Source organism: Streptomyces griseofuscus (assembly GCF_014673495.1).
In the GTDB taxonomy this organism is placed as follows: domain Bacteria; phylum Actinomycetota; class Actinomycetes; order Streptomycetales; family Streptomycetaceae; genus Streptomyces; species Streptomyces murinus.
In genome coordinates, this window is sequence record NZ_CP051006.1 from 4,335,337 (window position 1) to 4,391,917 (window position 56,581).

At 69.6% G+C, this 56,581-nt stretch carries 52 protein-coding genes (2 of these 52 running past the window's edge); 22 read left to right on the forward strand and 30 right to left on the reverse strand.

Annotation, left to right across the window (positions count from 1 at the left end; translation table 11 throughout):
- The 7 genes from gyrA to dnaA form a co-directional block, all read right to left on the reverse strand.
- Positions 1-217, reverse strand: partial view of a DNA gyrase subunit A gene (gene gyrA, locus HEP81_RS19265; RefSeq protein ID WP_037650376.1) — the 5' portion only. The gene continues 2,378 nt to the left of window position 1, outside the view; 217 of the gene's 2,595 nt are visible here — the first part of the coding sequence; the start codon lies at positions 215-217; its stop codon lies off the left edge, out of view.
- A gap of 42 nt (positions 218-259) precedes the next feature.
- Positions 260-2,308, reverse strand: a complete 2,049-nt coding sequence (gene gyrB, locus HEP81_RS19270; protein WP_037650806.1) for a DNA topoisomerase (ATP-hydrolyzing) subunit B — start codon at positions 2,306-2,308, stop codon at positions 260-262.
- A 421-nt stretch (positions 2,309-2,729) separates the two neighbouring features.
- Positions 2,730-3,266: a DciA family protein gene (locus HEP81_RS19275; RefSeq protein WP_037650377.1), complete on the reverse strand. Its 537-nt coding sequence runs from the start codon at positions 3,264-3,266 to the stop codon at positions 2,730-2,732.
- Positions 3,263-4,384, reverse strand: coding sequence for a DNA replication/repair protein RecF (gene recF, locus HEP81_RS19280; protein WP_037650379.1), 1,122 nt, complete (start codon positions 4,382-4,384; stop codon positions 3,263-3,265). The genes HEP81_RS19275 and recF overlap by 4 nt, the downstream gene beginning before the upstream one ends.
- An 86-nt stretch (positions 4,385-4,470) precedes the next feature.
- Positions 4,471-5,346, reverse strand: a complete 876-nt coding sequence (gene gnd, locus HEP81_RS19285) for a phosphogluconate dehydrogenase (NAD(+)-dependent, decarboxylating) (RefSeq protein ID WP_037650380.1) — start codon at positions 5,344-5,346, stop codon at positions 4,471-4,473.
- Positions 5,347-5,529: 183 nt separating this feature from the next.
- Positions 5,530-6,660: a DNA polymerase III subunit beta gene (gene dnaN / locus HEP81_RS19290; RefSeq protein ID WP_037650381.1), complete on the reverse strand. Its 1,131-nt coding sequence runs from the start codon at positions 6,658-6,660 to the stop codon at positions 5,530-5,532.
- Between the two features lie 1,077 nt (positions 6,661-7,737).
- Complete coding sequence (gene dnaA / locus HEP81_RS19295; protein ID WP_078967092.1) at positions 7,738-9,738, reverse strand: chromosomal replication initiator protein DnaA; 2,001 nt, start codon at positions 9,736-9,738, stop codon at positions 7,738-7,740.
- Between the two features lie 362 nt (positions 9,739-10,100).
- Between dnaA and rpmH the strand changes: the two genes are divergently transcribed.
- The 9 genes from rpmH (at position 10,101) to HEP81_RS19340 (ending at position 16,981) form a co-directional block, all read left to right on the forward strand.
- The gene (rpmH, locus tag HEP81_RS19300) at positions 10,101-10,238 is read left to right on the forward strand and encodes a 50S ribosomal protein L34 (RefSeq protein WP_003975051.1); all 138 of its coding nucleotides are present in this window, start codon (positions 10,101-10,103) and stop codon (positions 10,236-10,238) included.
- Positions 10,239-10,259: 21 nt separating this feature from the next.
- Positions 10,260-10,631, forward strand: coding sequence for a ribonuclease P protein component (rnpA, locus tag HEP81_RS19305; protein ID WP_078967093.1), 372 nt, complete (start codon positions 10,260-10,262; stop codon positions 10,629-10,631).
- The gene (gene yidD / locus HEP81_RS19310; protein WP_037650386.1) at positions 10,628-11,002 is read left to right on the forward strand and encodes a membrane protein insertion efficiency factor YidD; all 375 of its coding nucleotides are present in this window, start codon (positions 10,628-10,630) and stop codon (positions 11,000-11,002) included. The genes rnpA and yidD overlap by 4 nt, the downstream gene beginning before the upstream one ends.
- A gap of 3 nt (positions 11,003-11,005) precedes the next feature.
- A complete protein-coding gene (gene yidC, locus HEP81_RS19315; protein ID WP_037650387.1) occupies positions 11,006-12,334 on the forward strand; it encodes a membrane protein insertase YidC in 1,329 nt (442 codons plus the stop codon).
- 15 nt (positions 12,335-12,349) lie between these two features.
- Positions 12,350-12,862 carry a Jag family protein gene (locus tag HEP81_RS19320; protein ID WP_037650388.1) on the forward strand — a complete coding sequence of 171 codons (513 nt, stop codon included), beginning with the start codon at positions 12,350-12,352 and terminating at the stop codon, positions 12,860-12,862.
- A 118-nt stretch (positions 12,863-12,980) separates the two neighbouring features.
- Positions 12,981-13,697, forward strand: a complete 717-nt coding sequence (rsmG, locus tag HEP81_RS19325) for a 16S rRNA (guanine(527)-N(7))-methyltransferase RsmG (protein WP_037650391.1) — start codon at positions 12,981-12,983, stop codon at positions 13,695-13,697.
- Between the two features lie 298 nt (positions 13,698-13,995).
- On the forward strand, positions 13,996-15,069 hold the full coding sequence (locus HEP81_RS19330; protein WP_078967115.1) for a ParA family protein: 1,074 nt from the start codon (positions 13,996-13,998) through the stop codon (positions 15,067-15,069).
- The gene (locus HEP81_RS19335) at positions 15,066-16,166 is read left to right on the forward strand and encodes a ParB/RepB/Spo0J family partition protein (protein ID WP_037650397.1); all 1,101 of its coding nucleotides are present in this window, start codon (positions 15,066-15,068) and stop codon (positions 16,164-16,166) included. Before HEP81_RS19330 ends, HEP81_RS19335 begins: the two co-directional genes overlap by 4 nt.
- Before the next feature lie 197 nt (positions 16,167-16,363).
- On the forward strand, positions 16,364-16,981 hold the full coding sequence (locus HEP81_RS19340; RefSeq protein ID WP_037650400.1) for a GNAT family N-acetyltransferase: 618 nt from the start codon (positions 16,364-16,366) through the stop codon (positions 16,979-16,981).
- A 61-nt stretch (positions 16,982-17,042) separates the two neighbouring features.
- Here HEP81_RS19340 and trxA read toward each other — a convergent pair whose 3' ends face one another.
- From trxA to HEP81_RS19375, 7 genes are all read right to left on the reverse strand, one after another.
- Positions 17,043-17,372 carry a thioredoxin gene (gene trxA / locus HEP81_RS19345; RefSeq protein WP_037650402.1) on the reverse strand — a complete coding sequence of 110 codons (330 nt, stop codon included), beginning with the start codon at positions 17,370-17,372 and terminating at the stop codon, positions 17,043-17,045.
- Positions 17,373-17,429: 57 nt separating this feature from the next.
- Complete coding sequence (gene trxB, locus HEP81_RS19350; protein ID WP_037650404.1) at positions 17,430-18,401, reverse strand: thioredoxin-disulfide reductase; 972 nt, start codon at positions 18,399-18,401, stop codon at positions 17,430-17,432.
- 147 nt (positions 18,402-18,548) lie between these two features.
- Complete coding sequence (locus tag HEP81_RS19355; RefSeq protein WP_037650407.1) at positions 18,549-19,469, reverse strand: anti-sigma factor family protein; 921 nt, start codon at positions 19,467-19,469, stop codon at positions 18,549-18,551.
- A complete protein-coding gene (gene sigM, locus HEP81_RS19360; RefSeq protein WP_037650410.1) occupies positions 19,466-20,188 on the reverse strand; it encodes an RNA polymerase sigma factor SigM in 723 nt (240 codons plus the stop codon). The genes HEP81_RS19355 and sigM overlap by 4 nt, the downstream gene beginning before the upstream one ends.
- A 26-nt stretch (positions 20,189-20,214) precedes the next feature.
- Positions 20,215-21,930 (reverse strand): protein kinase family protein, encoded by a 1,716-nt coding sequence (locus HEP81_RS19365; protein ID WP_037650413.1) that lies wholly within the window; start codon positions 21,928-21,930, stop codon positions 20,215-20,217.
- Positions 21,931-22,048: 118 nt separating this feature from the next.
- On the reverse strand, positions 22,049-24,442 hold the full coding sequence (gene murJ, locus HEP81_RS19370; RefSeq protein WP_037650416.1) for a murein biosynthesis integral membrane protein MurJ: 2,394 nt from the start codon (positions 24,440-24,442) through the stop codon (positions 22,049-22,051).
- Positions 24,443-24,488: 46 nt separating this feature from the next.
- Positions 24,489-26,861 (reverse strand): DUF6049 family protein, encoded by a 2,373-nt coding sequence (locus HEP81_RS19375; RefSeq protein WP_037650419.1) that lies wholly within the window; start codon positions 26,859-26,861, stop codon positions 24,489-24,491.
- Positions 26,862-27,136: 275 nt separating this feature from the next.
- Here HEP81_RS19375 and HEP81_RS19380 point away from each other — a divergent pair, with 275 nt between their 5' ends.
- Positions 27,137-28,603 carry a CCA tRNA nucleotidyltransferase gene (locus HEP81_RS19380; protein ID WP_037650422.1) on the forward strand — a complete coding sequence of 489 codons (1,467 nt, stop codon included), beginning with the start codon at positions 27,137-27,139 and terminating at the stop codon, positions 28,601-28,603.
- 65 nt (positions 28,604-28,668) lie between these two features.
- On the opposite strand, the gene HEP81_RS19385 is transcribed toward HEP81_RS19380, so the two are convergent.
- The 3 genes from HEP81_RS19385 to HEP81_RS19395 form a co-directional block, all read right to left on the reverse strand.
- Positions 28,669-29,973, reverse strand: coding sequence for an MFS transporter (locus HEP81_RS19385; RefSeq protein WP_051849814.1), 1,305 nt, complete (start codon positions 29,971-29,973; stop codon positions 28,669-28,671).
- 112 nt (positions 29,974-30,085) lie between these two features.
- A complete protein-coding gene (locus HEP81_RS19390) occupies positions 30,086-31,168 on the reverse strand; it encodes an inositol-3-phosphate synthase (protein ID WP_037650425.1) in 1,083 nt (360 codons plus the stop codon).
- 43 nt (positions 31,169-31,211) lie between these two features.
- Entirely contained in the window at positions 31,212-31,895 is a 684-nt protein-coding gene (locus HEP81_RS19395) for a PadR family transcriptional regulator (protein ID WP_037650428.1), read from the reverse strand.
- Positions 31,896-32,290: 395 nt separating this feature from the next.
- Here HEP81_RS19395 and HEP81_RS19400 point away from each other — a divergent pair, with 395 nt between their 5' ends.
- Both HEP81_RS19400 and HEP81_RS19405 read left to right on the forward strand, forming a co-directional pair.
- Positions 32,291-34,993, forward strand: a complete 2,703-nt coding sequence (locus HEP81_RS19400) for a transglycosylase domain-containing protein (RefSeq protein WP_037650431.1) — start codon at positions 32,291-32,293, stop codon at positions 34,991-34,993.
- Positions 34,994-35,122: 129 nt separating this feature from the next.
- The gene (locus HEP81_RS19405; RefSeq protein ID WP_172636906.1) at positions 35,123-36,667 is read left to right on the forward strand and encodes a glycosyltransferase family 87 protein; all 1,545 of its coding nucleotides are present in this window, start codon (positions 35,123-35,125) and stop codon (positions 36,665-36,667) included.
- Between the two features lie 128 nt (positions 36,668-36,795).
- Here HEP81_RS19405 and HEP81_RS19410 read toward each other — a convergent pair whose 3' ends face one another.
- The 3 genes from HEP81_RS19410 to HEP81_RS19420 form a co-directional block, all read right to left on the reverse strand.
- On the reverse strand, positions 36,796-37,827 hold the full coding sequence (locus tag HEP81_RS19410) for an alanine racemase (protein ID WP_037650433.1): 1,032 nt from the start codon (positions 37,825-37,827) through the stop codon (positions 36,796-36,798).
- A gap of 82 nt (positions 37,828-37,909) precedes the next feature.
- The gene (locus tag HEP81_RS19415) at positions 37,910-39,031 is read right to left on the reverse strand and encodes a lipid II:glycine glycyltransferase FemX (protein WP_037650435.1); all 1,122 of its coding nucleotides are present in this window, start codon (positions 39,029-39,031) and stop codon (positions 37,910-37,912) included.
- A 177-nt stretch (positions 39,032-39,208) separates the two neighbouring features.
- Positions 39,209-39,520, reverse strand: coding sequence for a hypothetical protein (locus tag HEP81_RS19420; protein WP_037650437.1), 312 nt, complete (start codon positions 39,518-39,520; stop codon positions 39,209-39,211).
- A gap of 282 nt (positions 39,521-39,802) precedes the next feature.
- On the opposite strand from HEP81_RS19420, the gene rpsF reads away from it, so the two are divergent.
- From rpsF to rplI, 4 genes are all read left to right on the forward strand, one after another.
- Positions 39,803-40,093, forward strand: coding sequence for a 30S ribosomal protein S6 (gene rpsF / locus HEP81_RS19425; RefSeq protein ID WP_037650441.1), 291 nt, complete (start codon positions 39,803-39,805; stop codon positions 40,091-40,093).
- Between the two features lie 73 nt (positions 40,094-40,166).
- Positions 40,167-40,763 (forward strand): single-stranded DNA-binding protein, encoded by a 597-nt coding sequence (locus HEP81_RS19430; protein WP_037650444.1) that lies wholly within the window; start codon positions 40,167-40,169, stop codon positions 40,761-40,763.
- A 41-nt stretch (positions 40,764-40,804) separates the two neighbouring features.
- Positions 40,805-41,041, forward strand: coding sequence for a 30S ribosomal protein S18 (gene rpsR / locus HEP81_RS19435; RefSeq protein WP_003949403.1), 237 nt, complete (start codon positions 40,805-40,807; stop codon positions 41,039-41,041).
- An 18-nt stretch (positions 41,042-41,059) separates the two neighbouring features.
- Positions 41,060-41,506 (forward strand): 50S ribosomal protein L9, encoded by a 447-nt coding sequence (rplI, locus tag HEP81_RS19440; RefSeq protein ID WP_037650447.1) that lies wholly within the window; start codon positions 41,060-41,062, stop codon positions 41,504-41,506.
- Positions 41,507-41,639: 133 nt separating this feature from the next.
- Here rplI and HEP81_RS19445 read toward each other — a convergent pair whose 3' ends face one another.
- A complete protein-coding gene (locus HEP81_RS19445) occupies positions 41,640-42,977 on the reverse strand; it encodes an MATE family efflux transporter (RefSeq protein ID WP_037650450.1) in 1,338 nt (445 codons plus the stop codon).
- 482 nt (positions 42,978-43,459) lie between these two features.
- Between HEP81_RS19445 and dnaB the strand changes: the two genes are divergently transcribed.
- The gene (dnaB, locus tag HEP81_RS19450; RefSeq protein ID WP_037650454.1) at positions 43,460-44,938 is read left to right on the forward strand and encodes a replicative DNA helicase; all 1,479 of its coding nucleotides are present in this window, start codon (positions 43,460-43,462) and stop codon (positions 44,936-44,938) included.
- Positions 44,939-44,963: 25 nt separating this feature from the next.
- Here dnaB and HEP81_RS19455 read toward each other — a convergent pair whose 3' ends face one another.
- A complete protein-coding gene (locus tag HEP81_RS19455; RefSeq protein ID WP_037650456.1) occupies positions 44,964-46,079 on the reverse strand; it encodes an FAD-dependent oxidoreductase in 1,116 nt (371 codons plus the stop codon).
- A gap of 71 nt (positions 46,080-46,150) precedes the next feature.
- On the opposite strand from HEP81_RS19455, the gene HEP81_RS19460 reads away from it, so the two are divergent.
- Positions 46,151-46,831: a TetR/AcrR family transcriptional regulator gene (locus tag HEP81_RS19460; RefSeq protein ID WP_037650458.1), complete on the forward strand. Its 681-nt coding sequence runs from the start codon at positions 46,151-46,153 to the stop codon at positions 46,829-46,831.
- Positions 46,832-47,426: 595 nt separating this feature from the next.
- Positions 47,427-48,812: a serine hydrolase domain-containing protein gene (locus HEP81_RS19465; protein WP_037650462.1), complete on the forward strand. Its 1,386-nt coding sequence runs from the start codon at positions 47,427-47,429 to the stop codon at positions 48,810-48,812.
- Positions 48,813-48,907: 95 nt separating this feature from the next.
- Here HEP81_RS19465 and HEP81_RS19470 read toward each other — a convergent pair whose 3' ends face one another.
- On the reverse strand, positions 48,908-49,360 hold the full coding sequence (locus HEP81_RS19470) for a GNAT family N-acetyltransferase (RefSeq protein ID WP_037650465.1): 453 nt from the start codon (positions 49,358-49,360) through the stop codon (positions 48,908-48,910).
- 9 nt (positions 49,361-49,369) lie between these two features.
- Complete coding sequence (locus HEP81_RS19475; protein WP_037650468.1) at positions 49,370-49,828, reverse strand: MarR family winged helix-turn-helix transcriptional regulator; 459 nt, start codon at positions 49,826-49,828, stop codon at positions 49,370-49,372.
- Between the two features lie 144 nt (positions 49,829-49,972).
- Between HEP81_RS19475 and HEP81_RS19480 the strand changes: the two genes are divergently transcribed.
- Entirely contained in the window at positions 49,973-51,184 is a 1,212-nt protein-coding gene (locus HEP81_RS19480; protein ID WP_037650471.1) for an MFS transporter, read from the forward strand.
- Positions 51,185-51,302: 118 nt separating this feature from the next.
- Complete coding sequence (locus HEP81_RS19485) at positions 51,303-51,722, forward strand: GlcG/HbpS family heme-binding protein (RefSeq protein ID WP_037650474.1); 420 nt, start codon at positions 51,303-51,305, stop codon at positions 51,720-51,722.
- A 71-nt stretch (positions 51,723-51,793) separates the two neighbouring features.
- Here the strand turns inward: HEP81_RS19485 and HEP81_RS19490 are convergent, their stop codons facing one another.
- The 6 genes from HEP81_RS19490 to HEP81_RS19515 all read right to left on the reverse strand — a co-directional run bounded on the left by HEP81_RS19490 (position 51,794) and on the right by HEP81_RS19515 (position 56,507).
- On the reverse strand, positions 51,794-52,660 hold the full coding sequence (locus HEP81_RS19490; protein ID WP_037650476.1) for a GNAT family N-acetyltransferase: 867 nt from the start codon (positions 52,658-52,660) through the stop codon (positions 51,794-51,796).
- Positions 52,661-52,748: 88 nt separating this feature from the next.
- The gene (locus tag HEP81_RS19495; protein WP_037650478.1) at positions 52,749-53,231 is read right to left on the reverse strand and encodes an NUDIX domain-containing protein; all 483 of its coding nucleotides are present in this window, start codon (positions 53,229-53,231) and stop codon (positions 52,749-52,751) included.
- An 81-nt stretch (positions 53,232-53,312) separates the two neighbouring features.
- Positions 53,313-54,218, reverse strand: coding sequence for a LysR family transcriptional regulator (locus HEP81_RS19500; RefSeq protein WP_037650481.1), 906 nt, complete (start codon positions 54,216-54,218; stop codon positions 53,313-53,315).
- Positions 54,219-54,455: 237 nt separating this feature from the next.
- Positions 54,456-55,604, reverse strand: a complete 1,149-nt coding sequence (locus HEP81_RS19505; RefSeq protein ID WP_037650483.1) for a cystathionine gamma-lyase — start codon at positions 55,602-55,604, stop codon at positions 54,456-54,458.
- A complete protein-coding gene (locus HEP81_RS19510) occupies positions 55,601-56,122 on the reverse strand; it encodes a low molecular weight protein-tyrosine-phosphatase (protein WP_037650485.1) in 522 nt (173 codons plus the stop codon). Before HEP81_RS19510 ends, HEP81_RS19505 begins: the two co-directional genes overlap by 4 nt.
- Before the next feature lie 7 nt (positions 56,123-56,129).
- Positions 56,130-56,507, reverse strand: coding sequence for a phage holin family protein (locus tag HEP81_RS19515; protein WP_037650486.1), 378 nt, complete (start codon positions 56,505-56,507; stop codon positions 56,130-56,132).
- Between the two features lie 59 nt (positions 56,508-56,566).
- Here HEP81_RS19515 and HEP81_RS19520 point away from each other — a divergent pair, with 59 nt between their 5' ends.
- A protein-coding gene (locus HEP81_RS19520; protein WP_037650489.1) for a cupin domain-containing protein crosses the window boundary here: on the forward strand, positions 56,567-56,581 show its start. It continues 303 nt past the right edge of the window; the window shows 15 of its 318 coding nt (coding positions 1-15); its start codon is at positions 56,567-56,569; its stop codon lies beyond the right edge, outside the window.

The following is a 56,581-nucleotide window of genomic DNA, read 5'->3' on the forward strand; positions in this document are numbered from 1 at the left end:
GCTCGGGGCGGTAGCCGCCGTCGTACATCGCGTACAGCACGCGCCGGTGGACGGGCTTGAGGCCGTCCCGGACGTCGGGCAGCGCACGGGACACGATGACGGACATCGCGTAGTCCAGGTACGAGCGCTGCATCTCGGTCTCGAGCCCGACGGGCTCGACACGCATGGCGAGTTCGCCGCCCTCTTCGGGGGTGACTGGAGTGTTCTCGTCGGCCATTGCTGGTGAAGATCCTTCCCTGTGCGGTCAGCTGAGACCGACTCAGATGTCGAGGAAGCGGACGTCCTTGGCGTTGCGCTGGATGAACTGGCGGCGTGCCTCGACGTCCTCGCCCATCAGCACCGAGAACAGGTCGTCGGCCTGGGCGGCGTCGTCCAGGGTGACCTGGCCGAGCACACGGTGCTCCTGGTCCATCGTGGTCACGCGCAGTTCCTCGGCGTTCATCTCGCCGAGGCCCTTGAAGCGCTGGATCGAGTCCTCGCGGACCCGCTTGCCGCGCTGGCGGCCCATCTCGATCAGCGCGTCGCGCTCGCGGTCCGAGTAGGCGTACTCGATGTCGTCCCGGCCCCACTTGAGCTTGTAGAGCGGCGGGCGGGAGAGGTACACGTGCCCGGCCTCGACCAGCGGCCGCATGAAGCGGAACAGGAAGGTCAGCAGCAGGGTGCTGATGTGCTGGCCGTCGACGTCGGCGTCCGCCATCAGGATGATCTTGTGATAGCGGAGCTTCTCGATGTCGAAGTCCTCGTGCACACCCGTGCCGAAGGCGGAGATCAGCGCCTGGATCTCCTGGTTCTGAAGGATCTTGTCGATCCTGGCCTTCTCCACGTTCAGGATCTTGCCGCGGATCGGGAGGATCGCCTGGTACTGCGGGTTGCGGCCGGACTTGGCCGAACCGCCGGCGGAGTCACCCTCGACGATGAAGATCTCGCACTTGGTGGGGTCGTTCGACTGGCAGTCGGACAGCTTGCCCGGCAGGGACGCCGACTCCAGCAGGCCCTTGCGCCGCGTGAGGTCACGGGCCTTGCGGGCCGCGACACGCGCGGTGGCGGCCTGGATGCCCTTGCGGATGATGTCCGCGGCCTCGTTCGGGTTGCGGTCCAGCCAGTCGTTCAGGTGCTCGTAGACCGCCTTCTGCACGAAGGTCTTGGCCTCCGTGTTGCCCAGCTTGGTCTTGGTCTGGCCCTCGAACTGCGGCTCGCTGAGCTTGACCGAGATGATCGCGGTCAGACCCTCGCGGATGTCGTCACCGGTGAGGTTGTCGTCCTTCTCCCGGAGCAGCTTCTTGTCGCGCGCGTACTTGTTGATCAGCGACGTCAGCGCGGCGCGGAAGCCCTCCTCGTGGGTGCCGCCCTCATGCGTGTGGATGATGTTGGCGAACGAGTACACACCCTCGCTGTAGCCGCTGTTCCACTGCATCGCGACCTCGAGGGACAGGCTCTTGTCCTTGTCCTCCGCCTCCAGGTCGATGATGGTCGGGTGCACCACCTCTCCCTTGCGGGAGTTGAGGTACTTCACGAAGTCGACGATGCCGCCCTCGTAGTGGTACGTGACCGACTTGACCTCGGCCTTCTCGTCCGCGCCCGCCTCGTCCGCGCCGCTGGTGGCCTTCGCCGACTCGCGCTCGTCGGTGAGCCTGATGTTCAGGCCCTTGTTGAGGAAGGCCATCTCCTGGAAGCGCCGGGACAGCGTCTCGAAGGAGTACTCGGTGGTCTCGAAGATCTCCGGGTCGGCCCAGAAGGTGACCGACGTACCGGTCTCCTCGGTGGCCTCGTGCTGGGCCAGCGGGGCGGTGGGCACGCCCATCTTGTAGTCCTGCGTCCACCGGTACCCGTCGGTCTTGACCTCGACGGAGACCTTGCCGGACAGGGCGTTCACGACGGACACGCCGACGCCGTGCAGACCGCCGGAGACGGCGTAGCCGCCGCCGCCGAACTTGCCGCCCGCGTGCAGCACGGTCAGCACGACCTCCAGGGCCGGCTTCCCCTCGGACGGCACGATGCCGACCGGGATGCCACGGCCGTTGTCGACGACGCGGACGCCGCCGTCGGGGAGGATCGTCACGTCGATGAGGTCCGCGTAACCCGCCAGCGCCTCGTCGACCGAGTTGTCGACGACCTCGTACACCAGGTGGTGCAGTCCGCGCTCGCCCGTGGAGCCGATGTACATGCCGGGCCGCTTGCGGACCGCGTCCAGCCCTTCGAGCACGGTGATGGCGCTGGCGTCGTAAGAAGCCGTCGAGGCCGGGGCCTCGGCGTTCACGCCGGCGTCGGTGGACGGGATGTTCTCGTTGGGGTTGCCGGAATCGGCCACGAAGCGCCCTTTCTGGCACTGGCACAGCACGAGCCGGGCTCCTGGGGGCACCCCCGGTGGGGGACGGCTGCCGGAGCGGCTGCGGCATGTTGCGTTGGTAAGCCTTGATCAGCGTTGCTCAGCTTTTCCCGGGCGGTCCCCACATTGGGGCGGGATTGGCTTCCAGTCTACCGGTAGCGCTGACATCGATGGGGGTTTGCCGGTACCTGAGTCCCCATGTGCCGCCCTGAACCGGTCTCGGCCGGGTACCGATATACGGAAGGGGGCTCCAAGAGCCTCACAGCGGCACTCAGAGCTTCGAGCCGTCAACCCTTGGCTACTCCAGGGTCAGTACGCGTCCCGCGCCCGTGCGCACACGGGCGCGCGCAGGGCAAACCCGCAGGCCAGAGGGGGGTGACGAGAGGACGCGAAGTGAGGTACGTCACCCGTAGGTGTCGCCAGGACCCATGCTTCCCGGGGCCCGCAGCGGGCCGTAGCGGCGGTCCGGGCCACCGGGGCCGTGCACCTTGATCAGCCGGACCGTGCCATGGCCGAGATCCTCGTTGAGCCGGGCGACCAGGGCAGGGGCGAGCAGCCGCAGCTGGGTCGCCCAGGCCGTGGAGTCGCAGGCCACCACGAGCACCCGCTCGTCCTCGTCGTAGCGCTGCGGCACACAGTGCTTGGCCAGGTCCTCGCCGACGATCTGCGGCCAGCGGCCCATCACCCCGCCCACGGCCGCCGGGGTCTCCCAGCCGCGCTCGGTGATCAGCCGGTTGATCGCCGAACCGAGCGCCATCGGGTCGCGGCCGTCGGCCCGCGCCCCGGACCGCAGCCCGCCGCCGCGCCGGGCCTGCTTCTTCTGCCGGGCCGCGTCACCGCGCGCCCGGGCCTGCTCCTTCGCCGCGCGCAACGCCACGCGCGCGAGGTCCACACCCGAGGGCTCGCCGCTCTTGCCCGAGCTGTCCTTCTCGCCGCTCATACGCGTTCCACGGTCCCACCCGAGACGGAGTACCGCGCCCCGGCCAGCACATGCGGGACGTCGTCGTCCACGGCCGCGGTGACCAGCACCTGCTCGCCGGGCGCGACCAGCTCGGCGAGCCGCTCGCGGCGGCGCGCGTCCAGCTCGGCGAAGACATCGTCCAGGACGAGAACGGGCTCGTTGCCCTCGGCGCGCAGCAGCTCGTACGAGGCGAGGCGCAGGGCGAGGGCGTACGACCAGGACTCGCCGTGCGAGGCGTAGCCCTTGGCGGGCAGCTGGCCGAGTTTCAGGACCAGGTCGTCCCGATGGGGGCCGACGAGGGTGACGCCCCGCTCGATCTCCTGCTTGCGCGCCTCGGCCAGGGCGGCCAGCAGCTGCGTGTACAGGTCCTCGCGGGTGTGGGCCTCGCCGGGCGCGGACGGCTTGTACTCCAGCGCGAGCGGGCCGCCGCCGGGGGCCAGCTGCTCGTACGCCTTGTCGGCCAGCGGCCGCAGCGCGGCGATCAGATCCAGCCGGCGGGCGAGCAGCTCGGCACCGGCGTGCGCGAGGTGCTGGTCCCACACATCGAGCGTGGACAGGTCCATGGTCCTGCCGCCGTGCCTGCGCGCGAGCGCCGCGGACTTCAGGAGGGTGTTGCGCTGCTTGAGCACCCGCTCGTAGTCGGAGCGCACCCCGGCCATCCGCGGGGAGCGCGCGGTGATCAGCTCGTCCAGGAACCTGCGCCGCTCCCCGGGGTCGCCCTTCACCAGGGCGAGGTCCTCGGGCGCGAACAGCACGGTCCGTACGATGCCCAGTACGTCCCGGGGTCTGACCTGCGAGGACCGGTTGATCCGGGCGCGGTTGGCACGGCCGGGGTTCAGCTCCAGCTCGACCAGCTGCTGCCGGTCGCCCTGGCGGACCTGCGCCCTGATGACGGCGCGCTCGGCGCCCATGCGCACCAGGGGCGCGTCGGAGGCGACCCGGTGGCTGCCCAGGGTCGCCAGATAGCCGACCGCCTCCACCAGGTTGGTCTTGCCCTGGCCGTTGGGCCCGACGAAGGCGGTGACGCCCGGGTCGAGCGGGACCTCGGCCCGCGTGTACGAGCGGAAGTCGGCCAGCGAGAGATGCGTGACGTGCATGGGCGGTGCGCCGGCCTCCTTCCGCTTCCGCGCGACGAACGCGCTGTGGGTCGAACGGGCTGTGGGCCGCGGGGCGACCCCCTGGACTACTTCTTCTCTACGGCGTGGCCGCCGAACTGGTTGCGCAGCGCGGCGATCATCTTCATCTGCGGCGAGTCCTCCTGGCGGGAGGCGAACCGCGCGAACAGCGACGCGGTGATCGCCGGCAGCGGCACCGCGTTGTCGATCGCGGCCTCCACGGTCCAGCGTCCCTCACCGGAGTCCTGGGCGTAACCGCGCAGGTCGTCCAGGTGCTCGTCCTCGTCCAGGGCGTTCACCGCGAGGTCGAGCAGCCAGGAGCGGATGACGGTGCCCTCCTGCCAGGAGCGGAAGACCTCACGGACGTCCGTGACGGAGTCGACCTTCTCCAGCAGCTCCCAGCCCTCGGCGTAGGCCTGCATCATGGCGTACTCGATGCCGTTGTGGACCATCTTCGCGAAATGGCCCGCGCCGACCTTGCCGGCGTGCACCGAGCCGAAGTCGCCCTCCGGCTTGAGCGCGTCGAAGACCGGCTGCACCCGGGCGACGTGCTCGGCGTCGCCGCCGTACATCAGCGCGTACCCGTTCTCCAGGCCCCAGACGCCGCCGGAAACGCCGCAGTCCACGAAACCTATGCCCTTGGCGGCCAGTTCCCCGGCGTGCTTCTCGTCGTCCGTCCAGCGGGAGTTGCCGCCGTCCACGACCACGTCGCCCGGCTCCAGCAGCTCGGCGAGCTGATCGACGGTCGACTGGGTGGGCTCGCCGGCCGGGACCATCACCCACACCACGCGCGGGGCGCTGAGCTTGCCCACAAGCTCTTCCAGGCTGTGGACATCCGCGACATCGGGGTTGCGGTCGTATCCGACGACGGTGTGGCCCGCGCGGCGGATCCGCTCGCGCATGTTGCCGCCCATTTTGCCGAGGCCGACGAGACCGAGCTCCATCAGTTGTGTTCCTTAGGGTCGCTGCTGGCGTCTGGGGCACGGGAGTGCCGCCCCGAGCCTAAACGGCCCCGCTCACGCACAGTTGTGGGCTCCGGCGCTCATCCGGCGCCACCGGGCGGCGGTGCCGGACGCCCTCGCGGACGCCCGGCACCGTGCACACCTGTGGACGACGGTCGGCCGCGATCAGCCGCTGAGCCGCACCGGCATGATCAGGTACTTGTAGGCCTCGTCCGCCTCCGCGTCCAGCGCCGGCTTGCCGCTGAGCAGCGCGGGCTTCGTGGACGTCGTGAACGACAGCTGCGCCACCGGCGAGTCGATCGCGCTCAGACCGTCCAGCAGGAACGTCGGGTTGAAGGCGATCGAGATGTCGTCGCCCTCCAGCTGCGCGTCGACCCGCTCCACAGCCTGTGCGTCGTCGCTGGAGCCGGCCTCCAGGATCAGCACGCCCTGCTCGAAGCTCAGCCGCACCGGGGTGTTCCGCTCGGCCACCAGCGCGACGCGCTTGACGGCCTCCACGAACGGCGCCGTCTCGATCACCGCGACCGAGTTGAACTCGGTCGGGAACAGCGTCCGGTACTTGGGCAGGTCGCCCTCGAGCAGTCGCGTGGTCGTACGCCGGCCGGCGCCCTCGAAGCCGATGAGGCCCTCGCCCGCGCCGGAGCCCGACAGGGCCAGCGTCACGCTGTCCCCGGCACCGAGCGACTTGGCGGTGTCCAGCAGCGTCTTGGCGGGCACCAGGGCGACCGCGGACGCCTCCGGGTTCTCCGGCTTCCACAGGAACTCGCGGACCGCGAACCGGTAGCGGTCGGTGGACGCCAGGGTCACCGTGTCGCCCTCGATCTCGATGCGCACACCGGTGAGCACGGGCAGCGTGTCGTCGCGGCCCGCGGCGATGGCCACCTGGGACACGGCGGCGGCGAAGACCTCGCCGGGCACGGTGCCGGTCGCGTTCGGCATCTGCGGCAGCGCCGGGTACTCCTCCACCGGGAGGGTGTGCAGCGTGAAGCGGGACGATCCACAGACCACGGTCGCCCGTACACCGTCTGTGGAAATCTCCACCGGCCGGTTGGGCAGCGCACGGGAGATGTCGGCGAGCAGCCGGCCGGAGACCAGGACGGTGCCCTCCTCCTCGACCTCGGCGTCGACGCTCACCCGAGCGGACACCTCGTAGTCGAAGCTCGACAGGCTCAGCTGGCCTTCCTCGGCCTTCAGCAGCAGGCCGGCGAGCACAGGCGCCGGCGGACGGGCAGGCAGGCTGCGTGCCGCCCAGGCCACTGCCTCCGCCAGTACGTCGCGTTCCACCCGGATCTTCACCGTAAGCCGCCTCCTGCTGTTGCTTCTGAGTCCTCCGACTCGGTGTCACCGCCCACTGCGAAGGGCAGGACACCGGGGACCAGTCTGACGCACCGCACTGACAGTAGGTGCCCGTCGGGGTCAAGTCGGACCGAGCGGCAGTCGGGCTCGAAACAGCGAGTTGTGCACAGCCCCCGCTTCAAAGCGATTTCCGAGCTCTCTCTAGTTGGGAGTAGTAGTAGGGCCTGTGGATACCGTGGATAACCACGTTTGCCCAGCTCAGCATGTGTTTTTTGTCCACCGGGCCTGTGCATGGAGGCGGTGGACAACCCGGGGTATCTGTGGAGAACAGAAAGTTCTGCACACCTCGCCCACAGGACGAGGGCAGTTCTCCCCAGCTGTGTCCCCAGGAATACCCAGGTTTCCCACACCCCAACCCGGCACCTTTGTGTGACGCCTTTCACTCGACGCGGTGAGAGAGTGCGTCGCGTTGCCGAACAGTGGACAGCCATGTGGAGAAGCCGCGCCACACTGGGGACAACCGCCCCCAGCCTGTGGGTTGTCGGTGGACAACTTTCTGCACACCCTGTGGATCATCTCGTCGTCCACAGCCTGTGGACCACCGTCATCCACGATTCCACAGCCACCTGAGCTGCGCCGACGTGATCTCCCCGCCCTCCCTGTGGACACAGCTCGGGACAACTCCACCATCCCCACCATGTGGAAGAAAGAAAGTCCCCAAATCTGTGGAGGGCGGCCGTAACCCGACGAGAAATCGAACAGTCGATGACGACCGCGGTGGCGACCGCGATGCCGGGCGGACCGCCACGGAGGCCGCGACCGGGCCGCTCCGGCCGTGCCGACGGCGGCCGCGGCCGTCACAGGGCGGCTGGGAACGGGCGGCTGAAACCTCTGCTGAGGGGCCCCGAGCGCTCCGGTGACGTCGGCATCGCCTCCGGGGGAGGCACCCGTCGGCGCCGGTGTGCGCGCCCCGCCCCGGACGCCCGTGCCCCCTCAGAAGCCCGCACATACGAAAAGGCGCCCCCGAGACCCCAGTCCCGAAGACGCCCTCGGCGAGACGCCGGCCGAGACCGGCGGCTAGCCGTTCTTGATCCGGTTCGTCAGCTCCGTCACCTGGTTGTAGATCGACCGCCGCTCCGCCATCAGCGCACGGATCTTCCGGTCGGCGTGCATGACCGTCGTATGGTCCCGCCCGCCGAACTGCGCGCCGATCTTCGGCAGCGACAGATCCGTCAGCTCCCGGCACAGATACATCGCGATCTGCCGGGCCGTCACCAGCGCCCGCCCCCGCGACGTCCCGCACAGGTCCTCGACGGTCAACCCGAAGTAGTCCGCGGTCGCCGCCATGATCGCCGAGGCCGTGATCTCCGGCGCGGAGTCCTCCCCGCCCGGGATCAGGTCCTTGAGCACGATCTCGGTGAGTCCCAGGTCCACCGGCTGCCGGTTGAGCGAGGCGAACGCCGTCACCCGGATCAGCGCGCCCTCCAGCTCACGGATGTTCCGTGAGATCCGGGACGCGATGAACTCCAGCACCTCCGGCGGCGCGTTGAGCTGCTCCTGGACCGCCTTCTTGCGCAGGATCGCGATCCGCGTCTCCAGCTCGGGCGGCTGCACGTCAGTGATCAGGCCCCACTCGAAGCGGTTGCGCAGCCGGTCCTCCAGGGTGACCAGCTGTTTGGGCGGCCGGTCGCTGGAGAGCACGATCTGCTTGTTGGCGTTGTGGAGCGTATTGAAGGTGTGGAAGAACTCCTCCTGCGTCGACTCCTTGTCCGCGAGGAACTGGATGTCGTCCACGAGCAGGATGTCCATCTCGCGGTACCGCTTGCGGAAGCTGTCGCCCTTGCCGTCGCGGATGGAGTTGATGAACTCGTTGGTGAACTCCTCCGAGCTCACGTACCGCACCCGGGTGCCCGGGTAGAGGCTGCGCGCGTAGTGCCCGATGGCGTGCAGCAGATGGGTCTTGCCGAGCCCCGACTCCCCATAGATGAACAGCGGGTTGTACGCCTTCGCCGGTGCCTCCGCGACCGCCACCGCGGCCGCGTGCGCGAACCGGTTGGACGCGCCGATGACGAACGTGTCGAAGAGGTACTTCGGGTTCAGCCGCGCCGTCGGCTCACCGGGACCGCTCGCGGGCCCGGGCTTGGCGGCCTGCGGTCCTGACGTCCCCGCCGGGGAGTTGTCCGGCCGCCCGGTCCCGCCGCGGTGCGCGGGCCCGGGGCCCATCGGCTGCTCGGGCAGCTCACGGCGGACCGGGTCGCGCTGGTCGTACTCGGTGCGCGAGTTCTCGTAGTCGGAGCGGTCGTAGTCGGACCGCTCGTACTCGGAGCGCGGCTTGTCGTAGTCGGGGCGCGAGGGCTCGTACTCCCCGCGCTCACCCCGTTCGCGGTCCCCGCGGTCCCGGTCGCGCGGGCCGTCGTACTCGCCGCCCCGCTGCTCGTACGGCGACCGGTCCATGCCCTGCTGGCGGTAGTCGTGGACCGGCGACCCGTAGGGGTCCTGCGGGTGCGCGTGGGAGGACGGCGAGGCGTACGGGTCGCGCTCGGGGAAGCCGAGCCGCTGCTGCTGCCAGCCGTAGTCGTCCTGTCCGCCGCGCGGCCAGGCGCCGGGCTCCGGACGCTGGTACTCGCCGGGGTAGGCCGGACGCGCGGTGGGCAACTGGTCGCCGCGCGAGGACGGTTCGCCGCCCGGGTGCTGGTCCGCGCGGTGCCGGCCGTAGCCCTCGTACGACGGGCCTGAGGGCAGCTCCGGCTCCTCGTAGCGCGAGGGGGCTGGCTGCGGCGTGCTCGGGGCCGGGGGCTCGCCCGCGGAGTCGTCGACGGTGATCGCGATACGGATGGGGCGGCCGCACTCACGGCTCAGCGTCTCGCTGACGATCGGGGCGAGACGGCCCTCCAGTACGTTCTTCGCGAATTCGTTCGGTACGGCGAGCAGAGCGGTGTCCGCGACCAGCGCGAGCGGCTGGCAGCGGCGGATCCAGTGTTCGTCCTTGACCTCGACACCCTGTCCGCGGCCCTCCCCGAGCAGTTGCTCCAGCACGCGTGGCCACACTGCGGCAAGATCGGCAGGTACGTCAGCCACAGGGCACGCTCTCTCACGGGATGAATTTCGGGTGGTCGGCGGGGCAAACCCGCCGGGGCGGGGGACAAAAGAACGAATCGGAGTCCAGTCACGGTAGTCAGCGGGGCCGGTAGGGTTCAAGTTGTTGTCCCCAGCCTGTGGACAGTGTCTCCCAGCGACACTCGGTTTGACCGGATGGCGTAGCCCCGCGTACCGTAACCAGGTCGAGTTGTCGATGGCTGCTGCCGCCTGCCTCCGATGGGCACAGATCGCGTCAGGTGATCGGGAAGCGGTGCAATCGGGCGTGACGCGAGCTACTCGTGGGCGCACGGTGACAGCCAGGACGGCACCCCGCCACTACCGAATCTTTCTGGAGCCCCCGAGTGAGCAAGCGCACCTTCCAGCCGAACAACCGTCGTCGCGCGAAGACCCACGGCTTCCGGCTGCGTATGCGGACCCGTGCCGGCCGCGCCATCCTGGCGACCCGCCGTAGCAAGGGTCGCGCCCGTCTGTCCGCCTGATCCCGGTCAGGTCATGACATCGTGCTGCCCACCGAGAACCGGCTGAGGCGGCGCGAGGACTTCGCGACCGCTGTACGACGAGGCCGCCGGGCTGGTCGCCCGACTCTCGTCGTCCACCTTCGTAGCGGTGCCACGGACCCGCACGCGCCTGGGGAGAGCGCTCCTCCGACGCGTGCGGGTTTCGTCGTCAGCAAGGCCGTGGGTGGCGCGGTCGTGCGCAACAAAGTGAAGCGCAGACTGCGTCATCTGATGCGTGACCGAGTCGCACTCTTTCCCCCCGGTAGCCTGGTAGTGGTACGAGCGCTGCCCGGGGCGGGCGACGCCGACCATGCACAGCTGGCCCAAGACCTGGATGCCGCCCTACGGCGGCTACTGGGAGGGGGCACGCGATGAAGTACCCGCTGCTGGCTCTGATCAAGCTGTACCAGTGGACGATCAGTCCACTGCTGGGGCCGGTGTGCAAGTACTACCCGTCGTGCTCCCATTACGGCTATACGGCCATCGACCGGCATGGTGCGATCAAGGGCACGGCACTCACCGCCTGGCGCATCCTCCGGTGCAATCCGTGGTCGCTGGGTGGCGTGGACCATGTCCCGCCGCGCAAGCGTCCGCGGTGGCACGAAATGCTGCGCGACGCCTGGCGCGCACGCCGGGGCGGGTCCTCCGCCGCCGAACCGGCCACCGAAGCGAAGCCCGAGGACTTTGTCTCGGAGCTTCCTCCGAGCCCGGCCGCAGAGACCTCGTCCCATGCCCAAGGAGCATGATTAGTGGACACGATTGCCAGCCTCTTCAGTTTCATCACCTGGCCCGTCTCCTGGGTCATCGTCCAGTTCCACGCGGTGTACGGCGCCATCTTCGGCCCCAACACCGGATGGGCCTGGGGCCTGTCCATCGTGTCCCTGGTGATCCTGATCCGCATCTGCCTGATCCCGCTCTTCGTGAAGCAGATCAAGGCGACGCGTGCGATGCAGACGCTCCAGCCTGAGATGAAGAAGATCCAGGAGCGCTACAAGAACGACAAGCAGCGTCAGTCCGAAGAGATGATGAAGCTGTACAAGGAGGCGGGCACCAACCCGCTCTCCTCGTGCCTTCCCATCCTGGCGCAGTCCCCGTTCTTCTTCGCCCTGTACCACGTGCTCAACGGCATCGCGTCGGGCACCAAGATCGGCTACATCAACGCCGAGCAGCTCGCCAGCGCCCGCCAGGCGCACATCTTCGGGGCCCCGCTGGCCGCGAAGTTCCTGGACGGCGCCGACACGGTGCAGAAGCTCGGCGCCTCGCTGACCGACGTCCGCGTCGTCACCGCGATCATGATCGTCCTGATGTCGGCGTCGCAGTTCTACACGCAGCGCCAGCTGATGACGAAGAACGTCGACACCACGGTGAAGACGCCGTTCATGCAGCAGCAGAAGATGCTGATGTACGTCTTCCCGATCATGTTCGCCTTCTTCGGTATCCGCTTCCCCGTCGGTGTCCTCGTCTACTGGCTGACCACCAATGTGTGGACCATGGCCCAGCAGATGTACGTCATCCGCAACAACCCGACCCCGGGTTCCAAGGCCCAGGCCGCGTACCTGGAGCGCCTGACCAAGCACGTCACGCACCACGGCAAGGTCGGCCGCCGCAGCGAGAAGGCGATCATCAAGGCGATCGTCGCCAAGGGCCGCGAGCGCAACGAGTTCGAGCGCAAGTTCATCAACTCCCTGAACAAGGCCGGCCTCGCCGCCCAGGCGGACGGCACCGTGGTGAAGAGCGTGGCGACCGAGACCGAGGCGCAGGCCGAGGACGGCGTGACCACCGCCACCGCCGGTGCCGCCGCGCGGCGCCAGCAGCCCAAGCGTCAGAGCAAGGCCCAGCGTCAGTCCGGCGGGGCCAAGCAGCCGGGCGACTCTCCGTCCCTGGAGAAGTCCGACTCCGCTGAGACGTCCGCCTCCTCCGAGCAGGCCGACTCGTCGGAGGAGACCGACCAGCCGCAGGACAGCAAGCCCACCGCTGCCCAGCAGGGCTCCAAGCCCGGCACGGGCGCCCGCAGCAAGGCCCAGAGCGGCCAGCGCAAGGGCGGCTCGCAGCGGCCCAAGTCCCCGTCCAAGAAGTAAGAAGGAGCCCAGCCCGTGACGGAAGGCACCACCTCCGCCGCTGCCGAGGGTGCAGACACCCTCTCCCGCCTGGAGCAGGAGGGCGAGATCGCGGCGGACTACCTGGAGGGTCTGCTGGACATCGCCGACCTCGACGGCGACATCGACATGGATGTCGAGGCCGATCGGGCCGCCGTGTCGATCATCAGCGACAGCGGCGGCCGGGATCTGCAAAAGCTGGTCGGCCGTGACGGCGAGGTGCTGGAGGCGCTTCAGGAGCTGACGCGTCTGGCCGTGCACCGGGAGACCGGTGACCGCAGCCGACTGATGCTGGACATCGCCGGCTACCGGGCCAAGAAGCGGGCCGAGCTGTCCGAGCTGGGCGCCAAGGCCGCCGCCGATGTGAAGAGCTCCGGTGAGCCCGTGAAGCTGCCGCCGATGACCCCCTTCGAGCGCAAGGTCGTACATGACGCGGTCAAGGCCGCCGGGCTGCGCAGCGAGTCCGAGGGCGAGGAACCGCAGCGGTTCGTCGTCGTGCTGCCCGCCTGATCGGCCCCCCTTGTTCCACCGGCCCCGTCTGTTGAGCAGGCGGGGCCGAACTTTGTCAGCCTGGTAGTTCTGGTGGCCGGTGCGCGAAGCACCGGCGCTGTACGGAAGGACGGTCCCCGTGACGGAGGCAGCGGAGCTTCCCCCCGCGCCCGAGCAGGCGCGCGAAGTATTCGGTGATCGCTTCGCCGATGCGGTGCGCTACGCGGAGCTGCTCGCGGAGGCGGGCGTGCAGCGTGGTCTGATCGGCCCGCGGGAAGTCCCCCGCCTGTGGGAGCGGCACATCCTGAACTGCGCGGTGCTCTCCGAGGCCGTTCCCGAGGGCGTGACGGTCTGCGATGTGGGCTCCGGCGCCGGACTGCCGGGCATCCCGCTGGCCCTGGTCCGTGAGGATCTCAACATCACCCTGCTGGAGCCGCTGCTGCGGCGCACCAACTTCCTCACCGAGGTCGTCGAGCTGCTCGGCCTGAACCATGTCACCGTCGTACGGGGACGTGCCGAGGAGGTTCTGGGCAAGCTGGCGCCGGTCCATGTGGTGACCGCCCGCGCCGTGGCCCCGCTGGACCGCCTGGCCACCTGGGGGATCCCGCTGCTGCGCCCGTACGGCGAGATGCTGGCCCTCAAGGGCGACACCGCGGAGGAGGAGCTGAAGGCATCCGCCACCGCGCTGAGCAAGCTCGGCGCGGTGGAGACCTCGATCCTCCAGGTGGGCGAGGGCATCGTGGACCCGCTGTCGACGGTGGTCCGGGTCGAGGTCGGCGAGAGCCCCGGTGGTGTGCGCTTCGCCGCCAAGCGGGCGAAGGCCGCGCGCACGGGCCGAGTACGTCGGCGCCGCTGAGCCGACTGGCCGTACTCCCACAAGCTGCCCGCCCACGCACGACGGAGTGTCGCGAGGACCCGGTCGCCGACGCTGTGCATCGTTGTTTCACGTGAAACGTCGCTCACTGTTGCACGGCATCATCAGTCGCGGCCGCGCGGCCGAACCCCGCGACCGGAAGCCCCTCGGTTCTCTCGGAAGAGGAGGCTCGGACTCTTCTGCCAGGTCGACTCCGTCCCCCGCAGGGGGCACGGAGTTGTCCACAGAGGTGGATTTCTCCACAGAAGACCCGGCCTCACTGGTTCACGACCCCGAAGGCATGGGAGGCTCTGTTTATTGCGAGCCTGAAGTCGAGGAGAGTGAATCCTTGCGGTCCGACGCCAACATCGCGGGACCGATGACCGATCCGGTCCCCGGTCCCCGAACCGAGTCGATGGGGGCGGATGTTTCACGTGAAACACCGCCTCCGATGGACGACACCCCCATCGGTCGTGCGGCCCAACTGGCCGTGGAGGCTCTCGGCCGCGCCGGCGAAGGTCTGCCGCGACCGGAGCAGACGCGCGTCATGGTGGTCGCCAACCAGAAGGGTGGCGTGGGCAAGACGACGACGACCGTCAATCTTGCCGCCTCGCTGGCTCTGCACGGTGCCCGGGTGCTGGTGATCGACCTGGACCCGCAGGGCAACGCGTCCACGGCCCTCGGGATCGACCACCACGCCGAAGTTCCGTCGATCTATGACGTGTTGGTGGAGAGCAAGCCGCTCGCCGAGGTCGTCCAGCCCGTACCGGACGTCGAAGGACTCTTCTGCGCCCCGGCCACCATCGATCTCGCCGGTGCGGAGATCGAGCTGGTGTCCCTGGTGGCCCGCGAAAGCCGTCTGGACCGCGCGATCCAGGCGTATGAGCAGCCGCTGGACTACATCCTCATCGACTGCCCGCCCTCGCTCGGCCTGTTGACGGTCAATGCGCTGGTGGCGGGCCAAGAGGTCCTTATCCCGATCCAGTGCGAGTACTACGCGCTGGAGGGTCTGGGCCAGTTGCTGCGCAATGTCGATCTGGTGCGGGGGCACCTCAACCCCGCCCTGCATGTATCGACCATCCTGCTCACCATGTACGACGGCCGGACGCGTCTCGCCTCCCAGGTCGCGGAAGAGGTGCGCAGCCACTTCGGCGAAGAGGTGCTGCGGACGAGCATTCCCCGCTCGGTCCGTATCTCCGAGGCGCCGAGCTACGGGCAGACGGTGCTGACTTACGATCCTGGATCGAGCGGCGCCCTCTCGTATCTTGAGGCGGCCCGAGAAATCGCGCTGAGGGGCGTTGGCATCAGCTATGACGCGAGCCAGGCCCATATCGGCGCCCAGAGCGACCCGAGCATGGTGGAGGGGATCCAGTGAGTGAGCGACGGAGGGGGTTGGGCCGAGGACTGGGCGCGTTGATCCCTCCTGCCCCGGTCGAGAAGAACCCGGTACCGGCCGCGTTGGGCGGCGGTGCGTCCGCCTCTCCCGCGGGCGTTCCGGTCCTGACCGCGGAGCGCGGAGTGGCCGCGGCGAAGGTGGCCACGCTGCCCTCGCCCTCCCAGGAAGCCGAGGAGCGATCGGCGGCCCCGGTCGCGGAGACGCCCGCGCCTCCGCTGGGCGCCCACTTCGCCGAGATCCCCCTGGACGCGATCACGCCGAACCCGCGCCAGCCGCGCGAGGTCTTCGACGAGGACGCCCTGCACGAGCTGATCACCTCCATCCAGGAGGTCGGTCTGCTCCAGCCGGTCGTCGTACGGCAGCTGGGCCCCGGCCGCTATGAGCTGATCATGGGCGAGCGCCGCTGGCGTGCCTGCCGTGAGGCCGGTCTGGAGGCCATCCCGGCGATCGTCCGGGCCACGGACGACGAGAAGCTCCTTCTGGACGCGCTGCTGGAGAACCTGCACCGCGCGCAGCTGAACCCGCTGGAAGAGGCCGCCGCCTATGACCAGTTGCTGAAGGACTTCAACTGCACGCACGACCAGTTGGCCGACCGGATCGGGCGCTCCCGCCCGCAGGTCTCCAACACCCTGCGGCTGCTGAAGCTCTCGCCGACGGTGCAGAAGAGGGTCGCCGCCGGGGTGCTCTCCGCCGGGCATGCGCGGGCGCTGCTGTCCGTGGCGGACTCGGAGGAACAGGACCGGCTGGCCCATCGCATCGTGGCCGAGGGGCTGTCGGTGCGGGCCGTCGAGGAGATCGTGACCCTCATGGGCTCCCGGCCGCAGAAGCCGCAGCGCCCCAAGGGGCCGCGGGCCGGCTCCCGGCTCTCCCCCGCGCTGAACGAGCTGGCCACCCGGCTGTCGGACCGCTTCGAGACCCGGGTGAAGGTCGACCTCGGGCAGAAGAAGGGCAAGATCACCGTGGAGTTCGCCTCCATTGATGACCTCCAGCGGATCCTGGGCACCCTCGCCCCGGGCGAGGGCCGGGTCCTGCCGAGCGACCTTCAGGAGAGCGCCGAAGAGGACCAGGACGACTGATCCCTGGACCCATCGACCCCCTGGGGTCAGGCGAAGAGCGGGCGTGTCCGGTGTGTACCGGAACACGGCCCGCTCTTTGCTTTGCGGCGGTATCGAGCGAATCGCATGGTGGATACGATGCGAGTGCTCAGGGAACGCAGTGTTCGAACGGCCGCTCGCGCCGCGGCGGCCGGTGAGGGAAGCGAGGAAGGGCCTTCATGGGGCGTCGGCTGGTGCCGCTCACGTTGGACAACCTTCAGGACCTTCCCCAACGCTGTCGCTCATGTGTCTTCTGGGAGCTGGACCCCGTCAGCGGTGAGGCGGCGGTCAAGGGCGGCACGGCCGCCGTGGAGAAGGAGTCCTGGATCTCCGCCGTCCTGCTGGACTGGGGTTCCTGCGGCCGCGTGGTCTATGTCGATGACGCACCGGTGGGCTATGTGCTCTACGCCCCTCCCGCCTATGTCCCGCGCTCGGCCGCCTTTCCCACGAGCCCGGTGTCACCGGACGCCGTCCAGCTGATCACGGCCTTCATCAAGCCCGGCTATCAGGGACAGGGGCTCGGCCGGGTGCTGGTGCAGACGGTGGCCAAGGATCTGCTGCGCCGGGGCTTCAAGGCCATAGAGGCATTCGGGGACGCCCGCTGGAAGGAGCCCGCCTGTCTGCTGCCGGCGGACCATCTTCTGGCCGTGGGCTTCAAGACGGTACGGCAGCATCCTCTGCATCCCCGGTTGCGGCTGGAACTGCGGTCGACGCTCTCCTGGAAGGAAGACGTCGAGATGGCGATCGACCGGCTGCTGGGTGCGGTGCAGAAGGAACCGGTGCTGCGGCCGCTGTAGCGGACACAGACGAAGGGGCCGACCCATGGAGGTCGGCCCCTTCAATGTTTCACGTGAAACATCACTCGGCGATGAAGTCCTCGAGGTCGCGGACGATCGCGGCCTTGGGCTTGGCGCCGACGATGGTCTTGGCGACCTCGCCACCCTGGTAGACGTTCAGGGTCGGGATGGACATGACGCCGTACTTGGCGGCCGTGGCCGGGTTCTCGTCGATGTTGAGCTTGACGATCTCGATCTTGTCGCCGTGCTCGGCCGCGATCGCCTCCAGGGAGGGGGCGATCTGGCGGCACGGACCGCACCAGGCGGCCCAGAAGTCCACCAGGACGGGCTTGTCGTTCTTGAGGACGTCCTCGTCGAAGGAGGCGTCGGTCACGTTCTTCAGGGCGGCCACGCTGGGCTCCTTAACTTGATCGTGGGGCGGGGAGGGGGGAGGAAGCTGAGAGGAGCGTCAGACCGCGGCGGTCTTCTCGGGCTCGGCCTGGTCCTCGTCCGCGAGGGCGGCGAGGAAGCGCTCGGCGTCCAGGGCGGCGGAGCAGCCGGTGCCGGCCGCAGTGATCGCCTGACGGTAGGTGTGGTCGACAACGTCACCGGCGGCGAAGACACCGGTCACATTGGTGCGGGTGGAGGGGGAGGCGACCTTCAGGTAGCCCTCCTCGTCGAGGTCCAGCTGACCCTTGAACAGCTCGGTGCGCGGGTCGTGGCCGATCGCGATGAACAGACCCGTCACGGGCAGCTCGGACAGCTCGCCGCTCTTGAGGTTGCGAAGCTTCAGGCCGGAGAGCTTCTGCTCGCCCTGGATCTCGGCGACCTCGCTGTCCCACACGAACTTGATCTTCGGGTCGCCGAAGGCGCGCTCCTGCATCGCCTTGGAGGCGCGCAGGGTGTCCCGGCGGTGGACGATCGTCACGGACTTGGCGAAGCGCGAGAGGAAGGTGGCCTCCTCCATCGCGGTGTCGCCGCCGCCGATCACGGCGATGTCCTGGTCCTTGAAGAAGAACCCGTCACAGGTGGCGCACCAGGAGACACCGCGGCCGGACAGCGCGTCCTCGTTCGGGAGGCCGAGCTTGCGGTGCTGGGAGCCGGTGGTGACGATGACGGCCTTGGCCTTGTGCACCGTGCCCGCGGTGTCGGTGACGGTCTTGATCTCCCCGGTGAGGTCGACCGAGACGATGTCGTCCGGGATCAGCTCGGCACCGAAGCGCTCGGCCTGCGCCCGCATGTTGTCCATGAGGTCGGGGCCCATGATGCCGTCACGGAAGCCCGGGAAGTTCTCCACCTCGGTGGTGTTCATCAGTGCGCCACCGGCGGTGACGGCGCCCTCGAACACCAGGGGCTTCAGGGATGCGCGGGCGGTGTACAGCGCCGACGTATAGCCTGCGGGCCCGGAGCCGATGATGATCACATTACGGACATCGCTCACGGCTAGATTCCTCGTCTCTGGTCTGCGTCAGTCGACCGGGGAGAGGCCCTTTCGGGTCTCTCACCCCACCCAACGGATCCTACGGGGCGCGCATTCCCGCTGTGTCCGGGCACACGCGCGCAGAGAACGACTGGCCGGTACCGGGGGTCAGGGACGAGCGACGGGTTGCTTCAGCAGAACCTTGCCGGCGGAGACGGGCTGTTGCCCGACACAGGCGGCGTCGACCACATAGGCCGTCACGCGCGCGCTGTCCTGGAGGTCGGGAAGGACGACGAGATAGGCACTCTTCCCGGCATAGGTACCGGTCTTCGCGGCCAGCGCCTGCTCGCCCCGGGGGACCGCCCGTCGGACGCACTCGGGGACGGCGACCTGGGGCTGGAGGAGCGTGTTCGCGCTCTCGCCCGTCTGCGGGGTGTTCTGCCCGGAACGCGGCCGCTGGCTGTCCTCCCGCTGAGGACTCTTCTTCGTGGCCAGCAGATCCCGTACCTGGTTCTGGACGCTGCTTCCGGAAAACGCACCGGCGGACGCGCTGGGCTCGCCCTTGGCCGTCGTGGAGGAGGTGCCGCCGCCGAGCGACTGGAACACCAACGCACCGGCGCCCAGGACAGCGGCGGTCAGCACACCGCCCAGCACGAAGGCCCTGCGGCGGCGGCCGGGTCCGTTCTTCTTTCGGCCCGGCCCGGTCGCGGCCCCCGCCCGGCCGGCCGGGCGATCGACAGGACGGTCAGCGGGACGGTCGGTCGGCGCGGGTGCCGGGTGCTCGGTGGGGACCGATGTTTCACGTGAAACATGACCCGTGGAGTCCGGCCCGGAAGTGTTGAGCAAAGCCTCGGCGGCCAGGGCGGCATCGATGCGCTGGGCCACGTCGACCGGCATCGGCTCCGGCGCCTGTGCGGATCCCAGCAGCCCCCGGATCTCCTCCAGGGAGGCGTAGACGTCCGCGCACAGCTCGCAGCCGCCCAGATGGCGTCGTACGTCCGTGCCGCGCTCGGGCGGGAGAAGCCCCTCGGCGAGGTCGGAGATCTCGGTGACGTCCGGGTGCCCGGCCGTGGCCGTCGTCGATGTCACGCTCGCCCACCTCCGCCCTTCGCTACGGCTGAATCGGTCGGTCCCGCATGCGGGAGGCTCGCGTCGGAAGCCTCCGTTGCCGATGGGACGGATGTCCCTTCCACCCGGTTCCGGCCAGAACTGTTTTCTTCCGTGCTGCCGTGCCCGGGACGCAGATGGCTGAGCAGTGGCAGCAGCCGGGCTCTGCCCCGGGCGCACCGGCTCTTCACCGTGCCGGTCGGCACATCGAGGATCCGCGCGGCCTCGGCGACCGGGTAGCCCTGCATGTCCACGAGGACCAGCGCGGCCCGCTGCTCCGGCGCCAGGGTGCCCATCGCCTCGATCAGCTGGCGGTGCAGATCATTGCGCTCGGCCGGCGCGGACGCGGACTCGTGCGGCTCCAGCAGCTGCTCCAGCCGCTCGGTGTCGTCCACTGGGGCGGTCTTGCGCGTGGCCGCCTTGCGGGCGCGGTCCAGACAGGCGTTCACCGTGATCCGGTGCAGCCAGGTCGTCACCGCCGACTGGCCCCGGAAGGTGCCCGCGGCCCGGTAGGCGGACACCAGGGCGTCCTGCACCGCGTCGGCGGCCTCCTCGCGGTCCCCCAGCGTGCGCAGCGCGACCGCCCAGAGCCGGTCCCGATGCCGCCGTACGATCTCTCCGAAGGCGTCGGCGTCGCCCTGCACATGGCGGGCGAGCAGCTCCTGGTCGCTCACCCCGTCGTATCCGGCGTCCTCCGCCATCTGCCCCTCCGGTCCGGGTAGCGAGGTCAGCCCGTGAACTGCACTTCGCCGATGGCCTGCTTGTAGCCCGCTCTGGAGTACAGCGTGGAGTCGTAGCCGGAGTTCGGCAGCGCGGTCAGCCAGACGAGGACGTACCGCGTCTTCAGCTGCTTGGTGACCTTCACGGTAGCGGTGGTGCCGGTGGTGGTGACCGTGCCGATCCGGGTCATCGAGTCCAGCGACGGCGGGGTCAGCGAGTCCGCGGCGTACAGCTCGACCGTGGTGTGGTCGCCGCCGTAGCGCAGGCTGAGCATGGCCTTGTCGAGCTGGGTGGCCGAGCCGAGGTCGTAGACGATGCCGACGCCCGGCTTCAGCGGCGCGATGGGCGGACCGTCGTTGAAGGACTTGGTCTTCCAGTAGGTCGACGGGTTGCCGTCGTACGTCTTGGCGACATTGGCGGCGCTCTGGGGATCGCCCTCCGCGACGAACTCCTGGCTGCCCTGGATCTTTATCGGTGCCGACGACTGCTTGGAGGTCTTGTCGCCGCCGTCCGTGGTGCGGCTCTTGTTGGTGTCGTTCGACTTGCCGCCCTGGTCCATCAGAGCGTCCGCCAACTGCCAGCTGCCCAGGCCGAGAGCGGCGATGAGAAGGGCGGAGACCGCCCACTTCAGCGCCTTGCCGGTGCGGCTCTGCAACGGGGGCGGCGGAGCAACGATCGGCTGGGCGGCGCCGGGGTGCGGCGCCGGGCGGCCGTAGGTGCCCTGCTGATAGGTCGTGCGCTGGTACTCGGGCGGTGCGGTGAACGCGGGCTCCGGCGGACGGATGCGGGGCATCTCGCCGATCGCCTTCACCAGCTCCTCCGGCGTGGTGCACGGCGCCTCGTGCCGGGACGCGGTGGCCCCGTCGTTGGCGAGTGCGCGCATGGTCAGTTCGGACAGGCCGCGGTGGATGCCGGCCCGCACCTGGTCCGGTGCGACGAGCCCGACGTCCTTGGGGAGGCCCGACAGACCGTACGCGTCGTCCTCGTAGGGCCAGCGCTGGGTCAGCGCCGCGTACAGCAGGGCGCCGATCGCCTCGGTGTCGGTGCGCTGCGGGGTGTCGGAGCTGATGCCGCGCAACGCGGCGTTCACCGCGAGGCCGCGGATACGCCACTGGCCGGTCGATGTGCGCAGCACCGCGTTGGGGTTCAGTCGCAGATGGGCGAGGCCCTCACGGTGCGCGGCGGCCATGGCCGAGGCCACCTGACTGACCATCTGGTACGCGTCGTGCGGCTCCAGCGGACCGGCCGTCAGCAGGGCGGTCAGCTCGGTGGCATCGGGCAGCCATTCATGGACGACGTAGACGAGGTCGTTCTCCTCGACGGCGTCGAGGACCTGGACGAAGCGCGGGTCGCCGAGCAGCGCGGAGGAACGGGCCGCGGCGAGGACCGAGCGGGCCCGTGCGTGGTCCGCCGGCAGTACATGGACGCCGACCGCGCGGCGCAGTTTCTCGTCGACCGCACGCCAGCTGCTGAATCCGTCCAGTCGGGTGACGCACTCCTCCAGCCGGTAGCGTCTGGCGAGTTTGTGACCGCTGTGCAGTTCGGGCGGTGAGGCCTGCTTGAGAGAACCCTCCGCGTCGCTCCCCTGCCCCTCGCTGCCGTCCGTGTCCCGCTCCGGGTTCTTGGCCACCCCGTCGGCCGTGGACTGGTCCGCCTTCGCGGTCAGCGGCTGTTCGCCGCTGTTGTCTGCCACGTCGACGGCAGCCGTGCTCCGTTCCGCCACCGTCGTCCCTGCCTCCCCATCCGTTGCACGCTGTCCGACGCCGAAACCAATTGTGCCCACAGTCCGCCGCTATGCACGACACACGGCGGCGGACGATGGTTGTGCGCTTACCCCCGCCTCAGCGGCCCAGACGCCCGCGCACCATTCCCACGAGCGAGTTGAGTTCGTCGATCCGCATCCGGCGGGCGGCGACGAAGAAGACACCGAGCAGTACGGCTCCGCCGACGAGCAGTGCCGCGAAGGAGCCGATGGCGCCCTGGCCGAGCGTGTGCCCGATGCCGTAGCAGGCCGCGCCGCTGAGCAGTGCCGCCGGTACCGAGGCGATGCACAGCCGGGCGTACGTCCGCAGCACCCGGGCGCCGTCCAGGTCGCCGCCGAGGCGCTTGCGCAGCCGCCGCCAGGCGACGATGACGCCGATCGCGTAGGCGATGCCGTACGCGGCCGCCATGCCGGAGACCGCCCAGCGGGCCGGCAGCAGGAAGAAGCACAGGGCCGAGGCGCCCGCGTTGACCGCGGCGACGATGACCGTGTTGTAGAAGGGGGTGCGGGTGTCCTCGTAGGCGTAGAAGGCGCGCAGGACGACGTACTGCACCGAGAACGGGATCAGGCCGAGGCCGAAGGCCATCAGCATGTAGCCCATGTTGGTGGCCGAGCTGGTGCCCGAGCTGCCGAAGATCAAGGTGCACATCGGGATGCCCAGCGCCACGAAGCCGAAGGCGACCGGGACGATGGCGACCGCGGTGGTCCGCAGGCCCTGTGAGATGTCGTCGCGTACGGCGCCGCCGTCGCCCTCGGATGCCGAGCGGGAGATGCGCGGCAGCAGGGCGGCCATCAGGGAGACCGTGATGATGGCCTGCGGCAGGCCCCAGATCAGCTGGGCGTTGGCGTAGGCGGCGAAACCGGTGCCCGAGACGCCGGAGTCCTTGCCGGCCGCGGTGGACAGCTGGGTGACGATCATGGCGCCGGCCTGGTTGGCGAGGACGAACAGGACCGTCCACTTGGCGAGTGCCGCCGCCTTGCCGAGGCCGTGGCCGCGCCAGTCGAACCGCGGCCGGATCCGGAACCCGGTCTCGCGCAGATAGGGGATCATCGCCAGCGCCTGCACGACCAGGCCGAGCAGCACACCGACACCGAGCAGACGCTGACCCTGCGGCGGGATGTTCGTGACCGTCATATGGGAGTGGGCGGCGGTGCCGTAGACCCAGATGAACATGCCCAGCGACACGATGATGACGATGTTGTTCAGAACCGGGGTCCACATCATCGCGCCGAACTTGCCGCGCGCGTTGAGAACCTGGCCCATCACCACATGGATGCCCATGAAGAAGATCGAGGGCAGGAAGTAGCGGGTGAAGGTGACCGCGACCTCGTTGGCCGCCGGGTTGCTGGCCACCGGGTTGGACAGCATGCGCACCAGCAGCGGCGCCGCGAACATCGCGAGAGCGGTCAGCGCGGCCAGTGCCACCATCACGAGGGTCAGCAGCCGGTTGGCGAAGGCCTCGCCGCCGTCCTCGTCCTCCTTCATCGAGCGGACCAGCTGCGGCACGAAGACCGAGTTGAGGCCACCGCCGACGGTGAGGATGTAGATCATGGTCGGCAGCTGGTAGGCGACCTGGAAGGAGTCGCCGAGGAAGCCGAGGCCGAGCGCGGAGACGATCAGCGCGGAGCGGACGAAGCCGGTGAGCCGGGAGACCAGGGTGCCGGCCGCCATGACGGCGCTGGACTTCATCAGCCCGCCGACCTTGCCGCCCTTCTTGGCGGGCGCGGCGGTCGCCACGGAGGCCACGGGCGCCATGACCGTCTCGGCCGGGCCGGAGCCGGAGGGGACGCCGGGGGCCGGAGCCCCGACCGGTGCGGGCACCGGGGGCTGCATCGGGTTCTGGGCGGAGGCGTAGGGCGCGGTGGGCGCGGCCGGGTAGCCCTGCCCGGCGTACGGATTCTGCTGCTGCGGCTGCCGGCCGTAGGCAGGCGGGTACTGACCGCCCGGCGCGGCGCCCATGCCCGGCGCGGCGGCCGGTCCCGGGACGCCCGGGGGATCCATCGGCGCGTGGCCGGAACCCTGCTGCTGGTCCTTGAAGAGATGCGCGAAGGCGTCCGGCTCGTGGTACTCCTCGCCGGAGTTCGAGACCAGGTCGTCCACGCCCACGAACTGGGTGGTGCGCGGATCGTCGCCGTAGGGCAGATAGGGCGCCGCGCCGTCCGGCTCGGGCGCCGGGGTCTGCGCCCACACCCGCGGGTCGGGCGCGTACGGCGACTGGGCGGGCTGCGCGTACAGCGGCTGCTCGTAGGTGCCCGGGGGCGGCGGGGGGTGCGCGGCACGGTCGTAGAGCGCCTCCGCGACCGGGTCCTGGGCGGTCAGATCGTGAGCCCGGTAGGGGTCCTGGTCGTAGGCGTCCTGGAGGTACATGTCCGCCGCTTGCTGCGGCGGCACCTGGCCGGGCTCGGGCGGCGTCTCGGGGTAGCCCGAGCCGGCCGCGCCCTGGCCGCGGTCACCGTCGTACGGCGCGTTCATGCCTTACCCCACCTCATCGTCCCGGGCCCACCGGCCACGACATCGCTCAACGGTCCACTCTCTCACCCGTCCCGGACGGGTCGGTGCTTTCCGGTGCGGTGTCCGGCGCAGGGTCACTCGGCTGCTCCGGGTCGTCTGCCCCTGCGGCGGAGTCGGACTCCTCCGGGAGACGATCCCCGGGCGCCTCGGGGTTCCCCGGCCCGTCGGAGTCCTCCCTCGCGGTGCCCGCGCCGCCCTCCCCGGCCTGGCGGGCGGCCGCGCGCTTGCGCTGGGTGTACATCCGGAACCCGGCGAGGACGAGGAGCAGCACACCGCCGCCGATGACGAGCATCACCGTGGGCGTGACCTCGGTGACCTTCACGTCGAAGGTGACGGGGGCGCCGTACTCCTGGCCGTCCTCGGTGTACAGCTGGGCGATCACCGTGGCCCGGCCGTTGGCGTTGGCCGAGGTGGTGAACTTCACGGACTGGGCGTGGCCGCCGGCGATGTCGACGGGCTGCTCGTAGTACGCCTTGCCGCCGATCTTCAGTCGGGTCGGCTGGGTCGAGGTGAGCCGCAGCACCAGGTGGCCGACCGGCTGGACGAGGTTGTTCTGGACGGTCACCGGGATGGTCGCGCTGCGTCCGGAGAGCTTGGTCTCGGACTTGTCGATCAGCCTGACCTGCCCGGCCAGATCGTCCAGCCACCCCTCGACGCCGTTGCGGAAGGCGTCCCCGTCATCGCTCTGGCCCCGCCACGATGTGGACATCCCGCGGTTTATGGCCCGCCCGAACGGGGTGACCACACGGGACTGGTCGGAGAGGATCACCTGGAAGTCGTCGAGCTTGTCCTGGGTCCGGGCGATCTGTTCGAAGGCCGAGGCCGGCAGCTCCTGCCGGCGCAGGTACGTCGGATAGACGGAGGTCGACGGGATACGCGTGGTGGCGCTCGGGTCGGGCTTGGCCTTGGCCGCCGCCGTCAGGTCCTGTGCCTGGGACCAGGTGCCGCCCTGGAGCGCCCGCACGGCCGCGGCCATCGCCTGCGCCTGGGCCGCCGTGGGCAGGCGCTGCGGGGCGACGACGATGCTGCGCTGCTGGTCCGTCTGCGCGTTGATCTCAAGACTCTGGGCCAGGAACTCCTGCACGGCGAGTGTGGAGTCGGCCGCCTTGGTCAGATCGCCCTCGAAGGCCGTGGACAGCTTGGCGTCGGCCACGACCGCTGTGGTGCCGCCGCCGACCGGGCGGGCGGCGGAGGGCGTATACGACAGCCCGGCCGTCTCCTGGAGGCTGTCGCTGCGGGCGATCACCCGGTCCGCGCCGGCGGAGGTCGCGACCCTCATGATCGACGGGTCCACGGCGCCGTTCACCGGCCATGCGTAATCCGTGCTCGGTATGACGTGGAGCACAGTCTTCACGGTGGTCGCGGCGACATCGGTCGCGTCCTTGAGATGGCTGAGGGAGCCGGTGACGCTGGTGCCGCGGTGTGCGAGCGAGGCCAGGTCGGGGTCGGCGAAGGGCAGCGCCACGACCTCCTTGCCCACGACCGCCTTCTGGAGGCTCGCCAGCCACTGCTTGGCGAGCGCCTGGTGCTCCTTGGGGCCCGCGACGGTGGTGTCGCCCTCCCCCTGGAGCCGGTAGTTGCCCGACGCCATGGCGTCCACGGAGGCCAGCAGGTCCGGGTCGATCACCCAGGTGACGTCCAGATCCTTGCCGAGGCTGACCATCTGGTCGAGCCGGCCGCCCGGCGCGAGCTCCTTGGCCAGGTCGTCGTTGAGGAACACCGGCGTCTGGAGCTGACCGGCGCCCGTCTTGGCCGTCATATGGACGGTGGACAGCAGCGGCCACAGAACCGTCGTCCTGGTCCTGGTGTCGGCGTCGGACGGCTGCCACGGCAGGAACGTCCGCTGGACGCCGAGCACCTGCTGCCAGGGCTGGGCGGAGGTCTGCCCGGACAGGGCGACCCCGAACTCGTAGACACCGTTCGCGCCCAGGTCGAGCTTGTCCACCGGCACGGAGATACTGAAGTGCTCGGCGACGCCCGGCGCCAGCTTGGCGAACTTCTGCGCGTACTTGTCGCCGACCTCGGAGCCGCTGACCCCCTGGAGCTCGTCCGGGTGCTGGGCCACGTCGTTGATCCCGGAGCGGGTGTTCAATATCGGGCCGACCCGCAGGCCCACATGGGCGCCGGTGACCGCCTGCTTGCCGTTGTTGGTCACCGTGCCGGAGACGGTGAGGGTGTCACCGTCCGTGGGGGCGTTGGGGCTCATCGAGTCCAGGGCGACGGACACCGGGTCCCCGGAGGCGGCGGCGGCCGGCGCGGCCGCGGGCAGCTGGAGCAGCCCGGCCAGCAGGGGCGCCCCGGCGAGCAGGGCTCCGGTGCGCCGCAGCCATCGGCGCGCGGGTGAGGCACTGGTCCCCTGGAAGTCAGCCGCCTCGGCCACGCGCTCGCCCGTCCTCGTCGTCTCAGTGGTCGTCGGAATGTGCGTCCCCGCATGGTAACGAGGTGCGCCGAGCGGAAGTGCCGCGGTCCAGGTCACAAGATCGCTGGGCGGATACGACCCGTCCTCTATATCCAGTATCGAGGGGAGAGGGGCTGTACGCCGCAAGAGCTGCGCTTGCACGGGTATGCCGGAAGCCGGCCTCGGCCCGCTCCGGGCCGGGTTCCGGGCCGATTAGGGGCGCCCCGGTGCGCCCGGGGCACGTACCCTCTTCTGTTGTGCCGAACCCCAACGAAGACACTCCCTCCGCCCTGAGCCAGGCCCAGCAGCGCGCGGTCACCGAGCTGCTGCGGGTGGCGCCCGTCGCCGACGATCTCGCCCGCCGATTCCAGGAGGCGGGTTTCTCCCTCGCCCTGGTCGGGGGGTCGGTGCGCGACGCACTGCTCGGCCGGCTCGGCAATGATCTGGACTTCACCACCGATGCCCGTCCCGAGGACGTGCTGAAGATCGTCCGGCCCTGGGCCGACGCGGTCTGGGAGGTGGGGATCGCCTTCGGCACCGTCGGCGCGCACAAGGGCGCCCGGGTCGGGGACACCGACATGACCTTCCAGATCGAGATCACGACCTACCGGTCGGAGGCGTACGACCGCGCCTCGCGCAAGCCCGAGGTCTCCTACGGCGACTCCATCGAGCAGGACCTGGTCCGCCGGGACTTCACGGTCAACGCGATGGCCGTGGCTCTGCCGGAGAAGGAGTTCATCGATCCGTACGGCGGCCTGGTGGACCTCGCGGCCCGCGTGCTGCGGACCCCGGGCACGCCGGAGGAGTCCTTCTCGGACGATCCGCTGCGGATGATGCGGGCCGCCAGGTTCGCCGCCCAGCTGGACTTCGAGGTGGCCCCCGAGGTCGTCGCCGCCATGACGGACATGGCCGGGCGCATCGAGATCGTCTCGGCGGAGCGGGTGCGGGACGAGCTGAACAAGCTGATCCTCTCCGACCACCCGCGCAAGGGCCTGACCCTGCTCGTCGACACCGGGCTCGCCGCCCATGTGCTGCCCGAGCTGCCGGCACTGCGCCTGGAGAGTGACGAGCACCACCGGCACAAGGACGTCTACGAGCACACGCTGATCGTGCTGGAGCAGGCGATCGCGCTGGAGGAGAACGGCCCCGACCTCGCGCTGCGGCTGTCCGCGCTGCTGCATGACATCGGCAAGCCGCGCACGCGCCGCTTCGAGAAGGACGGCCGGGTCTCCTTCCACCACCATGAGGTGGTCGGCGCCAAGATGACCAAGAAGCGCATGACCGCGCTGAAGTACTCCAACGAGCTGGTGAAGGACGTCTCACGACTGGTCGAACTTCATCTGCGCTTCCACGGCTACGGCACCGGGGAGTGGACGGACTCGGCGGTCCGCCGCTACGTCCGTGACGCTGGACCCCTGCTGGACCGCCTGCACAAGCTGACCCGCTCCGACTGCACCACCCGCAACAAGCGGAAGGCGGCCGCGCTGTCCCGGGCCTATGACGGTCTGGAGGAGCGCATCGCTCAGCTCCAGGAGCAGGAGGAGCTGGACTCGATCCGTCCGGACCTCGACGGCAACCAGATCATGGAGATCCTGGGCGTCACTCCCGGCCCGGTGATCGGCAAGGCGTACAAGCACCTGCTGGAGCTGCGGCTGGAGAACGGCCCGATGGAGCACGAGGCCGCGGTGGCCGCACTCAAGGAGTGGTGGGCCGGACAGGAGTGAGGGTCCGGCCCGGCCGGTGTTTCACGTGAAACATCCGCCGGGCCGGCCGCACGAGGGTCGATGTTTCACGTGAAACATCGACCCTCTTTCCGTCTCCCGGCTCCCCGCAGCAGCCGTTCGAAGTACGCCAGCAGCGCGGCGACGAATGCGTAGATCACGGCGACCAGGACGACCAGCAACGGTGATCTGCCGTCCGGTGGGAGCATCAGGGCCGCCACCCCGGCCGCGCCGACGAAGGCCACATTGAAGAGGACGTCGTAGACGGAGAAGATCCGTCCGCGAAAGCCGTCGTCCACACAGGACTGGACGATGGTGTCGGTCGCGATCTTGGCGCCCTGGGTGATCAGCCCCAGTACGAAGGCGGCGACGAGCAGAGGTCCGGTGGCGAACGGCAGACCGAGGGCGGGCTCCAGCACCGCGGCCGCCGCCGAGCACACCACGATCCAGCGCAGGGGTCCCAGCCGTCCCGCCGCCCAGGGAGTCACCGCGGCCGCCACGAAGAACCCGGCACCGGACAGACCCAGCGCCAGACCGAGCAGCCGCAGTCCCTCGTCGGGGCCGGACGCGAGGGTGTAGCGGCACAGCATGAGCAGCAGGACGAGCAACGCGCCGTAGCTGAAGCGCATCAGCGTCATCGAGGCCAGCGCCCAGGCCGCCTCCCTGCGCCGGGGCGCGGCCAGATGCCGGATGGCGGCAAGCAGATCGCGGGCCGTGTCGGCGAGCGCGGTCAGCAGATGAGGTTGCAGTTGCTGCCGGTCAGGGCCGAGGAGCGTGGGCGCCATGTTCAAGGAGACCAGGCCCGCGCACAGATAGAGCAGGGCGCCCAGCAGCACCACCGCGGCATCGGAGCCCGAGGACAGCAGCCGTACCCCGAACGCGAGTCCGCCCCCGGCGGTCGCGGCGAGCGTGCCGGCCGTCGGGGACAGGGAGTTGGCGATCACCAGGCGCTCGGCGTCGACCACCCGGGGCAGGGACGCGGAGAGCCCGGCGAGGATGAAGCGGTTGACGGCCGTGACACACAGCGCGGAGACGTAGAAGAGCCAGGCCGGGACGTGGCCCGCCATCAGCGCGGCGGTGCCGACGGCCAGCAGGGCGCGCAGCAGATTGCCGTGGACGAACACCTGGCGGCGCTGCCAGCGGTCCAGCAGGACGCCCGCGAAGGGGCCGACGAGTGAATAGGGGAGCAGCAGTACCGCCATCGCCGAGGCGATCGCGGCGGCCGAGGTCTGCTTCTCCGGGGAGAAGACGACGTAGGCGGCGAGCGCGACCTGGTAGACGCCGTCGGCGCCCTGGGACAGCAGACGGATGTACAGCAGGCGCCGGAAGTACCGCAGGCGCAACAGGACGCGCAGGTCACGGACGACGGGCATGGGGCACAGCCTCACATATGCGGAAGGTCCCCGGGTCAGGACCCGGGGACCTTCACAGCCCTGGCAGGAGCGATTTTTGTACGAGCGGCTCCCCGTGGGGCGGTGTCGAGCTTTAGCGCTCGACGTCGCCGCGGATGAACTTCTCGACGTTCTCGCGGGCCTCGTCGTCGAAGTACTGCACCGGCGGGGACTTCATGAAGTACGAGGATGCGGAGAGGATCGGGCCACCGATGCCGCGGTCCTTGGCGATCTTCGCGGCGCGCAGGGCGTCGATGATGACACCGGCGGAGTTCGGGGAGTCCCAGACCTCCAGCTTGTACTCCAGGTTCAGCGGGACGTCGCCGAAGGCGCGGCCCTCAAGGCGGACGTAGGCCCACTTGCGGTCGTCCAGCCAGGCCACGTAGTCGGACGGGCCGATGTGGACGTTCTTCTCGCCGAGGTCCCGGTCGGGGATCTGGGAGGTGACGGCCTGCGTCTTGGAGATCTTCTTGGACTCCAGGCGCTCACGCTCGAGCATGTTCTTGAAGTCCATGTTGCCGCCGACGTTCAGCTGCATCGTGCGGTCCAGGATGACACCGCGGTCCTCGAACAGCTTCGCCATGACGCGGTGCGTGATGGTGGCGCCGACCTGGGACTTGATGTCGTCACCGACGATCGGCACGCCGGCCTCGGTGAACTTGTCCGCCCACTCCTTGGTGCCGGCGATGAAGACCGGAAGGGCGTTGACGAAGGCGACCTTGGCGTCGATGGCGCACTGGGCGTAGAACTTCGCCGCGTCCTCGGAGCCGACCGGCAGGTAGCAGACGAGAACGTCGACCTGCTTGTCCTTCAGGATCTGGACGACGTCGACCGGCTCGGCCTCCGATTCCTCGATGGTCAGGCGGTAGTACTTGCCCAGGCCGTCGAGGGTGTGGCCGCGCTGCACGGTGACGCCGGTGTTCGGGACGTCGCAGATCTTGATGGTGTTGTTCTCGGAGGCGCCGATCGCGTCCGCGAGGTCGAGGCCGACCTTCTTGGCGTCCACGTCGAACGCGGCCACGAACTCGATGTCGCGCACGTGGTACTCACCGAACTGCACGTGCATCAGGCCGGGGACCTTGGCCGCCGCGTCGGCGTCCTTGTAGTACTCGACTCCCTGCACCAGCGACGCGGCGCAGTTGCCCACGCCGACGACGGCTACGCGAACCGAACCCATTCCGGTTGCTCCCTGTGTGTACGAGTGAGGCCCTGACTGGGACTCACGTGGCGGTGTCGCCGGGCGGATCCGTACGGGAGGTGCTCCCGGTACGGGGCAGGCCGCCCGTCGATCCAGTGGTGGTGTCCTCTTGAGCGGGCCCCCCGGACGAGGGACTTCTCAGGTCCCGTCCGGCTCGCTCGCTCTCGATGAGCTCGTTCAGCCAGCGCACTTCGCGCTCCACGGATTCCATCCCGTGGCGCTGGAGCTCGAGTGTGTAGTCGTCCAGGCGCTCCCGCGTCCGGGTCAGGGAGGTGCGCATCTTCTCCAGACGCTCCTCCAGCCGGCTGCGCCGGCCCTCCAGCACGCGCATGCGCACATCGCGCGAGGTCTGCCCGAAGAAGGCGAACCGTGCGGCGAAGTGCTCGTCCTCGTACGCGTCGGGACCGGTCTGCGAGAGCAGTTCCTCGAAGTGCTCCTTACCTTCCGCCGTCAACCGGTAGACGATCTTGGCGCGGCGTCCGGTGAGGGGAGCGGCGAGGGCGTCCTCGTGGGTGTTGCCCGGCTCCTCGGTCAACCAGCCGCTCGCGACCAGCGTCTTGAGGCAGGGATACAGGGTCCCGTAGCTGAAAGCGCGGAACACACCCAGGGACGTGTTGAGTCGTTTACGCAGCTCGTAACCGTGCATGGGGGACTCGCGCAGCAGGCCGAGCACGGCGAACTCAAGGATGCCGGAGCGCCGGCTCATCGTCGCCTCCTCCCGGCCCGCGGCTCCCACCGCAGGTCTCCCAGTGCCTTCTCAGCGTCTTTATCTCGTGCTGATGTATCGACTCGATACATCAGCACGATAGAACGACGTCACGCGTGCGACAAGGGGGACGGTGGTGAACGGGATCACATAACCGATTCGTAGGAGGCAACTTGCCTGGTTTGGGGTGAACTTCGGGGCTCGGTGGGTTTTGGCGGTGCGTAGTCTGTGCGGCATGCAGACCACCGGGAACCATGCGACGCCTGGGGAGCGTCGTCGTCCCCGGTGCAGTACGGGTGAATGCGCGACCGACCACATCCGTACGTCGGGGGGACCGGAAACCAGCCGCCAGTCCAGGTGCGCAAGGGTGCGCCTGCCCGAGGAGTAATCGTTCGATGAGCGAGCACCGTCGCAAACCGCCGCAGCCGCAGGGAGGCGGACGTGCCGCGGCCCGACGCGGCCAGCCCGGTTCGTCCCCCGGTCGCCGCGCGGCACCGCGAGGCGCCAGCGGATCGCCTGCCGACTCTCCGGGAGACGAGGCACGGTCGCTCGGCGGCCGCGCCGAGGCCCGGCGCGCGGCCCAGAGAAGCAGTGGTGGACGCCGCAGAGCAGCCGAGCCCGCAGGCGGCCGCCGCGGTGGCCCCGGCGGCCCGTCCGGACCCGGACGCGGTCGGGGGCGTACGACCCCGCCCGGCAAGAAGCGGATCATCGACTATCCCCGCGCGGACAAGTACGGGTGGCACCGGTGGGTGCCGTCCTGGAAGCTCGTGTCGGGCGTGTTCATCGGCTTCGTCGGTTGCCTCGTGGCCGTCGCCGGCATCGGGTACGCGATGGTGGGCGTCCCTGACGTGGCCAAGACCGCGCAGGCGCAGAACAACGTCTACTACTGGTCCGACGGATCGGTGATGGTCGCGACCGGTGGCGAGACCAACCGGCAGATCATCAACTACGAGGACATCCCCAAGGAGATGCGGTACGCCGTCATCTCCCAGGAGAACAAGACCTTCGAGACCGACAGCGGCGTGGACCCGTCGGGTATCGCCCGAGCGGTCTTCAACATGGCCAGGGGCGGTCAGACCCAGGGTGGCTCGACGATCACCCAGCAGTACGTCAAGAACGCCATGCTCGACGACCAGTCGCAGACCCTCTCCCGCAAGTTCAAGGAGATCTTCGTCGCGATCAAGGTGGGCACCGAGGTGCCCAAACCGAAGATCATGGCCGGTTACCTGAACTCGGCGTACTTCGGTCGCGGTGCCTACGGCATCCAGGCGGCCTCGCGCGCCTACTTCAACATCGACGCCAAGCAGCTCAACCCCGGCCAGTGCGCCTTCCTCGCGGCGATGCTGAAGGGCGCCACCTACTACGACCCGGCCGGCGCCACGTCCCTCGACCCCAATGCCACGGCCGAGGCGAACAAGAAGCGCGCCCTGGGGCAGATGCAGGACACCCTCGACAAGATGGTCAAGTACGGCCATCTGAGCGCCGCCGAACGTGCCAAGTACACGACGCTCCCCCACTCGCAGAACCCGCGCTCGAACAGCCGGCTCAGCGGCCAGGTGGGCTACCTCGTCGACCTCGCCAAGTCCTACTTGATCAACAACAGTGACAAGACCCATGTCACCGCGGACGATCTCCAGAAGGGCGGCTACCGGATCCACACGACCTTCGACAAGAAGAAGGTCAACGCGCTGGAAGCCGCCGTCAAGAAGGTCCAGAAGGCGAACATCAAGCCCGACGTACGTCCGAAGTACGACAAGTACGTCCAGTTCGGCGGAGCCTCGGTCGAGCCGAAGACGGGCGCCATCCGGGCCATCTACGGCGGTGAGGACGCGACCAAGCACTTCACCGACAACGCCGACTCGACCGGCGCCCAGGTGGGCTCCACGTTCAAGCCCTTCGTGCTGGCGGCCTCGATGAAGTGGGGCGTGCGCGACCCGCACGGTCCGGCGGACCAGGGCCTGGACGAGCGCACGATCGCCTCTCCCAAGAGCCTGTACAGCGGCAAGAACAAGCTCAAGATCGAGAACTACGACCACAGTGTCTGGACGGACAAGGACGGCAAGGAGTGGCTCCAGACCAACGACGGCAATGAGTCCGTCGGTGACGCGCCGGACTACAAGATCGACCTTCGTGAGGCGATGCAGTTCTCGGTGAACTCGGCCTATGTGCAGCTCGGCATGGACGTGGGCCTGGACAAGGTCGAGCAGTCCGCGCTGGACGCGGGTCTGCTGAAGGGCAGCCTGGCCAGCTCCAACTACCCGTCCTTCTCGATCGGCACCTCCGACCCGAGCGCCATCCGTATGGCCGGGGCCTACGGCACCTTCGCCAACAGCGGTCAGCAGACCGACCCGTACTCGGTCGACAAGGTCGAGAGCAAGGACGGGGTCGTCTACCGGCACGAGGTGAAGTCGAAGGAGGCCTACTCGGCGAACGTGGCGAACAACGTCACCGACGTCTTGCGGACCGTGGTCGACAAGGGCACGGGTACCAACGCCCGGCTGCCCGGACGTGAGGTGGCCGGCAAGACCGGTACCACCGACGGCAACAAGTCGGCCTGGTTCGTCGGCTACACCCCGCAGCTGTCCACCGCGATCAGCATGTTCCGCCTGGACGACAACGCGAATAACAAGAACCGCACGTTCCTGGAGATGTACGGAACGGGTGGCCAGAAGCAGATCCACGGCGCCTCGTTCCCGTCCGAGATCTTCCACGACTACATGACCCAGGCGCTTCAGGGTCAGCCGGCGCTGACGTTCCCGGCGCCCGAGCCCATCGGCGTCGCGCTGAACCCCGAGCCGAGCCCGACGCCGACCCCGTCGACCTCGCCGAGCCCGTCCACGAGCCCGTCCACGAGCCCGTCGCCGAGCGACAGCGTCTCTCCGAGCCCGACGAACAGCCAGAGCTGTGGCTTCTTCGGCTGCACCGACGGCGGCAACGGCAACGGCGGTGACAACGGCAACGGCCCCGGCGGGAACGGCACCGGCGGCATGGACGGTGGGCCGACGCCCTCGACCACGGCCACCGATCCCGGCGCCGCCGGCGGGACCCGGGGTAATGGCAACGGCAACGGAGGAACCATCTGGGGACCGGCGGGCTGACCCCCCGGTCCGACCGGTTGGCGGCCATATCTCCCGCTCTGCCTGTTTCACGTGAAACATCGGCCGCCGCACCGACCAGGTGCGGCGGCCCTCCGCGTTTTCATGGGGAGGTACGGCAGGATGTGGCCCATGCCCAGTGCAGAGATGACACCCCCGGGCGTGTACGAGCCCGAACCGGAGCGGTCCGCCCCGCCGGAGCCGGTGCGGCCGACCAGGGAGGACGAGGTCGCGGCGGCCGGCAGTGAACTGGTCGGCGGCCCCATCGGGCGGTACGCCCTGCTCGGAACCTCCTGGTGGACGCCCGTGCGGATCGTGGCGCTCGTGGCGATCGGCATGTTCGCCCTGGGCCTGGTCCAGAAGGCGCCGTGCTACCACAGCGCCTGGTTCTTCGGCGCCAGCTCCCAGTACACGAAGGCCTGCTACTCGGACATCCCGCACCTCTACCAGGGCCGCGGATTCGCCGATCACCTCGTGCCCTACTTCGACAGACTCCCGGACGACCTGTCCGGCGGCATGGGCTATCTCGAGTACCCGGTGCTGACCGGAGTGTTCATGCAGGTGGCCTCCTGGCTGACCCCGCACAGCGGCGGGATCCAGCACCAGGAGCAGTGGTACTGGTTCGTCAACGCCGCGATGCTGATGGTCTGTACGGCCGTACTCGCCGTCTGTGTGGCTCGTACCCACCGCCGGCGCCCCTGGGACGGCCTGCTGGTCGCTCTGGCGCCCGCGGCGGCGCTGACCGCCACCATCAACTGGGACCTGCTGGCGGTGGCGCTGACGGCCGCCGCGATGCTGATGTGGGCCCGCGGCCGCCCCGTCGCCTTCGGCATCCTCCTGGGGCTCGCCACGGCCGCCAAGCTCTATCCCGTGCTCCTGCTCGGCCCCCTGTTCGTACTGTGCTGGCGGGCGGGCAGATGGCGGGAGTTCGTGCAGGCGGCGGCGGGAACGGTGGGCGCCTGGCTGGTGGTGAACCTGCCGGTGATGCTGTTCGCCTTCCAGGGCTGGTCGAAGTTCTACTCGTTCAGCCATGACCGGGGCGTCGACTTCGGCTCGTTCTGGCTGATCTGGTCCCAGAACTCGGACCACCCGCCGAGCACCGACTTCGTGAACACCGCCGCCACGGTGCTGATGGTGCTGTGCTCCATCGGCATCGCCGTGCTCACGTTCACCGCCCCGCGCCGGCCGCGCTTCGCCCAGCTGGCCTTCCTGATCGTGGCGGTCTTCATCCTCACCAACAAGGTCTACTCGCCGCAGTACGTGCTCTGGCTGGTGCCGCTGGCGGCCCTCGCCCGGCCCAAGTGGCGGGACTTCCTGATCTGGCAGGCGTGCGAGGTGGCGTACTTCCTCGGCATCTGGATGTACCTCGCCTACACGACCAGCGGAGACGCCCACAAGGGCCTGCCGACGCACGGCTACCAGTGGGCGATCGCCCTGCATCTGCTGGGCACGCTGTACCTGTGCGCCGTCGTCGTACGCGACATCCTGATGCCGGAGCGGGACGTGGTGCGCCGGTCCGGGGACGACGACCCCTCGGGCGGGGTGCTCGACGGGGCGGAGGACGTCTTCGCGTTCACCGCGGTGGCCCGTCCGCCCCGGCACGCGGCCCCGTACGAGGCGCCGCAGGTGGAGTGGGGCAGGCCGGAAGCGGCGCCTCCCCAGGGCCGTTCGCTGTGAGCGAACGGCTCGGCTGAACGGCCCGCGCCGCTTCGGCCCGGGTGAAGGACGAGGGCGCGAAGAAGGCCGTACACGCAGTTCCGTGTACGGCCTTCCTGTTGTCCGTTACCGGCGGACTCGAACCGGTCTCAGCAGTCCACGATGCGGTCGAACTGCGTGGTGGTGTGCCGCAGATGGGCCACCAGCTCGTCGCCGACCTTGGGTTCCGCGGCGTCCGAGGGCACGAACAGGATCGACACCTGCATGTGCGGCGGTTCGGCGAACCAGCGCTGCTTGCCGTCCCAGACGAACGGGGAGAGGTTCCGGTTGACCGTGGCGAGACCGGCGCGGGCGACGCCCTTGGCGCGCGGCATGACGCCGTGCAGGGCCTTCGGCGCCTCCAGGCCCACCCCGTGCGACGTACCGCCCGCCACGACCACCAGGAAGCCGTCGGAGGCCGCCTTCTGCTGCCGGTAGCCGAACCGGTCGCCCTTGGTCACGCGGGTGACGTCCAGGACGGCACCGCGGTACTGGGTCGCCTCGTGGTCCCCCAGCCACAGCCGCGTGCCGATGCGGGCGCGGAACCGGGTCTGCGGGAACTGCTGCTGGAGCCGGACGAGTTCGTCGGCCTTGAGGTGGCTGACGAACATCGTGTGCAGCGGCAGTCGGGCGGCGCGCAGCCGGTCCATCCAGCCGATGACCTCCTCGACGGCGTCCGAGCCGTCGGTGCGGTCCAGCGGCAGATGGATGGCGAAGCCCTCCAGGCGGACGTTCTCTATGGCCTGGTGCAGCTGCGGCAGATCCTGCTCGCTGATGCCGTGCCGCTTCATCGAGGACATCACCTCGATGACGACACGCGCGCCCACCAGGCCGTACACACCGTCGATCGAGGAGACCGAGCGGACCACCCGGTCGGGCAGCGGCACCGGCTCCTCGCCGCGCCGGTAGGGCGTCAGCACCAGCAGGTCGCCGCCGAAGTAGTCCTTGATGCGCGCGGCCTCGTACGTGGTGCCGACGGCGAGCAGATCCGAGCCGAGCCGGGTGGCCTCCTCCGAGAGCCGTTCGTGCCCAAAGCCGTAGCCGTTGCCCTTGCAGACCGGGACCAGGCCCGGGAACTGCTCCTGCACGTGCTTGTGGTGCGCCCGCCAGCGCGCGGTGTCGACGTAGAGCGTGAGCGCCATGGCCGGACCCGGACCCTTTCTCGTGGCTGAGGTGTATCGGGGGTGAAGTGCTGTGAACCCTATGGAATCAAACGCCGGCTGCTCAGCGGCGCGACATGTAGATGTCGAGCGCCTTGTGGAGCAGCTTGTTCAGCGGGAAGTCCCATTCGCCGAGGTACTCGGCGGCCTGTCCGCCCGTGCCGACCTTGAACTGGATCAGGCCGAACAGGTGGTCCGACTCGTCCAGCGAGTCGGAGATGCCGCGCAGGTCGTAGACGGTCGCCCCGAGGGCGTAGGCGTCGCGCAGCATGCGCCACTGCATCGCGTTCGAGGGCCGGACCTCGCGGCCGATGTTGTCGGAGGCGCCGTAGGAGTACCAGACGTGCCCGCCGACGATCAGCATGGTGGCCGCGGACAGGTTCACGCCGTTGTGCCGGGCGAAGTACAGCCGCATGCGGTTGGGGTCCTCGGTGTTGAGGGCCGTCCACATGCGCTGGAAGTACGACAGCGGGCGCGGCCGGAAGTGGTCGCGCACGGCCGTGATCTCGTACAGCCGCTGCCACTCGGCGAGGTCCTGGTAGCCGCCCTGGACGACCTCGACGCCGGCCTTCTCGGCCTTCTTGATGTTGCGGCGCCAAAGCTGGTTGAAGTTCTTGTGGACCTCTTCCAGGGAGCGGTTCGCCAGCGGCACCTGGTAGACGTAGCGCGGCTGGACGTCGCCGAAGCCCGCGCCGCCGTCCTCGCCCTGCTGCCAGCCCATGCGGCGCAGCTTGTCGGCGACCTCGAAGGCGCGCGGCTCGATGTAGTCGGCCTCCAGGTCGCGCAGGCGCTTGACGTCCTGGTCCTGGATGCCCTTCTTGATGGTCTCGGCGTTCCAGCGCCGGATGATCACCGGCGGGCCCATCTTCACGGAGAAGGCGCCCTGCTGCTTCAGGTGCGCGAGCATCGGCTGGATCCAGTCGTCCAGGTTCGGCGCGTACCAGTTGATGACCGGGCCCTCGGGCAGATAGGCGAGGTAGCGCTTGATCTTGGGCAGCTGGCGGTAGAGGACCAGGCCCACGCCGACCAGCTGACCGCTGCGCTCGTCGAACCAGCCGAGGCTCTCCGAGCGCCACTCCGCCTTCACGTCGGCCCAGGCCGGGACCTGCATGTGGCTCGCCGACGGCAGGCTCTGGATGAATGCCAGATGCTGCTCTCGGCTGATGGTCCTCAGGGTCAGGCTCATGTCGGGGCGCTCCTCGGGCTGGTGTGTCCCCATGGGTTCAGGGGCTCCGGCTCTCGCGCCGAAGCCTACTGCGCCCGCTGAGCACCCCGATGGGGCGGACGGCTCAGAAGGGCCCGCCCGCGCGAGGCCGCCCCCGCGGAGATCGTCTTCGCGGGGGCCGTCTCGGGAGGGACCGCCTCAGAACAGGCCGCCGAACAGCCCGCCGTTCGACATGCCGATCAGCAGGCCGACCCCGGAGGCGCCGAGGCCGAGGATCAGCCCGAAGCGCTCGCGCGTGGTCACCGAGACCCACTGCCCGTACGCGCCGGTGACGATGCCGACCAGACCGGCCCAGGACGTGAGCAGGTGCAGGCCGGGGAAGAACGCGGTGATGAAGGACAGCAGGCCCAGGACCAGCGTCACGGCCATCAGGATGTCCGGGAGCGGATGGGTCTTGCCGTCGCTGGCGAAGAGGGATCCGGCGGTGTTGGGCTGCAAAGCCTGTGCCATGGGGCACCTCCTGCGGAAGGCGGCGCATCGTAGCGCCGTACACACCCGACGTGTACAGATTGTCGGCCCTCACGGCCGGATTTCAACCGGAAGCGGGTGTGCGGGTAGTCTGTACCGTCTGCACCGGTGTCTGCCCGGATCCGCGGCGGGGAATCCTCGCGGAGCCCTGATCGTCAGTGGAAACCCCTGATTGTCAGTGCCGGCCGATACCGTTGCGAACGCATTAGACCCTCCTGCCACGGAACGACCGTGGCCGCTGAGTCCAAAGGAGGTGGGTTCCACATGCGTCACTACGAGGTGATGGTCATCCTCGACCCCGATCTCGAGGAGCGTGCTGTCTCCCCGCTGATCGAGAACTTCATGTCCGTCGTCCGTGATGGCGGCGGCAAGGTGGAGAAGGTCGACACCTGGGGCCGTCGTCGTCTCGCCTACGAGATCAAGAAGAAGCCCGAGGGCATCTACTCGGTCATCGACCTGCAGGCCGAGCCTGCGGTCGTCAAGGAGCTCGACCGCCAGATGAACCTGAACGAGTCGGTCCTCCGGACCAAGGTCCTCCGTCCCGAGATGCACTGAGCCTCGGCTCAGTTGATCCCGGGATTCGAGTAGCAGCAAGCAGCCAGCAGCAAACCCGCCGAGAGGTTCCCCCATGGCAGGCGAGACCGTCATCACGGTCATCGGCAATCTTGTCGACGACCCCGAGCTGCGCTTCACCCCGTCCGGTGCGGCGGTCGCGAAGTTCCGTATCGCGTCCACCCCCCGCACCTTCGACCGTCAGACCAATGAGTGGAAGGACGGCGAGAGCCTGTTCCTGACCTGCTCGGTCTGGCGCCAGGCGGCGGAGAACGTCGCCGAGTCGCTCCAGCGAGGCATGCGCGTGCTCGTGCAGGGCCGGCTGAAGCAGCGGTCCTACGAGGACCGTGAGGGCGTCAAGCGCACGGTCTACGAGCTGGACGTCGACGAGGTCGGCCCCAGCCTGCGCAACGCCACGGCCAAGGTCACCAAGACCTCCGGTGGTGGCGGTCGCGGTGGCCAGGGCGGTTACGGCGGCGGCCAGCAGGGTGGCGGCCAGGCCGGCGGCGGCTGGGGCGGTGGCTCCGGTGGCGGCCAGCAGGGTGGCGGCGCTCCGGCCGACGACCCGTGGGCCACCGGCGCTCCCGCCGGTGGCAGCCAGGGTGGTGGCGGCTGGGGCGGTGGCTCCGGTGGCAACCAGGGCGGCGGCTACTCGGACGAGCCTCCTTTCTAGGGCTCGTATCCCACACTTCTTGATCACACAGGAGAAACACCATGGCGAAGCCGCCTGTGCGCAAGCCTAAGAAGAAGGTCTGCGCTTTCTGCAAGGACAAGGTCACGTACGTGGACTACAAGGACACGAACATGCTGCGGAAGTTCATTTCCGACCGTGGCAAGATCCGTGCCCGCCGCGTGACCGGCAACTGCACGCAGCACCAGCGTGACGTCGCCACGGCCGTGAAGAACAGCCGTGAGATGGCGCTGCTGCCCTACACGTCCACCGCGCGATAAGGGAAGGGTGACCGACTCATGAAGATCATCCTCACCCACGAGGTCTCCGGCCTCGGTGCCGCCGGCGATGTTGTCGACGTCAAGGACGGCTACGCTCGCAACTACCTGATCCCGCGGAAGTTCGCTATCCGCTGGACCAAGGGTGGCGAGAAGGACGTCGCGCAGATCCGTCGTGCGCGCAAGATCCACGAGATCCAGACCATCGAGCAGGCCAACCAGGTCAAGGCCCAGCTCGAGGGCGTGAAGGTCCGTCTGGCCGTTCGCTCCGGCGACGCCGGTCGTCTCTTCGGTTCCGTCACCCCGGCCGACGTCGCGTCCGCGATCAAGGCTTCCGGTGGTCCCGAGGTCGACAAGCGCCGCATCGAGCTGGGCGCCCCGATCAAGACCCTGGGCTCCCACGAGACGTCCGTGCGTCTGCACCCCGAGGTGGCCGCCAAGGTCGCCATCGAGGTCGTCTCCGCGTGACCCAGCGCTCGGTCTGAGCAGCTGAGAAGAGGGGCCGTACCCATCGCGGGTACGGCCCCTCTTCCGTTGCCGGTGCGGCTCTCGCCGACGCGTCCCGGGAGCGGGGCCGCGGCGGATGTTTCACGTGAAACGGTCAGCGGGTCGCGCCCGTCACCAGCCAGCGGCCCGAGCGGCTGCGCCACCACAGGGTGGCCATACGGACGGTCATCATCAGCGTCATCGCGGCCCAGAGCGCGGTCAGACCGCCGCCGAGCGCCGGGACGAGCAGGGCCGCCGGGACGAACACCGCCAGGGTCACGAGCATCGCCCCGGCCAGATACGGTCCGTCGCCCGCGCCCATCAGGACGCCGTCCAGGACGAAGACGATCCCGCAGATGGGCTGTGACAACGCCACCATCAGCAGGGCGGGCAGTGCGGCGTCCTTGACCACCGGGTCGCTGGTGAACAGCGGCAGGAAGAGCGGCCGGGCAGCGACGACCAGCAGTCCGAGTACGACACCGGTGGCGATGCCCCACTGGACCATCCGTCGGCAGGCCGCGCGGGCGCCCTTGGTGTCGGCCGCTCCGAGGTAGCGGCCGATGATGGCCTGTCCCGCGATCGCGATGGCGTCGAGCGCGAAGGCCAGCAGGCTCCACAGGGACAGAGTGATCTGGTGGGCGGCGATGTCGGCGTCACCGAGGCGGGCCGCGACGGCGGTGGCGATCATGAGGATCGCGCGTAGTGACAGGGTGCGGACCAGCAGCGGGACACCGGCCTGTGCCGAGGCCCGGATCCCGGCCGCGTCCGGGCGCAGGGACGCCCCGTGCCGACGGGCGCCGCGTACGACCACGGTCAGATAGATGGTCGCCATGGCGCACTGCGCGATGACCGTGCCCCAGGCCGAACCGGCGATGCCCAGCCCGGCGCCATAGACCAGGCCCACATTGAGGGCCGCGTTGGCGATGAAACCGCCGACGGCGACATAGAGCGGTGTCCTGGTGTCCTGGAGACCGCGGAGCACTCCGGTGGCGGCGAGCACCATGAGCATGGCCGGGATGCCCAGGGAGGAAATGCGCAGATAGGCGGTGGCGTAGGGCGCCGCCGTGGTGGAGGCGCCGAAGAGGTCCACGATGGCGGGTGCCAGGGGGAGGACGACGGCGATGACCGCGATCCCGAGCAGCAGCGCCAGCCAGATGCCGTCCATGCCCTGGCGGATGGCGCCCGGGCGATCGCCCGCGCCGACCCGGCGGGCCACGGCGGCCGTGGTGGCGTAGGCGAGGAAGACGAACACGCTCACGGCGGTGGTCAGGAGGGCGGAGGCGACGCCGAGACCGGCGAGCTGGGCGGTGCCGAGGTGGCCGACAATGGCGCTGTCCGCCATGACGAAGAGAGGCTCGGCGACGAGTGCGCCGAAGGCCGGGACGGCCAGCGCGACGATCTCTCGGTCGTGCCGCCGGCGGGTGGCCTCGGGGATCTCGGGAGCCTGGGTCATGGGCGCTAATGTAATCGTCCACAGGTAAGAGATGCAATTGCAGTGTGACCCTTACTTGTGATCCTGAGCGCCGTCCGCTCGCGCACCGTTCGAACCGATCTTGGTCCGACCGGGAAAGTTTTTCTTCTGCACAGCCGGTGGATGCCGAAGTTGCAGGTCAGGGGCGTGGACTGAAAAGGATCGAGGGCTTGTTCACAGGGCTGTCCACCGGGTCGTGCACAGGTTTCGGCGAGTTCTCCACAGCATCGGGGCCGTCGTCCACATGGCCTGTGGATAACCAGATTGGCTGACGGTGCCGACGGGCCTACCGTTGTCCGGCGCCCGCTCCTTCTCCGGGCCCCGGCAGGCGATGCCTCCGAGGCTCGGTAAACGGCACAAAACCGACGCGCCCTGAGCGGAGTTGGGCCTCTCGATTTGTCAGTGTCGTGCCGTACAAAAGAGGACACGGCGAGGTCCGCCGTGTGACGGGAGGAGGTGGCTCGGTGAGCATTTCCGAGCCCTTGGACGATCCGTGGGCCGACAGCGGACCCAATGATCGTCTGCCGGCCTCCCGTCGGCGACCCGAGGGTGGCCGGGGCCGTGACGAGCAGCACGACCGGGGCCGGGACAACGCCGGTTGGGACGGCGGCGGTTCCTCCTTCGAGCGGGTGCCCCCGCAGGATCTCGACGCCGAGCAGTCGGTGCTCGGCGGCATGCTGCTGTCCAAGGACGCCATCGCCGACGTCGTGGAGATCCTCAAGGGTCACGACTTCTACAAGCCCGCGCACGAGACGATCTACCAGGCGATCCTTGACATCTATGCCAAGGGCGAGCCTGCCGACCCGATCACCATCGCCGCGGAACTCACCAAGCGCGGCGAGATCAACAAGGTCGGCGGCGCCGCGTATCTGCACAGCCTGGTCCAGACCGTGCCGACGGCGGCCAACGCCGAGTACTACGCGGAGATCGTCCACGAGCGGGCCGTACTGCGCCGCCTGGTCGAGGCCGGCACCCGGATCACGCAGATGGGATACGCGGCCGACGGCGATGTGGACGAGATCGTCAACAGCGCCCAGGCCGAGATCTACGCCGTCACCGAGCAGCGCACGAGCGAGGACTATCTGCCGCTGGGCGACATCATGGAGGGCGCCCTCGACGAGATCGAGGCGATCGGCTCACGCAGCGGCGAGATGACCGGTGTGCCCACCGGGTTCACGGACTTCGACTCGCTCACCAACGGACTGCACCCCGGTCAGATGATCGTCATCGCGGCCCGTCCCGCCATGGGCAAGTCGACGCTCGCGCTGGACTTCGCGCGGGCCGCGTCGATCAAGAACAACCTGCCGAGCGTCATCTTCTCGCTCGAAATGGGCCGCAATGAGATCGCGATGCGTCTGCTGTCCGCCGAGGCCCGCGTCGCCCTGCACCACATGCGCTCCGGCACGATGACCGACGAGGACTGGACCCGGCTCGCCCGCCGGATGCCGGATGTCTCGGCCGCCCCGCTCTACATCGACGACTCCCCGAACCTGTCGATGATGGAGATCCGGGCCAAGTGCCGCCGCCTCAAGCAGCGCAACGATCTGAAACTCGTCGTCATCGACTACCTCCAGCTGATGCAGTCCGGCGGCTCCAAGCGCGCCGAGAGTCGCCAGCAGGAGGTCTCGGACATGTCCCGTAACCTCAAGCTCCTCGCCAAGGAACTGGAGATCCCGGTCATCGCGCTGTCCCAGCTGAACCGTGGCCCCGAACAGCGCACCGACAAGAAGCCGATGGTGTCCGACCTGCGTGAGTCCGGCTCGATCGAGCAGGACGCCGACATGGTCATCCTGCTGCACCGCGAGGACGCGTACGAGAAGGAGTCCCCCCGCGCCGGCGAGGCCGACCTGATCGTCGCCAAGCACCGTAACGGCCCCACGGCCACCATCACGGTCGCCTTCCAGGGCCACTACTCGCGCTTCGTGGACATGGCGCAGACCTGATCGACGCGAGGGAACTCGCGGGGTTTCAGGCGCCGTCGGGCTGGAAGAACGCGAGCATCTTCCGGGCGGCGCCCGGGGACGTCAGCATGTCCTTCATCTTCGCGGACATCCGGGCGGCGGCGCCGGTGCGCTCGAACATCTCGTGTTCGTATTCCGCGACGGCGGTGGGGAAGTCGTCCGGGTGCGCGGCCAGCGCGAGTCCGAGCAGGGCGCCGTCGAGCAACGCCATGTTGGCGCCCTCGCCCACCGGCGGCATCAGGTGCGCGGCATCGCCGAGCAGGGTGACGCCCGGCGTCGACGGCCAGGTCAGACCCACCGGGAGTGCGGTGATCGAGCGCGGCACGATCGTGTTGTCGCAGGCCGCGATCAGCGCGGTGAACCGAGGATTCCAGCCGGTGAGCAGGTCGATCAGCCGCGCCCGTGCGGCGGCGGGGTCGTCGAACGGGATCCCGCTGGTGGCGAACCAGTCCTCGGCGGTGTTGTAGAAGCTGATGCCGATTCGCACGCGGCCGTCGCCGTTGCGCTGCGCCGCCAGGGATATCCCGTCGCCGAGCACCCAGTAGTTGCCGCGTCCGACCATCGCCGCGAGGTCGGGGTGGGTGCGGTCGATGTCGGGGATGCCGACCTCGACGACGTTCTGGCCGATATGTGCCGGGCGGGCGTCGGTGAGCAGCGCCCGGACCCGGGAGTTCGCGCCGTCCGCGCCGACCAGCAGGTCGTACGACGCGCCGCCGCCGTCGGCGAAGTCCAGCCGGCCGTCGCCCGCGGAGGTGAACTCGTGACCCCAGCGCACCGTGCCCTCGGGGAGGGAGTCCAGCAGTAGGTCGCGCAGGTCGGCGCGGTCGACCTCGGGACGGTCGAGCGGCGCGTCGTCGGGGGTGTCCTCCTGGAGCAGGAGGGTGCCGTCCGGTTCGAGGAGACGCATGTCCTGGCCCTCGCCACGGGCGATCGCGTGGAACCCGTCGAGGAGACCGGCCTCGCGCAGCGCCCGCTGGCCGGAGTGGATGTCGAGCATGCCGCCCTGACCGCGCGCACCGCGCGAGGACTCACGTTCGTACACGACGGAATCCATTCCGTTGACGTGCAGCACACGGGCGAGAGCCAGGCCGCCGAGCCCGGCTCCGACGATGGCGATGGTCATGGTTGCCCCTCCTCCGATACACCGTACGTGCCGATACAGTGTATCGATCAATGCGCAGTATCGTTGGCGGCATGTTGGTGTGGGAGAGGCCGGAGCCGCCGGATCGACCGGTGCCGGCCCCGCTGAACCGAGAACGCATCGTGCGAACGGCGATCCGGCTGGCCGACGCGGACGGCCTGGAGGCGGTGTCGCTGCGCAAGGTCGCCACCGCGCTGGGCGTCGGGCCGATGCGGCTGTACAGCTACATCGCGAGCAAGGAGGAGCTGCTCGACCTGATGGTCGACGCGGCTTATGCCGAGATCCGGCCCGTCGGAGACGGCTGGCGGGAGGTGCTGCGCTCTCTTGCCGAATCCACCCGGCAGGCCGCCCATGAGCACGAATGGCTCGCCGATCTGCTCGGTGGCCGACCGCAACTCGGCCCGCACGCGCTGGCCAACGGCGAGGCCGTGGTGGCCCGGCTCGACGGCGTCGACCTGGACGACGTCATGCCGATGGTCGCGGCGGTGAACGCGTATGTGATCGGTGCGGTGCGCCGGGAGATCGCCGCGCGGCGAGCCGAGCGGGCCAGTGGGATGGACGAGAGGCGCTGGCAGGCCGCACTCGGGCCCTATCTGGAGCGGACCTTCGCCACCGGCCGATTCCCCGCGCTGGCCACGGTGGTGCGCGACGCCGCCCACCTGGACGCCGACCACACCTTCCGGATGGGCCTCGATTTCCTGCTCGACGGCATCGAAGCCCGCGTTTCCCGGTGAGGTGACGGCGAACCCCGCATCATCGGTCGGGTGACCCGTCGCATCGTTCTCGTCACCGGGGCGCCCGGAGCCGGCAAGACCACCCTGGCGCTACCGCTGTCGGCAGAACTCCGTTTCCAAGGACCACATCAAGGAGACCCTGCACGACGCGCTGGACGCACCGGTGGATCTGGCGTCCTCGCGCCGACTGGGCGCCGCGGCCATGCGGTTGATCTGGGCCCTGGCCGGGGGCTGTCCGGAGGCCGTCCTGGAGGCCAACTTCCCGCCGCGCCACCCCGACACCCGCCTTCGCCTGGAGTCCTTGGCCGCGACGGTGGTCGAGGTCCATTGCCGGTGCCCACCGGCCGAGGCCGCTCGCCGCTACGCCGAGCGCGCGCCCGGGGCCCACGCGGTCCACGTCGTCCATGAACTCCGGCCCGAAGCCGTGGCCCAGTACGACCGGCCGCTCGGCTACGGCACCGTCATCACGGTGGACACGATCCTGAATCGGAGCGCTTGGGCCTCATCGCGGCCAGCATCCCCGGTTGCTCCCGGACGCGTCCAGAGGGTCGGAAATGGATTCGACGCACGGCATTCCAGCAGGTGGACTGGGGGAATGACGACTTCACAGGATGCGCTGCTCCCGGGGACCCAGCGCGCGTTGCTGCACAGGATCGCCGTCGCGCAGAGCGAGGGGCGGGCGCCGTCATTGGTCGCCGCCGTGGTGCGCGGTGGGCAGGCCGTGTGGCACGGTGCGCGGAGCTCGGTGGACGGGCACGCGCCGGACGAGAACGTGCAGTACCGGATCGGCTCGATCACCAAGACCTTCACGGCCGTACTGGTGATGCGGCTGCGCGACGAGGGCGTGCTCGACCTCAGCGATCCGCTGGACAAGCATCTGCCGGGCACCGGCGTGAGGGAGGCCACGATTGCCGAACTGCTCGCGCATACCTCCGGGGTGGCGGCCGAGTCGCCCGGGCCCTGGTGGGAGCGGACGCCCGGCTCCCTGCGGCCCGAACTCGCCGACGTACTCGGCGAACAGCCCCTGCTGCACCCCGCGGGCCGCCTGCACCACTACTCCAACACCGGCTACACGCTGCTCGGCGCGCTGGTGGAGGAACTGCGCGGCGCCCCCTGGGAGGAGGTGCTGCGCCGGGAGATCCTCGAACCGCTCGGTCTGCACCGCACCACCCCCCAGCCGGAAGCCCCGTACGCGGGCGGCTGGGCGGTGCATCCGTGGGCCGACGCCCTGCTGCCGGAGCCGATGGAGGACCTCGGCCGGATGGCCTCCGCCGGCCAGCTGTGGTCGACCACGGGGGACCTGGCGAAGTTCGCGGTGTTCCTGGCGCGCGGTGACGAGCGGGTGCTCGGCGCGGAGTCGGTGCGTGAGATGCGGACCCCGGCGGCGCCGGCCGAGGCCCCCGATGTGGTGGACGGGGTCACCTACGGCCTCGGCATGCAGCTCCACGCCCGCGGCGGACACCTGCTGTTCGGCCACTCCGGCTCGCTGCCCGGCTTCCTGGCGAACCTCACCATCAGCCTGGAGGACGACGTGGCCGCGGTGGTGCTCGCCAACTGCACCAGCGGACCGTCCTTGGGCGCGGTCGGCGATGACCTCGTACGGATCGTCGCCGAGGCGGAGCCCCGCATCCCCGAGCCCTGGCGCCCGCTGCGTGAGGTCGACCCGGCGGTGCTGGAGTTGGCCGGGCAGTGGTACTGGGGGACCGGTGCCTTCGGCCTGCGGGTGACTGCCGACGGCCACATCTCGCTCGGCCCGCTGACCGGCGGCGGTCGCGGATCCCGCTTCCGGCCGAACGGCGACGGCACCTGGACGGGTCTGGAGGACTACTACGCCGGGGAGCTGCTGCGGCCCGTACGGCGGCCGGACGGGTCCCTGAGCCACCTCGACCTCGGCTCGTTCGTGTTCACCCGGCAGCCGTACGACCCCGAGGCCCCGGTGCCGGGCGGCGTGGACCCGCAGGGCTGGCGGGGCATCAAGTAGGCGGGAGACAAGCGGGGTTGCCTCCTCTGTTTCACGTGAAACAGACGAGGCACCCCTTTGTCGTACTCTGCTCCCCGTCATCGGAGCGGGGAGGGTCAGAGGCGCAGCTTGAAGCCCTCGTGCGACGCGGTGAACCCGAGCCGCTCATAGAAGCGGTGGGCGTCCGGACGCTTCTTGTCGGACGTCAGCTGCACCATCACGCAGTCGAGCCGTCGGGCCGTGTCGACGGCCCACTGGATCAGTTCGGTGCCCAGCCCACTGCCCCGCTCGTCCGCGTGGATGCGAACGGCCTCGATCAGCGCACGGGTCGCGCCCCGGTGGGACAGCCCGGGAATGATCGTGAGCTGGAGGGTGCCGATCACCCGGCCGTCGCGCACGGCGACGACGAGGTGCTGGTTCGGGTCCGCCGCCAGCCGCTCCAGCGCCGCCCGGTACGGCGTCAGATCATCGGGAGACTCCCGCTGTGCGCCCAGTGGATCGTCGGCGAGCATCGCGACGATCGCCGGAAGGTCGTCCTCGGCCGCGGCCCGTATCTCAAGATCTCCCATACCCGCACTCTATGCAGGGACGTTCAGCGACTCCACCACCCGTACCAGCGGCGCCAGTTCGGGATTCTTGGAAGCCCCGTCCAGGGCCTCGCGCAGGGCGCCGTCATTGGTGGGGCGCGCCTCTTCGAGAAGCCGCAGGCCCGCCTCGGTGACGTTGGTGTAGATGCCGCGCCGGTCCGTCGGGCACAGATAGCGCTCCAGCAGACCGCGGTCCTCCAGACGGGTCACCAGGCGTGTGGTGGCGCTCTGGCTGAGTACGACGGCCTCGGCGACCTGCTTCATCTGGAGATGCCCGCCCTCACCGTCGTGCTGTCGGCTCAGCACATCGAGCAGTGAGTACTCGCGCACGCTGAGGTCGTGCCCGGCCTGGAGGGCGCGCTCGATATGCGCCTCGATCCGGCCGTGCAGCGCAGAGAGGGCGCACCAGCCCTGGGCGAGGGCGGTGAGGGCGGGGTCCGTCGCTGTCATGGGCGTTCTCCTCCGTCTCGGAGTGGTTGTCCCCAGGGTAGACCACTGCCCGCAATAGCCAGCTCTTGCAATTAAGCCGCGTCTGCAAGTATTGTCGAAACCCGCAAAGCGCTCATGCAATCGTCTGGGAAGGTGTACCCCCACATGCCTCTCGCGCTTCTGGCCCTCGCGATCGGGGCCTTCGGAATCGGCACCACCGAGTTCGTGATCATGGGCTTGCTGCCCGAGGTCGCGGGCGACTTCGGCGTCTCCATCCCCACGGCCGGCCTGCTCGTGACCGGCTACGCACTCGGCGTGGTCATCGGCGCCCCGCTGATGACCGTGCTCGGCACCAGGATCCCGCGCAAGCGGATGCTGATGCTGCTGATGGGTCTCTTCATCGCCGGGAACCTGCTGTCCGCCCTCGCCCCCGCCTTCGCGATCATGGTGATCGGACGAGTGATCGCCTCACTCGCCCACGGTGCCTTCTTCGGCATCGGTTCGGTCGTCGCGGCAGAGCTGGTCGCGCCCCAGAAGAAGGCCGGCGCCATCGCCATGATGTTCACCGGTCTGACGGTCGCCAATGTCATCGGCGTCCCACTGGGCACGCTGATCGGCCAGCACGTCGGCTGGCGTGTCACCTTCGCGGTCGTCGCCGGACTCGGTGTCATCGGTCTCGCCGGCATCGCCAAGCTGGTGCCCGAGCTGCCCCGGCCCGAGGGCGTGCACCTGCGCCACGAGCTGGCCGCCTTCAAGAACGCCCAGGTCCTGCTGGCCATGGCGATGACCGTCCTCGGCTTCGGCGGCGTCTTCGCGGCCGTCACCTACATCGCGCCGATGATGACCCACGTCGCGGGCTTCGCAGACGGCTCGGTCACCTGGCTGCTGGTCCTGTTCGGCCTCGGCATGGTCGGTGGCAACCTCGTCGGCGGCAGGTTCGCCGACCGCGCCCTGATGCCGATGCTCTACATCTCGCTCGGCGCCCTGGCCGTCGTCCTCGCCCTGTTCACGCTGACCGCCCACAACAAGATCGCGGCCGCCGTGACCATCGCCCTGATCGGTGCCCTCGGCTTCGCCACCGTCCCGCCGTTGCAGAAGCGTGTTCTCGACCACGCCCATGGCGCGCCGACGCTCGCCTCGGCCGTGAACATCGGCGCCTTCAACCTGGGCAACGCCCTCTCCGCCTGGCTCGGCGGACTGGTGATTTCGGCCGGCCTCGGCTACACGGCCCCCAACTGGGTCGGTGCCGCGCTCGCCGCGGCCGCCCTGGTTCTTGCCGTCCTCTCGGCCGCCCTGGAGCGCCGCGAGACCCCGCACGGCGCCACCGCGGCCGCCTTCGCCGCGCCCGCCGACCGGCCCGCCGCCGTCCACCACTGAGCCACCGCGGTCTGCGGCCATGCGCGGTCCACGGTCACCCGCACCGAACCGCGGCGCGCCCCACCCGGCAAGTCCCCACAAGCACCATCCCCCACCGCAACACCGAGGAGAACCTTCCATGAGCACCACCGCCGTCGCCCCGCTCACCACCGAGGACGCCGAACTGCTCGTCGCCACGGCCCGCCGGGCGGCCGAGGAGGCGGGAGTCACCGTCAGCGTCACCGTCCTGGACGCCGGCGGCCATCTGCTCGCCTTCCGCCGGGACGACCGGGCGGTGCTGATCTCCGGCGAGACCAGCACCCGCAAGGCCTACACCGCGCTCCAGCTGAACGCCCCCACCGCCGACCTGGTCGACGCCGTACAGCCGGGCGGTCTCTTCCACACGCTGCCCACGGCCCTCGACCGGCCGCTGCTGTTCATCGCGGGCGGCGCCCCCGTCCACCGCGAGGGCCGGCTGATCGGCGCGGTCGGCGTCGGCGGCGGCGCTCCGGAGCAGGACCACGGCTTCGCCACCGCTGCCGTACAGGCCCTCGCCTGATCGACCCGGTCCGCAACGGACACAGGCCCCGTCGCTTCGAGCGGCGGGGCCTGTCGGCGTCGTACGACGTCTCAGCCGGCGGCCACCGTCAGCGGGGCGAATCTGCGCGTCCAGTCGCCCGGAAGCTCCGTGATGCCGTACGTCATCACCGAGTTGTGCGTCACCGAGGCCAGCCCCCGGGCCTTGGCCCAGGTCAGCAACTCCTCGTGGCGTACGTCGATGTCGGTGCGCAGCGGGCGGTCCGTGCCGGCCGCCAGTGAGGCGATCAGGGCCTGGGCGGTCTCCGTGTCCCGGGCGATCAGCGGGCCGACGACATGGGTGTCCATGTTGGGCCACGCGGCCGCGTAGCCGATGATCCGGCCGTCCTCCTCGGCCACCCGCAGCTGGTCCGCGAAGGCCGGGAGCCGTGCGATGAGCGGTGTCCGGTCGGCGCCGAATGCCTCCTCGTCCACGCACAGGATCCGGGGAAGATCCTCCGCGGTGGCGGCCCGCGTCGTGACCCCGAGGTCCGAACCGCCGGGAGAGAAGCGGCCCCTGAGCATCTCCGCCCGGCCCGTCACCTTGAAGCCCAGCTCCTCGTACAGAGGGCGGCCCTTCTCCGTGGCGTACAGGGTCAGCGGGGTGCCGTCCATGGCGGACACCACATGCCGCATCAGGCGGCGGCCGACACCCCTGCGGGCGTGGCGTTCGGCAACCAGCACCATGCCGATGGCGCCGAGTTCCGGTTGTCCCCAGGAGCCGTACTCGGTGATGACGCACGCGGCGACGAGACCACCCTGAGGGTCGTCGATGCCGTAGCCGCGCCCGGCGGTGAGGAGGAAGCCCCACTTGTGTTCCTCGCGTGGCCACCCCCGGTCCTCGGACAGGTCGGCGCAGGCGGTGAGATCGCGCAGCGTCAGACGACGGATGGGCAGTGCGTCGAGGGAAGGAGTTGGCACGCACGTCAGGCTGTCCGAAGGGAACCCCCGGCGTCCACCCGTTTCACGTGAAACATCGCTCCGTCCGCCACCCGGCAGGACGCGCCCGCTACCCCAGGTCGGGGGCGTGCATGGCGCGTACGCCCTCGATGTTGCCGTCCAGATAGTGCCGCAGTGACAGCGGGACGAGATGGACGGACGCGATGCCGACACGGGTGAACGGGACGCGGACGATCTCGTACTCGCCGGCGGGCTCCTCCACCTCCGGGCCATGGCGCAGGGACGGGTCCATGGACGCCAGTCGGCAGACGAAAAAGTGCTGCACCTTCACGCCGGTCGCGCCACCGTCCTCACCGATGTGCTCCACGGTGTCCACGAAACACGGCACCACATCGCTGATCTTGGCGCCCAGTTCCTCGTACACCTCCCGGTGCAGGGCGTCGACGACGGTCGAGTCCTCGGGATCGACCCCGCCTCCGGGGGTCACCCAGTAGGGATCGACGCCGGGCTTGGTGCGCTTGATCAGGATCAGGTCGTCGCCGTCCAGCAGAACGGCACGGGCGGTGCGCTTGACCACGGGTCGGACGGTCATGGGAGAAATGTGGCCCGGCTGGTTCCACGTGAAACATCGCAAAGCGGAACCGGTTGACCGCGCTGCGTGGCCCTGGGGGCGTCAGCCCCAGCTCGCGGCCGCCCGCAGCAGCCCCTCGTGGGCGCGGGCCATGGTCGGCAGGGCGAGTGTGCCCGTGCGGACCACCAGGAAATAGGTGCGCAGCGGCGGCACCACCGGGTCGTGCAGGGCCACGACCGCGCCCCGGTCGAGGGCCGGTGCGCAGAGATAGCGGGGAAGTACGGCCACGCCCGCGCCCGCGCTCGCACAGGCGAGGGCGGCCCGCAGATCGGGGGCGACGACCGTGCCGGGGGCGGCGGGGCGGGCGTCGAAGACGGAGGCCCAGTAGCGGGAGACGAAGGGCAGCGACTCATGGACGTCGATCACGGGCAGGTCCTGGAGGGCGGGCGCCCCCTTCAGTCGTAGCGCGTCGGGGTCGAGGCGCTTCGCCCAGCGGGGAGCGGCGACCAGCACATGCTCCTCGTCGCAGAGCGCCGTCGCACTGAACAGGGCGCCGCGCGGTCGGACGGTGCTGATCGCCAGATCGTGGTGACCGGCCGCGAGTCCCTCCAGCACCTCCTCCGAGGCCCCGAAGGAGGCGCGCAGCGCGAAGCCCCGATGGCTCTTCCCGGTCAGTTCCGCGAGGGCGGGCAGGGCGCGTTCGGCGGTGAACTCCGGGGGCCCGGCCAGATGCAGGGTCGTCGGCGAGGACTCGTCGTCCGGGCGGGACTCGGCTATCTCCACCAGTGCGTCGAGGTGGGGTGCGGCCTTGTGAGCGAGTTCGTCGCCGATGCTGGTCGGGGTGACCCCGCGCGCCTGGCGCAGGAAGAGGGGCTTTCCCAGCTGGCGTTCCAGGGTGCGGATCTGTGAGGTGACGGCGGGCTGGGAGAGGCCGAGCAGGGCCGCGGCGCGAGTGAAGGAACCGGCCCGGTGCACGGTGACGAAGGTGCGCAGCAAGGCCAGATCCATGGCATGCCCTCCCCTGCCCTCGCCCTTGTCCGGCCCCGGCAGGCGTCAACTATAAATATGTCGATAGGCCCCTGTCGCTAGCGTGATTGGACACTGACGGAGAGTCAACTAGCCTTGTTCGCAAGGTTCTTCGCAAGCGGAACCGGAGGCGGTCCGAGCCACGAGGGGGGAGGCTCGGACCGTCGTACGACAGGGCAGGACGGCGCCTGCACGGGCCGGGTCGGCGGAGGCGCCGGGTTACTCCGCCGACTCGTCCAGGGCGCGCAGGATGTCCGCCACCAGGTCCTCGGGATCCTCGGCGCCGACGGACATCCGGACGAAGCCCTCAGGGACGGCGTCCCCGCCCCAGCGGCCGCGGCGCTCGGCCGTGGAGCGCACCCCGCCGAAGCTCGTCGCGTCCTCCACCAGCCGCAGGGCGGCGAGAAAACGCTCGGCACGCGCACGCGTGGGCATCGTGAACGAGACGACGCAGCCGTAGCGGCGCATCTGCCGCGAAGCGATCGGGTGCGCGGGGTCGTCCGGCAGCCCGGGATAGCGCAGATCCATGACCTCAGGGCGCTGCCGCAGGGCCTCGGCGACGATGAGCGCGGTGTCGTTCTGCCGGTCCACGCGCAGCTGGATCGTGGCGATGGAGCGATGCGCGAGCCACGCCTCCATCGGCCCCGGGATCGCCCCGACGATCTTGCGCCAGCGGCGTACGGCCGCCATCGCCTCGGCGTCCCGGCCTGCCACGTACCCGAGCAGGACGTCGCCGTGCCCGGTGAGCTGCTTGGTGCCGCTGGCCACGGTGAAATCGGCGCCCAGGGCCAGCGGGCGCTGGCCGAGCGGCGTGGCGAGGGTGTTGTCCACGGCCACCAGGGTGCCCTGGGCATGCGCCGCGACCGCAAGACGTCGGATGTCGCACACATCGAGCCCCGGGTTCGACGGGGACTCGATCCACAGCAGCCGGGCCCCCTCCAGGGCCTCCAGCTGGGCGTCCCCGCCGGTGGGGGCGGTGCGCACCTCGACGCCGTACGCCTCCAGCTGGGCGCGGACCAGCGGCAGTGCCTGGTAGCCGTCGGACGGCAGCACCACCGCGTCCCCGGCGCGCAGCTGGGAGAACAGCACGGCGGAGATCGCGGCCATGCCGGAGGCGAACACCAGCGTCTCGACGTCCGGCCGCCCGGGAGCCTCCAGCTCGCCGATGGCGTTCTCCAGCAGCGTCCAGGTCGGGTTGTCGTCACGGCCGTAGGAGTACGGCCCCGTCACCTCGCCCGGCAGATGGAAGTGCGCGGCGAAGACGGGGCCCGGCAGCGTCGGCTCGTGCTTGACCGGCTCGGGCAGCCCGGCCCGGACCGCACGGGTGCCGTCACCCACGGGCCCCTCGTCCACGGTTGCGTCGCTCATGCGGCCCGTCCCTCCAGGTGTTCCCGTACGGCGGCGAGCAGTCCGGTGCTCGCCTCCTCCACCATCTCAAGGCATTCCGCGAAACCGTCCGGGCCGCCGTAGTACGGGTCCGGCACATCGAGATCGCCGCCCAGGGAATCGTCCGGCGCGAGGACGCCGGTCGAGCGGTGGGCGTAGGCGCGCAGCAGGCGGACCTTGCGCGCGTCGTCCTCGGTGGGCGCCAGGCGGCGCAGGTCCCGCAGATGACCGGTGTCGAGGGCGATCACGAGGTCGCGGCGGGCGAACCAGGACGGCTGGAACCGGCGTGCGATGTGGTCGCAGTCGTAGCCGCTGTCTCGGAGGACGGTGACGGTGCGCGGGTCGGCGGCCTCGCCCTCGTGCCAGCCGCCGGTGCCCGCGCTGTCGATCTCCACCCGGTCCGTCAGGCCGGCCTCCGCCACCCGTGCGCGGAAGACGTACTCGGCCATCGGGGAACGGCAGATGTTGCCGGTGCACACGAAGCAGACGCGGTAGGTCATGGGGCGCTCAGTCCTCGTCCGGAAGGAACATGTGCAGGGCCCAGGAGACGACCGAGATGATCAGACCGCCGAGCACGGCCGTCCAGAACCCCTCCACATGGAAGCTCAACTGGAGCTTGCCGCACACCCAGGACGTCAGCAGCAGCATCAGCGCGTTGACGATCAGGGTGATCAGACCCAGGGTCAGGATGAACAGCGGGAAGGTGAGCACCTTCAGGATCGGCTTGACCAGGGAGTTCACCAGGCCGAAGATCAGCGCTACGACGATCAGCGTGCCGACCTTCTTGGCCGTGCTGGCACCGGTCAGAGTGATCTTGTCGAGGAGCCAGACGGCCACCGCAAGGGCGCCCGCGTTCACGATCGTCTTGACTACGAAATTCTTCATGTGTCCGATCGTGGCAGACCCGGTCGGAAGCGAGCAGCGAGGCGAGGGCGACGAATCGGATGAAGGTATTCCGG

Excerpts from the sequence above, each read along its gene's own strand:
- HEP81_RS19510 (WP_037650485.1), bottom strand. The coding sequence starts at position 56,122 with ATGACCTACCGCGTCTGCTTCGTGTGCACCGGCAACATCTGCCGTTCC.
- HEP81_RS19475 (WP_037650468.1), bottom strand. The coding sequence starts at position 49,828 with ATGACAGCGACGGACCCCGCCCTCACCGCCCTCGCCCAGGGCTGGTGC.
- HEP81_RS19405 (WP_172636906.1), top strand. The coding sequence starts at position 35,123 with ATGCCCAGTGCAGAGATGACACCCCCGGGCGTGTACGAGCCCGAACCG.
- HEP81_RS19385 (WP_051849814.1), bottom strand. The coding sequence starts at position 29,973 with ATGCCCGTCGTCCGTGACCTGCGCGTCCTGTTGCGCCTGCGGTACTTC.
- HEP81_RS19500 (WP_037650481.1), bottom strand. The coding sequence starts at position 54,218 with ATGGATCTGGCCTTGCTGCGCACCTTCGTCACCGTGCACCGGGCCGGT.
- recF (WP_037650379.1), bottom strand. The coding sequence starts at position 4,384 with ATGCACGTCACGCATCTCTCGCTGGCCGACTTCCGCTCGTACACGCGG.
- HEP81_RS19460 (WP_037650458.1), top strand. The coding sequence starts at position 46,151 with ATGTTGGTGTGGGAGAGGCCGGAGCCGCCGGATCGACCGGTGCCGGCC.
- HEP81_RS19495 (WP_037650478.1), bottom strand. The coding sequence starts at position 53,231 with ATGACCGTCCGACCCGTGGTCAAGCGCACCGCCCGTGCCGTTCTGCTG.
- HEP81_RS19465 (WP_037650462.1), top strand. The coding sequence starts at position 47,427 with ATGACGACTTCACAGGATGCGCTGCTCCCGGGGACCCAGCGCGCGTTG.
- HEP81_RS19410 (WP_037650433.1), bottom strand. The coding sequence starts at position 37,827 with ATGGCGCTCACGCTCTACGTCGACACCGCGCGCTGGCGGGCGCACCAC.
- HEP81_RS19480 (WP_037650471.1), top strand. The coding sequence starts at position 49,973 with ATGCCTCTCGCGCTTCTGGCCCTCGCGATCGGGGCCTTCGGAATCGGC.
- HEP81_RS19470 (WP_037650465.1), bottom strand. The coding sequence starts at position 49,360 with ATGGGAGATCTTGAGATACGGGCCGCGGCCGAGGACGACCTTCCGGCG.
- HEP81_RS19275 (WP_037650377.1), bottom strand. The coding sequence starts at position 3,266 with ATGAGCGGCGAGAAGGACAGCTCGGGCAAGAGCGGCGAGCCCTCGGGT.
- rplI (WP_037650447.1), top strand. The coding sequence starts at position 41,060 with ATGAAGATCATCCTCACCCACGAGGTCTCCGGCCTCGGTGCCGCCGGC.
- HEP81_RS19485 (WP_037650474.1), top strand. The coding sequence starts at position 51,303 with ATGAGCACCACCGCCGTCGCCCCGCTCACCACCGAGGACGCCGAACTG.
- gnd (WP_037650380.1), bottom strand. The coding sequence starts at position 5,346 with ATGGAGCTCGGTCTCGTCGGCCTCGGCAAAATGGGCGGCAACATGCGC.
- murJ (WP_037650416.1), bottom strand. The coding sequence starts at position 24,442 with ATGAACGCGCCGTACGACGGTGACCGCGGCCAGGGCGCGGCCGGCTCG.
- sigM (WP_037650410.1), bottom strand. The coding sequence starts at position 20,188 with ATGGCGGAGGACGCCGGATACGACGGGGTGAGCGACCAGGAGCTGCTC.
- HEP81_RS19395 (WP_037650428.1), bottom strand. The coding sequence starts at position 31,895 with ATGAGCCGGCGCTCCGGCATCCTTGAGTTCGCCGTGCTCGGCCTGCTG.
- HEP81_RS19455 (WP_037650456.1), bottom strand. The coding sequence starts at position 46,079 with ATGACCATCGCCATCGTCGGAGCCGGGCTCGGCGGCCTGGCTCTCGCC.
- HEP81_RS19390 (WP_037650425.1), bottom strand. The coding sequence starts at position 31,168 with ATGGGTTCGGTTCGCGTAGCCGTCGTCGGCGTGGGCAACTGCGCCGCG.
- rpsR (WP_003949403.1), top strand. The coding sequence starts at position 40,805 with ATGGCGAAGCCGCCTGTGCGCAAGCCTAAGAAGAAGGTCTGCGCTTTC.
- yidD (WP_037650386.1), top strand. The coding sequence starts at position 10,628 with ATGAAGTACCCGCTGCTGGCTCTGATCAAGCTGTACCAGTGGACGATC.
- HEP81_RS19445 (WP_037650450.1), bottom strand. The coding sequence starts at position 42,977 with ATGACCCAGGCTCCCGAGATCCCCGAGGCCACCCGCCGGCGGCACGAC.
- HEP81_RS19430 (WP_037650444.1), top strand. The coding sequence starts at position 40,167 with ATGGCAGGCGAGACCGTCATCACGGTCATCGGCAATCTTGTCGACGAC.
- HEP81_RS19340 (WP_037650400.1), top strand. The coding sequence starts at position 16,364 with ATGGGGCGTCGGCTGGTGCCGCTCACGTTGGACAACCTTCAGGACCTT.
- HEP81_RS19400 (WP_037650431.1), top strand. The coding sequence starts at position 32,291 with ATGAGCGAGCACCGTCGCAAACCGCCGCAGCCGCAGGGAGGCGGACGT.
- HEP81_RS19415 (WP_037650435.1), bottom strand. The coding sequence starts at position 39,031 with ATGAGCCTGACCCTGAGGACCATCAGCCGAGAGCAGCATCTGGCATTC.
- HEP81_RS19505 (WP_037650483.1), bottom strand. The coding sequence starts at position 55,604 with ATGAGCGACGCAACCGTGGACGAGGGGCCCGTGGGTGACGGCACCCGT.
- HEP81_RS19330 (WP_078967115.1), top strand. The coding sequence starts at position 13,996 with ATGGGAGGCTCTGTTTATTGCGAGCCTGAAGTCGAGGAGAGTGAATCC.
- HEP81_RS19420 (WP_037650437.1), bottom strand. The coding sequence starts at position 39,520 with ATGGCACAGGCTTTGCAGCCCAACACCGCCGGATCCCTCTTCGCCAGC.
- HEP81_RS19515 (WP_037650486.1), bottom strand. The coding sequence starts at position 56,507 with ATGAAGAATTTCGTAGTCAAGACGATCGTGAACGCGGGCGCCCTTGCG.
- rpsF (WP_037650441.1), top strand. The coding sequence starts at position 39,803 with ATGCGTCACTACGAGGTGATGGTCATCCTCGACCCCGATCTCGAGGAG.